This window comes from Alcaligenes sp. GW821-FHT11D07, assembly GCF_058808495.1.
Genome location: NZ_JBXART010000001.1, coordinates 1,494,979 through 1,552,649 on the forward strand (window position 1 = coordinate 1,494,979; position 57,671 = coordinate 1,552,649).

The following is a 57,671-nucleotide window of genomic DNA, read 5'->3' on the forward strand; positions in this document are numbered from 1 at the left end:
CAGCACCGTCTTCGCCTTCGCCCAACTCTTTCTGAATCGCTTTGACCTGCTCGTTCAGGTAGTAGTCACGCTGGCTCTTTTCCATCTGCTTTTTGACGCGGCCGCGAATACGCTTTTCGACCTGCAAGATGTCGATCTCGCCTTCCAGCTGGGACAGCAAGCCTTCCAGGCGTTGCAGCGCATTAGGCGTTTCCAGCATGCCCTGCTTTTGTTCCAACTTCAGCGGCAAATGGGCCGCAATCGTATCCGCCAGACGGCCAGCATCATCGATGCCCGTCAGGGAGGTCAGAATTTCCTGAGGAATCTTTTTATTCAGTTTGACGTACTGTTCGAACTGACCCAGCACTGCGCGACGCAGGGCTTCAGTTTCAGCTGCATCACCGGCATCGCCGGGCACTTCCACTACCGAGGCCATGAAGTGGGTCTCGGCATCTTGAACTTGCTGGATTCGTGCACGCTGCAAGCCTTCCACCAACACCTTGACGGTGCCATCGGGCAACTTGAGCATTTGCAAAATACTGGCCGCACACGCAATTTCGTAGAGATCCTCTGGAGCAGGATCGTCCTTGCCCGCGGACTTTTGGGCCACCAGCATGATGTTGTTGCCGGACTCCATGGCCAGCTCAAGGGCTTTAATAGAGCGAGGCCGACCGACAAAAAGCGGAATCACCATGTGAGGGAACACCACTACATCGCGCAAAGGGAGCAGCGGCAGCTCAATAGGTTCCGTAGAAAGAATCTGGCTCGCAGACATAGTCATTTCCTATAAATGTCCTTAGACGCAAAAGGGAAGCCTGGGCTTCCCTTTCACGGTTTAACCTGTTGTAGCTCAGATTGTGGCGAATTTTGATATTTCAAGTAGGCCGGACCAATATAAGGACAGAACTTTACAGAGTTAAAGAGAGACAAGCTTGTACGCCTATAAGTCGCCACCAATGCTGGACTCCTCTCTTTTTTCCATCGCCTGTCGCCCTGTCTTATCTGTGCTTCGCCCAGCCACAAGCCAGACAAAACACAGACAAAATCAATCTTTCTAAGCTACTGCGTTTTTCAAGGGCGACTCAGTGTCACTAGCCTCACTATCGGACAAAGGGCGACCCAAAATCAATTCGGGTTTACTCTTTCCGATCACAGCGTCCTCGGTCAGAACAACCTTGCTGACATCTTTGCGAGAAGGCAGTTCGTACATGGTATCCAGCAAGGCTTGCTCGACAATGCTACGCAAACCACGGGCGCCGGTACGACGCTTGATGGCACGCTGAGCAACGGCACGCAAGGCTTCAGGCTGAACTTCCAGATCCACGCCTTCCATGCTGAGCAGCTTTTGGAACTGTTTGACCAGCGCGTTGCGCGGTTCGGTCAAGATACGGATCAAAGCATCTTCGTGCAGCTCTTCCAGCGTAGCGACTACAGGCAGACGACCGACAAGTTCAGGGATAAGACCAAATTTGATCAAATCCTCTGGCTCTGCTTCGGAGAACAGCTCGCCCACGCCACGCTCGGACTTAGCTTTGACCGAGGCAGAAAAACCAATACCGGATTTCTCGGTACGATCTCGGATCACCTTCTCCAGACCATCAAAGGCACCCCCTACGATAAACAGAATGCTGGTGGTATCCACCTGCACAAAGTCCTGGTTGGGGTGTTTACGGCCGCCTTGCGGGGGAACCGAAGCCACTGTGCCTTCAATCAGTTTGAGCAGCGCTTGTTGCACGCCCTCGCCCGATACGTCACGGGTGATGGAAGGGTTATCCGATTTACGGGAAATTTTGTCGATTTCATCAATGTAGATGATGGCGCGCTGCGCTTTTTCCACATCGTAATCGCAATTTTGCAGCAGTTTTTGAACGATGTTCTCAACGTCCTCACCCACGTAACCGGCTTCGGTCAGAGTGGTCGCGTCGGCCATCACAAAAGGTACATCCAACATGCGGGCCAAAGTTTGAGCCAGCAGCGTCTTGCCCGAGCCCGTAGGTCCGATCAGCAAGATATTACTTTTGGACAGTTCCACATCGTCACGGCCTGCTTTGCCGCTACGAATTCGTTTGTAGTGGTTGTACACCGCCACCGCCAAGGTGCGCTTAGGCATTTCCTGGCCAATGACATACCCGTCCAGAAACTCTTTGATTTCCTGGGGGGTGGGCAGTTCTTTACGTTCACCATCAGGAGTGGCGCCCGCTGCTTCGTCACGAATGATATCGGTACACAGATCAATACATTCGTCGCAAATGAACACGGACGAAGGTCCAGCGATCAGTTTCTTGACCTCGTGCTGGCTTTTATTGCAAAACGAGCAATGCAGAACTTTCTCGTCGGCCGATTTCTTTTCGGACATAAATTTAAATTTCACTTCAGGATGGTAAAAGGACGGGAACAAGTCCCGCCCCAGAACAGCCATATTACTGCTTTAGATCGATCCCTGTACGGGACAGATGATTACTCATCACGAGTGTTCATCACCTTGTCGATCAGGCCATAAGCCACGGCGTCTTCAGCTGCCATGAAGTTGTCACGCTCGGTATCCAGCTCGATACGTTCAACAGGCTGACCGCAATTTGCAGCCAGGATCTTGTTCAAACGTTCACGCAGGCTCAAGATTTCCTTGGCCTGAATCTGGATATCGGAAGCCTGACCGCGCGCACCGCCCGAAGGCTGATGAATCATGATGCGCGAGTTAGGCAAGGCCAAGCGCTTGCCCTTGACGCCCGAAGACAGCAAGAAAGCGCCCATGCTGGCAGCCATGCCGGTACACAATGTCGAGACTTCCGGCTTGACGAACTGCATCGTGTCGTAAATGGCAAGACCTGCATAGACCGAGCCACCGGGCGAGTTGATGTAGAGAGAAATATCCTTTTCAGGATTTTCCGACTCCAAAAACAGCAGTTGAGCAACAATCAGGTTGGCCGAATTATCATGAACCGGGCCCACCAGAAAGATGATGCGCTCGCGCAGCAGACGCGAGTAGATGTCGTAAGACCTCTCCCCACGGCCGGACTGCTCGATCACGATAGGCACGTAACCCAAACCTGTAGGGGCAACGGATTGCCCCCCATGCATTGAGGCGTAGAAGTCGACAAAGGTTGACGACATTAGTTGGTTCCCATGATTTGGTCGAACGCCACCTCCTCGTCGGTCACCTTGGCCTGGGACAGTACGTGCTCGACAACGTTGTCTTCGAGTACAACTGCCTCGATCTCGGCGCGACGCTGGCGATCAGACAGGTAATAGGCCACCACTTGGGCGGGCTGTTCGTAGTTCTGGGCAAACTCTTCGATGCGGGCACGGACCTGCTCGGGCTTGGCTTGCAGTTCAGCAGCCTTGACCAGCTCGGACACCAGCAGACCCAGACGCACGCGGCGTGTGGATTCTTCCTGGAAAGCCTCGGCAGGAATGGGCATCTTGTCTGCGTCAGGTACACCACGCTCTTTCAGCTCAGCACGCGCCGAAGCGATGCGACCTTGAACGTCGTTGTCTACCAGAGCTTTAGGCACGTCAAATTCGCTGGCGGTCAGCAAAGCATCCATCACTGCCGACTTGTTGCGGGCGTGAACACGAGCCTTGATTTCACGCTCGATGTTGGCACGAATATCAGCCAACAAAGCGTCAACGTCACCTTCAGCTTGACCCAGGGACTTGGCAAATTCAGCATCCATCTCGGGCAGAACAGGCTGAGCCACGTCTGTCACGGTGATCTTGAATTCGGCTGTTTTGCCAGCCACTTCTTTGCCGGTGTAGTCAGCAGGAAATTCCAGGGGGAACGTTTTGGTTTCGCCTGCTTTCATGCCAGCCACTGCTGTTTCGAACTCGGGCAGCATGCGGCCACGGCCTTGCAGGTACTGGAAACCTTCAGCGCTACCGCCTTCGAAGGCGACGCCGTCGATGGTGCCCACAAAGTCCAGGGTGATGCGGTCATCTTCCTGAGCTTCGCGATCGGCGCTGGATTCGTAGTTGGCGCGCTGCTTACGCAGCACGTCTACAGTGCGCTGAATGTCTTCGTCGGTCACAGGCGTGTCAGCACGCTTGATTTCCAGTTTGGACAGGTCAGGCACGGCTACTTCGGGGTAAACCTCGAACGTAGCGGTAAAGGCCATGGTGCCTTCAGGTGCATCGCCTTCTTTGGCTTCCAGATTTGGAGTGCCGGCGACACGCAATTTGGAGTCCTGGATCACTTTGTCCAGGGCTTTGCCGATTTCTTCGTTGATGGCGTCGTAACGGATTCCAGGGCCGTGACTGCGCTCGACAACGGACAAAGGCGCTTTACCGGGACGGAAGCCCTGTACCTTGGCCGTACGAGCCACACGCTTGAGCTGGGCCTGGACTTGTTTTTCTACGTCGGCCACCGAAACGACCACATCGACTCGGCGCTCCAAGCCGGACAGAATTTCAACCTCGGGCTGCATTGAAGACCTATATTAAATTGAGTGATTGATAAGAGTAATCCAGCATTTTACCGGAAACTGGCACGGTAAATCCAAACAAACGTATTTTGAATCATAATTCCCTGTCAAGACAATACAGCCGTGCCGGACTATGATCCCTTACTTTACCTCCCCTATGCAAGACTGATATGCACAAGAACACCCCTTTAGGCGGTATCCGGGTCCTGGAATTAGGCCAATTGATCGCCGGCCCCTTTGCTGCCAAGATCCTGGGCGAATTTGGCGCGGACGTGATCAAGATTGAATCTCCTAAAGGCGGCGACCCCTTACGCAAATGGCGCCTGCTGCATAACGGCAACTCAGTCTGGTGGGAGGTGCAGTCCCGTAACAAACGGTCACTGGCTTTGGATCTGCGCCAGGCTGAATGCCAGGACGTGGTGCGCGAGCTGGTCAAAGAATGCGACATTCTGATCGAGAACTTTCGTCCTGGCGCACTGGAAGAATGGGGCTTGGGCTGGGAAGATCTTAAAGCCATCAACCCCGGCCTGATCATGCTCCGCGTCTCTGGCTACGGTCAGACCGGCCCCTATAAAGACAAACCAGGCTTTGGCGTCATTGGCGAAGCCATGGGTGGCTTGCGCCACCTGAGCGGTGAAGCCGGACGCCCACCTGTACGCGTTGGGGTTTCCATCGGTGATTCCCTGGCCGCCTTACATGGCGTGATCGGCATCATGATGGCCTTGCGCCAACGAGAACAAAACGACGGTCAGGGCCAATACATTGACGTTGCCCTGTACGAGTCTGTCTTCAATATGATGGAAAGCCTGCTGCCGGAATACTCTGCCTTTGGCGCGATTCGCGAGCCCGCGGGCAGCAGCTTACCGGGCATCACCCCCAGCAATGCCTACGTCTGCAAAGATGGCAAATACGCCTTGATTGCTGGCAACGGCGACAGCATCTTCAAGCGCTTGATGAGCGCCATCGGCCGCCCTGACATGGCCGACAACCCCGATTACGCACACAACGATGGCCGCGCCAAAAACGCCGGGGTGATCGATGCAGCGATTGGCCACTGGGCCAGCGCGCTAGAGCTGGATAAAGTGCTGGCTATTTTGGATCAGGCCGGTGTGCCCGCAGGCCGCGTCTACGACATTGCCGACATAGCGGCCGACCCACATTATCAGGCGCGTGACATGCTGCTGGACGCGACGCTATCCGATGGCACGCCGCTTAAAGTACCTGGCATTGTTCCCAAACTGAGCAGTAGCCCTGGCGGCATCTACCGCCCTGCTCCGCAGCTGGGGCAAGACACCCAGGAAATTCTGGATGAGCTGGGGATCAACGCGGAAAAACAAGCGGATTGGCTGGAACGCGGTTTGATCGCCAAAAGCCCAAAACGCAGCTAAAACAAAGCAGTACAAAAACCTGCTTCAAGAAAGACGGAACGGCCCCTAATCTATTTGAATTTTACGCACCGCAAGCACTTGCCTAGGGCGGAAATCCACGCTAGAATCTACTTCTTTCGTTTTGCGAACGTGGCGGAATTGGTAGACGCACCAGATTTAGGTTCTGGCGCCGAGAGGTGTGAGAGTTCGAGTCTCTCCGTTCGCACCAAAGAATTAAAGCCGTTGATTATAAAAAATCAATATTTATTCTAAATAAATCAACGGCTTATATTTCTTTTCATACCAGCTTTTTGATAGCCTGCTCTACAGACTCCAACAATATCGTAGGCCTCAGCAGCGCCTTACGAAATATTGCTTGAGATGGGGCCTACCCAACATCAACCAACAGACTTTCAGCTGTCGCCAAAAGATAGCGAACCTGTCGGGCGCCCCCACAATACGGTGTTAATAGCTTGCCGCTTTCGCAACAGCGATGACTTTAGCCGCCAATCTCCTTGAGCAGAGTGTCTGCCGCAAGCTTGCCAAGGGCATTGGCTGCCAAGGGGCTATCTCCGGTAATTAGCTTGCGGTCTCTCAACACAGCCCCCGAGATATCGCTATTGACGATCTCAAAGCCTAAGGCTTTCAGCTTCTCACCGAACTTCCAGGTCAGGTGGCCGGGCATGTAGCCGATGTCGGGGGTTCTATCGTCGAGAGTATCCGGGAAGGCGCAAATTTTATAGCCTCGGTAAATATCGCTATCGCCGACTGCCAGAAACGCGGCAGGGCCGTGGCACAGCGAGATAAGAAACTTGTCATTCGCCGCGGCCCACTCCAGCACTGTTGCCACATCTTTGCTTTCTGGCAAGCCGATCAAGGCTCCATGACCCCCAGGAATGAAAATAGCAGCGTAATTATCCAGCCCTTGTGCGATGACTTCCGACAAGGTAAGTGGCTGCTTGAACTGCGAGCGATATTGGTCGAAAAAACCCTTCACTTTCTCATCGTCGGAAGGCATAGCCCAATACTCAAACTTGACCGGATTACCTGAAACGGTCGCCACATCAAAGGCAAAACCCGCCTTATCAAGGTGGTACATGGGCAGCAAAGTTTCTACCGGATGGTTACCGGTAGAGAAGAACGTACCATTGCTGGTCAGCAGATAACGCTCATCTGCGCCGATCATCAAAATCTTTTTCCCACCCTTGTAAGGGCTCGGATAATCAGCGCCGCCCAGATCGGACTTGGGAGAGGTGAACTGGCTTAGCGAATAGCTAGAAGGGAAAAACGCATTCTCCTCCGCTGGATCTGCTTGTGGCCTTTTGTCGGAAGCATTTTGATCAGACATATCAAGCTCCTATCGTCAGTCGTCGAAAGTCTGATAGTGCAGTACCGAGCAGATCCACACAAGGAGGAGTTTGTGTCAATCGGAATACATGAATTAGAAGCCACTCAAGGAAAAACAAGTCACTTCAGGCTCTTTCTTGGGGCGCTTGAATACATCACACTGCACCGCCTGATTTTCTTTTTGCAAGGTGTACTGATACTCGACCCCATTGCCATAAGACTCGTAATGCATCGCCACGATCTTCCAGCCTTCACTCAAGTACTGGTTAAGGGGCTTGGAAGTGGCTTCCCAAAAGGCGGCACTTTCCTGGGCTGACGCTGTTTTACCTGCTAGCAATGCCCCGACCACGAGCATCATCACAATTGCTTTGAAACGCATTTTTTCTCCTTGATGTGATTGAAAAACCAACGGAAAAATAGCGAAACAAAACAGCCAAAATCCGTGGTCGCGCCACTATAGCGACTCCAGAAGGCGAAAAAGTAGCAAAGTGTATATAGACGTGCAACAACCACCAAACTCTTGCAAAAGCCCCGCGTGGGCGGCGAAACGCACGGCTCAAAGGCGTCCAGAAAAATAGGCCAGCCACGAAAAAGCCGCCCCTAAAGGCGGCTTCAGTGATACGGCGTGATGTTGAAAACTAATCCTGCCTGTCATGCTTCCCCGGGAAGTCACTAGGCCAACGCATTGGCTTGGGCTGCGGAGCAGGCTTAGGGGCAGGATCGGAAAAGTTATTCATGTCCTAACCTCCTTTACATCATGGGCACAACAGCATTAGGCGGGGTACTGATTGCACCAAAATACTATAACAGTTATAGGTACTATGCTTATTCTCCAGCATGTGCCCTACCCCGCCTCCACACTTGCTACTTAAACCTGCAGCCATAAAAAGACTGCTAGCCGCCAGCCGTTACGCACTAGACAGGCTATTGCATCATCAGACAAACCCTAGCCGCGACAGTTCCTTGCCACCACAATCCCAATTAAAGGCGCAAGCGCAAAGAAACCAAATAGATAATACGCCGCCCGGGCGGTGCCTTGAACTCCACCTGGATCAATCAATCCACCCGCGTTCGCGATCATCCCCGCCATGGCCGCGCCTGTTGCTGTTGCAAAGAGCTGGATAGTCGTGATCGACGCACCGGCCAACTCCTGTTCTTGCGGCACGGCAGCTTTTAGAACACGAGTCAGTAAATGTGGCCACGCCAAGCCCACCCCCAGCCCAATCAGGGCCAGCCCCAAACAAATTGGTGCTAAATCAAGCCAGTGACCCGCGCTGGTTTTAGGCACTAGCAAGGCTAGGCTCACCATGCCCAACAACCCCAACACAGGCCCCGCCATGATGGCGCGCTGAATGCCCTGTCCACTCAGACCCGAACTGGCAATCGCCCCGACCGTCCAGCCTGCTGCCATCAAGGCGGCCAAATAACCGGCAATCAAGGGCGATTGCTGATGCAGAATTTGCAAGAACAACGGCGCGAAAACTTCTCCACTGGTAACAGTCAGTACAAGCAAGGACATCAGGGCATAAAGGGCGGCTATGCCCGAACGGAACTGAAAGGCCCCCGAAGGCAAAAGCTTTTTCTGGGAGCGTGCTTCAACTGCGACCAAAGCCATACCCAATACAAAAGCAGCTCCCAAACCCAAGACATTCTGCGTTACTTCCGCCGAAGCACTCCCTGCAGAAATAGCCAGCACGGAGAGTGTCAGCAGAATCAATTGTGCCAAAGGCACCGATGCTTTGGCCGACGCCCCACCCTGTTTTTCACGCTTGGGCAACACTCCCAATGCCAGGACGGCAAACACCATAGCAATCAAGGCTACCGACCAGAATGCAGCCCGCCAAATTCCCCACTGTGCAAACATGCCCCCTATTGCGGGTCCTAGAAGGGTTGCTACGCCCCACATTCCGGAAACCAGTGCCATCGCCCGGGGCCAGAGCTTTTCCTCGAACACGACGCGAATCATGGCGTAGGCCAGGGCAAACAGGAAGCCGCCACCCACCCCTTGCACAAAGCGCCCCACCAACATAATGGCCATGGTGGGTGCCGCCGCACAAATTACTGCGCCCACCGCGAAGATCAAGGCTGCCAGCCCATAGCTTCCTTTGGGGCCGACCATCTGAAGTAATTTGGGAGACAGGGCCGAGGCCAAAATGGAAGCGATCACAAACAAAGTGGTGTTCCAGGCATACATATCCAGCCCACCGATGTCCAGCACGACAGTAGGCAAAATAGTCGTCGCAATATAGACATTGACCGCGTGCAGGACGACTCCCCCTGCCAGAACAAGCGCGCGCATTGCATTGGCGCCAGACAATAAATCGCCCCATCCTGCCGTAGCGACAAGGTCCGGCTCCCTATTACTTGATGACCCCGTTCGGGCTTCATGGACATCGCCCGCCGGGGCTTCTTGATTTTTCATGGTTTCTCAACGGTTTAAGTGACAAAGCCCTGCCGCTGGAAAGACTTGCGCAGGTACAAGTCATCCTTTATAAAACCTCATGTATACATGAGGTCAAGGAATTTAAAGACCATGAGAATCGACATTAACGTGCCACTATCGGTGGGCGAAGTCGCCCGCCGAAGCGGCGTTACGATTGCAACGGTGCACCACTACGAGGCCAAAGGCTTGATCCAGGGCTGGCGCAGTGACGGCAACCAGCGGCGGTATCACAGGGAGGTATTACGCAAAATCTCGGTGGTCAAAATCGCCCAGCGCGCGGGTATTCCGCTAGCCACCATTAAAGAAGCGCTGGATGCGCTGCCCTCTGGCCGCCCTCTGACCTCCAAAGACTGGACCCTGCTATCCACCAACTGGCGCGACATGCTCAATGAACGGATTCATAGCCTGACCCAGCTGCGCGATGAGCTGGATGGCTGTATTGGCTGCGGGTGTTTATCCATGACTGACTGCCCGTTAAGAAACCCGGGGGATCAGTTGTCATTGGTGGGGGATGGGGCGGTGCTGTTGAACACTCGTCACCAACACCTAGCCAACACATGAAACAAGAACAACGCATGGCATGGCCCGGAGTCTGTGGGGAAACGCTTATTCATTCCTAGTGTTGGGCTTAACACGAGGTAGGTAATCGAAATCCAATAAGCTACCTGAAGAGCAAAAAACGATAAGACATTAACACCAAAACTCTATGTCTAAAACAAAAAAAGCTCCAGATGGAGCTTTAAGTGTTTACTTTTTATTATCCCTGCCTAAAACATGTATTCAACTGTTGAGCTATTTTCTCCATACCCACATATGCTTTTTCGGGATAAAACATTTCCAAATCAGTTAAGGGCCCAAAACCAGAGTTAGGCATAGAGCCAGAGTATGTCTGCGCCGCCTGAATATTATGAAACACAAACTGATCTTGCTCTTCTGCACGTTTGTATTTCACGGTGAACCGGATAATGTACTTAATTGGAACAGCAATCAGGCCTCCTGAAGTACTGAATGTATAGTCCATTTGCCCACGAGCCACAGCACCGGAGCCATCCTCTGCAACGTACTGCAAAACCGACTCACCAGCGACGACCTCAGAACTACCGATATTGTAGTATTTCTGACTGGCGTAGCCGTAAAAGCTGGATGCCCCGTCTGACAACCTGACATCCGAGACATGCAAATTATCCGTTAAACATAAGGCGAGCTGATCTTTACCCGCTTTGCTTTTCGGCAAGTTAAAATTAAATTCTTTAACAGTAAACCAACCTGGGCTATCTTCTGCATACGTTACGCCCGGGAGCTCCGCCAGAGTAGCGGATCGATTCGTGTTTGTAGCGCAGCCTGCCAATATCGTTGCTGAAGCCACTACTAAAACAAGCCTTTTCATTCCTATCTCCAAAACAATAGTAAAAAGATAGTACTCAAGGCATCTAATTAAAACCAGATATGATTTTTTACAATCAATACTTATTCACGTTTGCATAGAATCGCAACTCCCTAGAGAAAGCCAGCTAAAGGTGGAAAAAATCAGCATTAAGATGGTGTCCAGTGTGTTGCGCACCTAAAAAGGCCCAGTACGAATACCAGGCTTGTTCATTTCAAATAGTCACTACCCCAAACTTAAATTACACCCCAAAAATAAAGCAGCGCAGGCAGCAAGGCCGTCAGCACACCCTGCACGGCGGAGACCAGGCCTGTCAGCCGTGCAATGGGTTTGTTCAGCACCAAAAGCAGAAAGAACATGAACCACAGCACGGCCCACGACAACCAGCTCACAACTTGCCAGTAGTCAAAAATCCGCTCGGCAACGCTCAGATTGGTCAAGGCTGCCGGCACTGCAATGCAAGCGACCACCAAGGAATACCAGCCCAGCGCCCGTCCGTCGCTGCCGGTGAACGCGTTGACCCCCACCCAAAAGTAGGTCAATGCAAACAGGCCCAAGTAAATGGCGGACAAGGGGGAATACACCGCGCTGTTAGCGGGGTTCAAAATGTGGGACATGCAGATAAAGCCCAGCACAGCCGTGAACAGATTGACGATGGCCGCATCTTTTGCGTCCACCAGTCTGCCCACGTGATGACCTTCAGAGTAGTAGAGACGAACACCATTAACGAACAGGCACAGGCCTGCAAACGCCAGAAAAGCGGCAACTAGCATTTTGAAGAATTCCTAAGTAATAGAAAGCGGACACAGAACGTGCCCGCAACATGATGTTGCACTCAGGGCTGAGGCGGAGAGGATCATAGAGCTTGGCCGGAAAATAGCCATTTGCTTTTTTTTATAAGCTCTATAAGAAAACCGCATGCAATTTTTGCGCGGTTTTAAGACGAAAAAAGAAGGGTAAAAAAAGGGCTGACAAGCGTACAGAACGGGCTGTACAAGGCCAAGACCTGGCCTGCCCTAGGTCTGCTCTTTTTGCCCCCATCGCGCCACTACCCGTACATAAACCAACTGCGCCAAAAGCTCTACCAAGGTTTGAGTCAAAATGATGGCTGGCAACAAGGGCAAAGCACCGGGGATAGCCAAGGCCAAAGGCAACACCACCAAGGAGTTACGCGTCGCACTGCTGAACGCGACGGAGCGCCGCAGAGCCACCTCCAAACCTGCCTGACGGGCCAGATACCAGCCTATCACTGGTGCCACGATGGCAAACAGCACATAGACGGGCACCACCCTCCACAAGATATCCAAAGCGGGTTCTAACTGCCGAAGAACGGCGGCCACCACAATAAACAGCACCAAAGCAGTGGCCGGAACCGGTGCCAGGCCCAGGCCCACTTGCAACTGAGCCGCGATGCGGCTTTTAGCAGCCAGGTACTGAGTGCCCCCCGCAAGCAATAAGGGGATCACGATCAGGAAAAAGAAGGCTTCTAAAAAAGGGCCGGCTTTAATATAGACACCGAATTGCTGCCCCAAGGCCAACTTCAAGTAGAAGGGCAACAGCAGCATCTGCACAAGCAGCAGTACGGGGGTCGATGCCAGCAAGGCACGCGCGTCAGCTTTCCCCAATTGGGCAAAGGTGACAACGTAATCGATACAGGGAGCCAGCAAGACCAGCAAAACGCCCAGCCTAAGCAGGGTATGGTCTGGCAGCAAAGGGAGCAAAGCGAATACCAGTAGCGGAATCAGGCAGAAGTTGGCCACCAGCAATACGAGCAAAAACCGAATCTGGGTAAGCGCCTTAGCTAGCTGAGCAAGAGGCACCTGCAAAAACGTGACGTACAACATGAACGCCAAAGCGGGATTGATCCAGTCAAGCAGCCCCGCAGGCATCTCCCAGAATCCGGCTATTAAACCGGCCAGCAGCATCGCCAGAAAATACAGGGTGATCTGCCTGCTCTCTAATACATCACGAATCACGGCCAGCACTCTACGCCCCCAAACACGTCAACACGGCCATGAGCACACAAGCTTAACGACTACGACGCAAACGCGCGGCGGACTGACGGTTCAAATCCCGAGCTTCGCGCTCGGCGTAAGCGCTTTCACCAGGTTCGTAACGACCTTCGTGCATGCAAGATTCCCGATCCCAGGTACATTCATTGAATAGTTTTGACACGGGCCCGCTACCAGGTTTGCTTGTAGAACACGCCGCCATCAAAGCAGCCAAACCCAGCACCGCAGCGCTCTGAAACAATCGTCGAACCATCATTGTGTTTTCCCTACAAAAAATCCAGACTTGCACTTCCCGCGAATCGAAACGAGACCTGATCGCGGACAATAGAGACACTGTACCCTGCGCCTCCAAAGCACGTCGATTCCCTGGAGGGAGAATTTGCAATTTATAACTCAAGGACATTTTGGCTACGGGCACTTGTCTGGTCCTGCTGACGAGATTAGCGTGGGGTTTTCATGCTCTGATTGGGTAGCAAGTGCAAGCCGGTACGCCGCACGAACTCCTCGTAGCTGATGGGTGGACCAACACGAGTGGAGGCTTGATTAGCCTGCCAATGCACCCAGGAACGCCCGGTAGTGGCGTCATAGACCAGCTTGAACAAGTGGCTAGGCACCGCCACTTTATTGGAGCCAATAGTAGCTGTATTGCGCTCGTAGACCGGCCCGGTAAAGACATAGACGTTGCCCGCAGCACGCGCAATGTATTTACGCGTGTCGGCCTCGATCTTGTTCCAGGGGCCTGCATTATGAATCTGGTTTTGCGGCACCATATTGGCCAAAGAAAAACTCTGGGCCATACCTTGCTGGGAAGCCATATCCCCCGCTGGCGCCATATGCCCGCGCGAAAAGCCGGAGCCTTTATAGTCATTCAGCTCGGCCCGTTCGCCCTGGGGCAAGCGAGCTTCGGCGTAAAAGCGATCCGTACGCTTCAAGCCTTTGGCCGATTGAATCTGCTGCCGATTCAAGCGTTGCACAACAAAAACCGGGGTTTTGGTCTGACCACTGTGCAAAATTGCAAAAGAGCTGAAGCACAGCTCCCTTTGCGTATACGCCATAGGCACCACGGGCCGAGATCCGGGGAAGAACTGGGGGCATTGTGCAAAGGAGGTCTGCACATAGCCATCCACGCCAGCCGGAACCGGAACACTGCCTTGCTGGGCTTCCGTGGGCCAACCCAGCGACACCAAAAAATGTTCAACGCTCTGCCAATTCAGCCCTTGGGGATGGAGCCAGGCGGTGCTGATCCCAAAGCTGGTGACGGCGGTCAGCAGGACCGACTTTATAAATCGGGTTAGCCGCCCCTGCCCTGCACTTTTTCTGCTGCTAACTGCTTTCTTGACTGTGCGAACTGCTTTTTTTCTGCTCATACCACTCTTGTTTTATGCTTGGTCGGCCTACATCATTGCGCCGACTGCACCTGTGATTATAAGCAGTCCTTTCAGGATCAAACGGACTTGCCCCCATACGGGGGCAAGTATTTCCTTCCTATGCATCCATCTTGTGCTGCATCCTGACTGGCAAAAGTCTTTAGTCAGGGATAAAGCCGCTCAAGCTACTTCGTCCCCAAGGCCTGGAGTTCTTTCAATTCATCTTGCAGTTCTTCCAGCTTGGCGCGATCACGCTCCAGTTTCTTTTCCAGCTTCTGAACCTTGTCCTGGCGGCCTTCAGAGCGTTTCTCCGCGATTTCGTCTACGCGTTCCTGGATGTCCTCTTGCTGCTCGCGAATTTCATCCTGCTTGCTGCTCAGCAGATCCGTATCCTTGCAATGGGCTTGTACGTTCGCCAAGGCCCGCTCCAGCCCGCGCTCTCGGTGCACATTGCCGTGCTTGCGCGCGTACTCTATCTGGTTCTGGATCTCGTCAGCTTTGTACTGACAGGCCGGGTTATCCGCCAAGGCTGGAAAGGCCATCACACTCAATACTGCACTCAAGCACCATATAGAGCTTTTCATTGTTCATACTCCTGCTGTGTTCATCTGGAAAGCCATCATACAAGCCTGGCTTATTGTCTGTCTGAGTGAACGATTAAAAGAAAAGTAGCCGTTTTGTCACAAAACCGTGCTTAAATTCGAATTTTCCACCGTTTTTGTCATATTCAAGTAACTAAGTTGTCGCAAGTTGTGCCGTGAAATTTACACAACTTGTCTTTAGGCATAAAACACTTCAGTTACACTCAAAATCCTTATAGAGCAAATTTTTACTTTAATCGTGTTCAACATCACCATCAGGAAGCTGATCTTTTTCCTGTGCGCTGCTTTGCTTGTTCTCTGGCTATTTCCGTTTGCGCACGTCAGCGAAAGTTTGCTAAACACGTCCCAAGCCTACTCGGCCTGGCACACCAGTGTTCTCAATACCTTATTGCCCTTGTCCATCCTGGCTGTTGCCAGCCTGGTCTGGGCAGAAAAAGCGGTCTCTGCCTGTATGGCCATGGCAGTCAATACTGTCTTGTTCACCTTAGCCATTAAAAACATCTGTGATACCGCAGACCGTTTTTCACACGTGTGCGGTATCGATATCACGGTCTCTTACGGGGCCATGCTTTATGGCTTTTGCCTGATGAGCCTGTGGGTCTTGCTGCTCAGCTACCGACGCAAGATTCAGAAAGGTCTATCGGGTTCACCCGGCGACCTGACGCTGTAGGCTCGCCCTACTCCGTTTTTTCAGCTTGCCCTGGCATCACCACAATAGTTTGCTGCATCAATGCACATAGCGTGTGCTTGCCTTCTTGTACGGCAAACACTTCGGCCTGCGTCACAATCAAGGTGCGCCCTCGACGCACGACTGAACCTCTCGCAATCAGTGACTGCCCCTTGGCCGGTGCCAGAAAATTGAGCTTGTACTCCACGCTCATGACACTGGCCCCCAAGGGCGCACAACTCATGGCGGCATAACCACCGGCTGAGTCTGCAATCATCCCCACCACTCCGCCATGGACAAAACCATGCTGTTGCTGCACACCCTCCCAGTGCGGCATATGGATTTCGACCATGCCTGACTCCAGCACCGGCATGGTGGCCTGAATCAGGCTCATGGCATTTTGACGGGCGAAACTATCCTGTACGGCTTGTGCAATTTGCGGGTCCAAGGCGGTTTCTGCTTGGCTTGCCATCGTATTCATCGACATTGTCTCCTCTGTTTTTATCTTAAGGAAAGCCTGCCTCAGGCTGGCTTAAAAGGGCCAGAAAATAGGAATGAAGATCACGCCCAAGACCCAGAAAATCAAGTTCAAAGGCAAACCTACTTTCAGAAAATCCGTGAAGCGATAGCCGCCGGCCCCATACACCATTGTGTTTGTCTGGTAGCCCACTGGCGTCGCAAAACTGGTGGACGCGGCAAAGGTGACGGCGATCAAAAAGGGCGTGGCATCCACATCCATCATCTTGGCCGTAGACATGCCTATAGGCGTTAACAGAACCGCCGCAGCAGCATTGCTCATGAATTCTGTTAGCAGCAAGGCCATTAAATACACTACGGCCAGCACCACCAAGGGGCCGGAGGATTTGACCAAACCGACGGTGTTTTCCACCAAGAACTGGGCAGCACCCGTCTCGCTCATTGCCATGCCTAAGGGCAGCAAACCAGCCATCAAAATAATGATGCGCCAATCAATCGCGTCATAGACTTCATCAGCCTTCAAGCAACCGGCCAAGGTCATGGCGACTGCCCCCACTAGGGAGGTGATACTGATCGGCACCCAACCCAGAACGGGCAGCAAGATCACCAAGGTCATGGTGAGCAGTGCAAACGGGGCGCGCCACCCCATTTTCTTTTCGGCTTCACGCTCGGACAGCACAATAATATTGTTGTCCGCCCGCAGGTCGCCTGCCTCGGACGCCGGGGTCAGCATCAGCAGAATGTCGCCCACCTGCAAGCGCACGGCTCGCAACTGCTCACGCAAGACCTGACCGCGGCGATGAATCCCCAACACGGTGACATTCTTGTGCCAGCCCACACCCAGGCTGGCCAGCGTGCGTCCGCTCAGGCGTGAACGGGGAGCGATCATGACTTCATTCAGCACTTGGTCAACCTGCTCGAAAGAGCGCTGTTCCAGCTTGAACTGTGGGTCTACTTCCAGGCCAGCCTCTTTGCGCAGCTCGTCCAGCTTGGTCCAGTCGCCACGCGCCAACAGTACATCTCCGGCTTCGATTTTTTGCTCGCGTGGCCCCCAGACTTTGGTGTCACCACGCAGCAACTCCAACACAAAGACGCCGTACTCTTCGCCCAACTTGGCATCGCCCACGGATTGCCCGATCAAGGAAGAATCAGGCATCACGCGCAGCTCGGTGATGTACTTGCCCAACTCGTATTGTTCGACCAGTTCGCCACCGCGCGCATCGGGCAGCAACCAGCGTCCTACCGTGAGCAGATAGATACAGCCCACCACCATGCAGATCACCCCCAGCGAGGTGAACTCGAACATGGAGAAACCAGGGTGGCCCAGATCACGGGCTATGGCATTGACCAGCAGGTTGGTAGATGTCCCAACCAGGGTACAGACACCCGCCATTTGCGAGACATAAGACAGAGGGATCAGGGCCTTGGAGGCGGACATGCCGATGCGGGCCGTAGCCGCCATCACAATCGGGATGAAGACCGCCACCACAGCAGTATTGTTCACAAAGGGAGCAATCACCGCCAGGATCAGAAACAGAACCAGCAGGAACTGGAACGGGGACTTGGCCTTACCCAGCAAATCCCCTATCCCGGAAAGTGCGCCGCTGTTTTGCAGGCCCGCCGCCAAGACAAACATGGCAGCCACCGTAATGGTGGCCGGATTGCTAAACCCTCCGACAGCCTGCTCCGGAGTGACCAGCCCCAGAACGGCCAAAGCGCTCAGGACCAGCAGAGCAATGGCGTCTATTCTGAGTTTTTCTGTGGCAAACAAGACAATCGCTATTAAAGCCAGACCCAAGACCACTGCAATCTCTGTTGTCATGCTGCCGTACTCCGTTTGTTTGGTGCTGCTCAGTATAGGTAAATTCGGCTCCTTAACTGTTGCTTATTGCTGCACTGAGCAAAAAACACACGCTTAGCCTTATGTCGGGCTCTGGATAGAACAGGAAAAAACGGAATCTCCTGCTTTATGAGCGCTTGAATAGGCTTACACCAACAGCATCAGCAGAAACACCAAGCTGAGCAAAGCTATATAGGCTTTGGCATGAATAGTGTCAGGGATCTTGCCAATCCAGCGCGAACCTAAACGTATCCCCAGCCAGGAAGCGAACACCAGTACCAGGCAAGCGCGTACATCGATATACCCGACGTGCCACGCTCCCAGCGAATCGGCGTTCCAGGCCAACATGGCATAGGTCAGACTCCCCACCACAGCCATGGGCAAAGACAGGGGATTAGCGGCGGCCGTTGCGGCCGTCATGCTGGCGCCCCTCCTACGCATCAAAGGGACTGTGATCACACTACCCCCCACTCCCAAGAAGGCGGCAATGGCGCCAATCAATACCCCCGCCACTGCGCTGAGCGTCTGGCCCATAGGCCGAATCGCATTGCCCGCTGCTTTGGTGAAGTCCGAGCGAAAAACAGCATCCAGAATCGTCAAGCCCAAATACGCCACAAAAATCCAGCGCACCCAAGAGCCGCTTAATGCCATCGCCGCGATCGCGCCGGGAATCGCGCCTATTGCGATGAACAGGAGCAAGGGACGCACCTGCTCCCAGGGCACCGTCCCCGCCTTGTGATGACGCCAAGTAGACAAGCCTGCCCCAAAGATCATGACGCAGGTCGATGTAGCGACGGCAATGTGCATGGCGGACTGTCCCATTTGGCTATCCACACCGTACATGCCAATCAGCACTGAATACAGCACGGGGACAACCACAAAGCCGCCCCCAAAGCCAAACAACACCGTCGTGACGCCTGCCAGCAAACCAAAGAACAGCAGTAGAAAATACATAGCAGCTAATTAGAAGAGAGTGCAAAGCCTCAGGATAAGATCCCTAGGTTTGGCTGGCATGCTAAAACCGGTCAATAATACTTTCGTTTCGGCCATAGGCTTGCTTATGCACAATGTACGACTGGACAGCGTTGACGCCACCCCCCGCCCTGTACTGGCAATTGGAACCGACTATGCACCCGGCACCGTGCTGGACTTTCACGTCCATCGACGGGCACAAATGCTCTATGCCATGACAGGCTTGATGGAAGTGGAAACGGACGACGGCGCTTGGCTGATCCCGCCGTATAGCGGAGTCTGGATTCCAGCGGGCAAGCGTCACCGGGTACATATGCAAGGTGCCAGCACACGCAGTCTCTATATAGAGCCAGAGGCAGCGCCCCGACGCGGCGATCACTGTGAAGTGCTGGTCATCACCCCTTTGCTGCATCAGCTTTTGCTCGCCTCTTTGGCGATGCCGGCCTTGTACGATGAATACGGTCGCGACGGTGCCTTGGCTCAGTTGCTGTTGCATGAGGTGCGCCTGGCTCAGACCATGCCGCTTTTCGCCCCTATCCCTCAAGATCCGCAGCTAGCCACGCTATGCAAAGCCTTTTTACGGGCTCCCCATATCCAGGTCACGCCAGAACAGTGGGCCAAACAGCTGAACAAGAGCCTGCGCACCTTCACGCGTTTGTTTCGGCAGCAAACCGGGATGAGCTTTAGTGAATGGCGTCAGCAAGCTTGCTTGCTCGCTGCCTTGACCAAACTATCCGCTGGGCAAGCCGTCACGCAGATCGCGCTGGATTTGGGTTATGACAGTTCCAGCGCCTTTTCCACCATGTTCCGCCGGCGTCTAGGCCAGGCCCCCAGTCACTTCATTCGTGCGCCTGGAACTGACAGGCTGGCATAACAGTGCATAAAGCCTATTTTCACTGGACAGAAAAAAGCCCCCAGCTGTAGAAGCTGGAGGCTTTCATGAACCACCTTGAATCCGGAAAGGATCAAGGCGAAGGCTACAACACTTATCGAGCGATACGAGCGCGTCCGCCCATGGTTGCGGCCAGACTGGCAACGAATGCCCCCACCAGCAAAGAAGCAAACGCCCACAAGGCAAAGGCAGCGGCTGCCTTACGAGCCGTATCCGCCGCTTCACGGGCTTGTTGTTCCAGCTTGTCGGCTGCTTCCTTCGCTTGCTTCTCAACCGAGGCCAAACGCTCCTTGGCTTGTTCAGGCGTCAAACCAGTACGATCAGCCACCAGACGCAGCAAGTAGTCCTGATCTTGGTCGGAGACCTTTCCTTCTTTCAGACTACGAGCCAGAATCCGGCTGACTTCACGCTCGGGGTTCGCACCTTCCACGCGCATATTGGCCGGATCAGCCGGACGCAGCAAGGTATCAGTAAAGTAAGACAGGCCTGGGCCTTCAGCCTGGTCTTTACCTGCCTTCCCTACCACAGCCGATGCCGCACCTACGCCTGCGCCGGTCAAGCTGGCTCCGGCTTGTGCTGTGCCGGAAATAACCGAAGCAGCGCCCGAACCCAGCATGAAGATACCAACTACGGCACTTAGCGCCCACACCAGAAAGCCGTGTGCCGTATCGCGGAAGTGAACTTCGTCGCCATGCACTCCCGACCAGTTGGTACGCAAGCGCCCGGTCACATAGCCAGCAATACCATAAGCGATGATCTGCGTCGCAAACAGCCACGCAATCGTGCCGATGGCCAAGGTGCTACCGGAGGCCCCCTCCTGGCTCCAAGGGGAGATTGCCATAAAGCCCAAACCGGTCCCGCCGACCAGCAGCGTGACTGTCAGGGCTGCCGCAATGACGGCCCCCCCGATAATGGCTCCCCAAGACACGGCGGAATGAGACGATTCCCCCAGAGTCTGCGTACCCACCACTGCGTCCGAACCAAATTGCGTTATAGCCATGATGATTCCTTATTTCGGATTGTGATCGCAAGAACCTTAATGCCAGAACAGAGCCAGCAAAATAATGATAGGGATTGGCACTCCCACCAGCCACAAAAGGATAGACCTCATAACTCCTCCACTTAAATGAAGAAAAAAGAACAAGTTGCATATAAGAGCAAAGTAATCGCATTCATTCTAGGCAGATAAAAATTCGTTTAATTTTATAAAATGTAAAAAGCGAAACTGAATCAGTGCAGAGGTATCCAAGGGGCCACGCTCGAAAACAGGCTAGGCGGATGACCTCGTAAGCAGAAGGGTTAAAAGCCTCTCTGATAGGGCTACTCAGGGAAAAACAGCCCGAACCGGCAGATGACAAAGGAAACAAAAACTGTCGATAGAACGGGGGCTCACTCGCATACACGTATCTAACTTGAATTATTTTTTATTGTTTAGAAATATTAGATTACTTAAATAAAGGCCGATGAATTCAATAAGAATAAATAAATAGAATAAGAGCCATAAGCAAAAAACCAAAAGACAGGAAAGAATTACCGAGCGGCAAGAATTCAGAAAGTATGATTCGTGAAATAAAGGACTGTTATTGCGGTACAAGAGCAAGAAACCGGGTGCTGCGTAGTCCACCGACCTTGTCCGACCGGACCTGACACACCCCGCGCTGCAGGGCGGACACAGGAAGCGAGAGCCCGGCACCAACACACTCAAAAGCGACAAACAAAGCCATAAATCCGTGCATGGATAGGACAGACTCGGTTATCCTGTTGCCTTCATTCAAGCTCGGCCGCAGCGGTGGTAAACCGCGCGTTATGCGCCTTTTGTATCCCAATACTGCCAATGACGGCCTGAATTCACACAGAGCCTAGCCTATGAGCGACCTCCAAAGTCTGATCGAAGCGGCGTGGGAACAGCGAACCTCCCTCTCCCCCCAAAACCACAGCATTGAACTGCGCACGGCCATCCATACCGTGATTGAGAAGCTGGACTACGGTTCCTTGCGCGTGGCGGAAAAAATCGACGGGCACTGGCAGGTCAATGATTGGGTGAAAAAAGCCATTCTCTTGTCCTTCAGAATCAATGAGAACCGCGTCATGGCCAGCGACCCCGCGCCTTTTTATGACAAGGTGCCGCTGAAGTTCGAACAACACGATCAAGCTGCATTTGCTCAGGCCGGCTTTAGGGCGGTTCCTGGCGCCGTGGTGCGTCAAGGCTCTTACGTTGCCCCCGATGTCGTCTTAATGCCCTCCTTTGTGAATATTGGCGCCTATGTTGGCGAAGGCACGATGGTGGACACCTGGGCAACGGTCGGATCTTGCGCCCAGATCGGCAAGCATGTGCATCTGTCCGGTGGTGTGGGCATCGGTGGGGTTTTGGAACCTTTGCAAGCCAGTCCGACTATCATTGAGGACAATTGTTTTATCGGTGCCCGTTCTGAAGTGGTGGAAGGGGTGATCGTAGAAGAAAACTCGGTGCTGGCGATGGGCGTATTTCTGTCGCAAAGCACCAAAATTTACGAGCGCGAGACGGGCAAGATCTATCAAGGTCGCGTGCCCGCCGGCTCGGTGGTGGTTCCGGGCTCCCTGCCCTCGGCCGACGGGCTGTACAGCCTGGCCTGCGCCATCATCGTCAAGCGTGTGGACGCCCGCACACGTGCCAAGACCAGTATTAATGATTTACTTCGCGCCTGAACATGAGCACTGACATTTCTGTACTAGATACCCTCAAAGACTTGATTGCCCGCCCCTCGGTCACGCCAGAGGACGCCCACTGCCAGCAATGGCTGGGCGCACGGCTGGAGCAAGCTGGTTTCACGCTGGAAAACCTGCCTAGCGGACCGGTAGTGAACCTGTGGGCCCGCCGTGGCACCCAGGCTCCCCTGTTTGTTTTTGCAGGCCATACCGATGTTGTTCCCACCGGCCCGGAAGCCGCATGGGATTCTCCGCCCTTTGAGCCTGTTGTGCGCGACGGCCAGCTGTATGGCCGCGGTGCGGCGGATATGAAAGCGTCCATTGCCGCTTTTGTGCATGCCGTGGAAGAATTCACACAGGCCCACCCGGACCACAAGGGTTCGATCGCTCTGCTGCTGACGTCTGACGAAGAAGGCCCCGCTACTGATGGAACGGTGCATGTTTGCCGCGTTCTGCAAGAGCGTGGTGAGCAGCTGGACTACTGCATCGTGGGTGAGCCGACCTGCTCGCGCCAACTGGGTGACACCATCAAAAATGGCCGTCGCGGCTCTTTATCCGGTCACTTGATCGTTAAAGGCCGTCAGGGTCATGTCGCATATCCTCAGTTGGCCATCAATCCACTGCATGTCTTTGCTCCTGCCTTGCACGAGCTGACAGATCGCATGTGGGACGCCGGCAATATCGATTTTCCGCCCACCAGTTTTCAGATCTCCAACATCCACGCCGGAACAGGCGCAGGGAATGTGATTCCCGGCCAGTTGGACGTGCACTTCAATTTCCGTTTTTCCACCGAGCAAACCCCGGCTGGACTGCAGGCTGAAGTGGAATACATCCTGAGCCGCCATGGCGTGGACTTTCAGCTGGAATGGACCTTGGGCGGCGAGCCCTTCCTGACCGAAGCCGGGCCACTCAGTGAGGCCTTGCGCGGCGCCATTGAAGCTGAAACCGGTGTGGAAACCGATTTATCCACCACAGGCGGCACCTCCGACGGGCGCTTTATCGCTAAAATCTGCCCCCAAGTGGTCGAATTTGGCCCGCTCAATGCCAGCATCCATCAAATCAACGAACACGTTGCTGTCGCCGACCTTGAGCCTCTTAAAAACATCTATCGCCGTACACTGGAAGCCCTGCTTTGTTAAGCCCTTGCATCGATAATTCCTCCCTGCTGGAAGCCCAGCAACAACTGCGCACCGTGCGCGACTTACTACGCTGGTCGGTTAGCCAATTTAACCGCTGCGAACTGGCCTTTGGCCATGGTAGTGACAACGCCTGGGACGAGGCCGCCTACCTGCTGTTGCACAGCCTGCACCTGCCGCTGGATACTCTGGAACCGTTTTTGGATACCACCGTTGTGGAGTCCGAGCGAGCCGCCTATCTGGCTTTGGTCGCACGTCGCTGCAATGAGCGCGTACCGGCAGCCTATCTGACAGGCGAAGCCTGGTTGCAAGGCCACCGCTTCCGCGTCACAGCCGACACGATTGTGCCGCGTTCACCCATTGCAGAATTGCTGGCCGAACAGCTGCAACCCTGGATTGCCGACCCCGAAGCCATCTATAACGCGCTGGATCTGTGCACAGGCTCCGGTTGCCTGGCCATTCTGACCGCCCTGGCCTTCCCGCACGCTCAGGTAGATGCGGTGGATCTGTCCGACGCGGCGCTGGAAGTGGCTCAATCCAATATTGATGCCTTTGATCTGAACGATCGCATGAGCCTGTACAAGAGCGATCTGCTGGACCAACTGCCCACAACGGCTTACGACCTGATTATCTGCAATCCACCTTATGTGAATGAGCAGTCCATGCAGAGCTTGCCGCAAGAGTACCAGCACGAACCCCAGTTGGCCTTGGCAGGCGGTGACGATGGCATGGACCTGGTGCGCCGTATTCTGGAAGCCGCTCCTAACTTCCTGGCCCCCGAGGGCGTGCTGATTCTGGAAATTGGTAACGAATACGACAACTTCATCGCGGCCTTCCCGGAACTGGAACCTATCTGGCTGAGCACGGAAACCGCTGAAGACCAGATTCTCTTGCTAAGCCGGGAGCAACTGGCTCTGTGATACGCGCAACTGGAATTACGCTGCGTCGCGGCGTCAAGGTCCTGCTGGACACGACCGATTTCATCGTTAATCCGGGCGAACGCTTGGGCATTGTGGGCAAAAACGGCGCAGGTAAATCCTCGCTGTTTGCTCTGTTGCAAGGCGAGCTGGATCTGGATGCAGGCGATCTGAGCATCCCCGAAGTGTGGCAAGTAGCCAGTGTGCGCCAGAACATTCCTGACCGTGACCGCCCTGCCCGCGAATTCGTGATTGACGGGGATGAGCGCCTGCGCGCACTACAGGAAAAACGTGCCAACACGCCGGACAGCGATGGCCAAGCCATTGCTGAACTGGAAAATGCCCTGATCGAAGCCGATGCCTGGTCCGCCCCCTCGCGGGCTGAGCAGTTGCTGGCCGGTCTGGGCTTTCGTCCCGATCAGTGGATGCTGCCCGTGCGTGAGTTCTCCGGTGGCTGGCAAATGCGCCTGTCGCTGGCTCGCGCTCTGATGGCTCCGTCAGACCTGCTCTTGCTGGACGAGCCCACCAACCACCTGGACTTGGACGCCATGCTCTGGCTGGAGCGCTGGCTGGTCTCCTATCCCGGCACAGTGCTCTTGATTTCGCACGATACCGAGTTTCTGGATGCGGTCGCCCGTTCGATTTTGCACGTGGATCAAGGCAAGCTGGTGCGCTACAAAGGCGGCTACAACGACTTTCTGGTGCAACGCGCCGAACGTATGCAGCAAAGCCAGATCGCCTACGAGCGTCAAACTCGTGAAGCGGCCCGTCTGCAAGGATTTATTGATCGCTTCAAGGCGCAAGCCACCAAAGCCAAGCAAGCACAAAGCCGGGTGAAAGCCTTGGCCCGTATGCAGACCCTGGCCCCCTTGCGCGAAGATGCCAGCGTTTCCATTCGCCTGCCATCACCTGAATACACTCCAGATCCCTTGCTGACCCTGGATCACGCCGATCTGGGCTATGCAGGCCAAGAGAAACCCATTCTGGGCCAAGTACGCCTGATGGTGCGCGGGGGAGCTCGTATAGGGATTTTGGGGATGAACGGTGCGGGTAAATCCACGCTGGTCAAAACCCTGGCTGGCAAGCTGGAACCCATTCGTGGGGAGCGACTGGAGTCCAAAGGCTTGGTGATTGGCTACTTTGCCCAGCATCAGCTTGACTCCATTGACGCCGAATCCACCCCGCTACAGCATCTGGCCCGTCTGGCCCCCGATGTGCGTGAGCAGGAACTGCGCAACTATCTAGGCTCTTTCGGCTTCAGCGGCGATATGGTCACCAGCCTGACCGCCCCCTTCTCCGGAGGAGAAAAGGCGCGTCTGGCTCTGTCTCTGATTGTCTGGCAAAAACCCAATCTGCTCTTGCTGGACGAACCCACCAACCACTTGGACGTGGATACCCGAGAAGCCCTGGCTACGGCCTTGGCCGATTACGGTGGCAGCGTGCTGCTGGTTTCGCACGATCGTCACCTGTTGCGCTCTACGGTGGACTCTTTCTGGATCGTGGCCGACGGCCAAGTTCAAGAGTTTGATGGCGACCTGGAGGACTACCGGGATTGGCTGCTTGCGCGTAGTGCGCAATCACGCTCTGAAGCTCGTCAGGAAGCGCGGGCGGCGGACACTGGCAGCGAAGGCACGGATCGTAAAGCCCAGCGCCGTCAGGAAGCCGAGCTGCGCCAACGCCAGGCCCTGCTGCGCAAACCATTGGAAAGCCGCTTGAAGAAAGTGGAAACAGCAATGGAAAAAGCCCAGCAGCGTTTGCAAGAGCTGGATACCTTGATGCAAGACCCGGACTTTTATTCGGATCGCTACAAGGACCAACGTCCCGCCTTGATGACAGAGCATGGTGAGCTAACCAAGTCTCACCAAACTCTGGAAGAAGAATGGCTGGAAATTCAGGAAGAGATGGAGGAAATTGGGCGACAAGCGTAAACAAGCGCCTATGCTCTCCACTGCCTCTTTCTGAACAAGAAGGCGCCAGCTCTGCAAAGAGTGGCGCCTTTTTCTTGCGCGCTTAAATGTGCATGGGTCCATTTAAGTAGGGCCGGATATAGATCCTCTGCCACCCTTCTGCTCAAACCTTCACAGACCTTGAGCAGCCCAGATATCCGCACAACAAATCCACAATGGCCTGTTCAAGCTGATCTGGCGGATACGGCACCCCGGGCGGAATAACCGCGCCGTGGATCAAGGACTCCAGGCTTTGCATCACCACCCACGTGGCCAAATCCAGATCCTGTGGCACGACCTCGCGGCGATGCTCCTCCAGTAATTGGCGAATCCGATTACGAATACTTTGATCCGCTTGGCTCTCGGTAGGCGGCGCATCAAAGAAGGGGAATTCCTTTTCCAGCACACGGTGTAATTCCGGGTCCACCAAGTGGGCAGCCAGCCAGGCTTGCACCAAAGCGCTGAGCCGCCCCCGCAGATCCAATGGCTGAGTCGCGGCCAAGCTGCTTTCCATGGCGGCATTCATTTGCAATGCATGCCGCTCGTGCAGGGCCGAAATCAAGGAGTCCTTATTGGGGAAGTACTGGTACACCGATCCCACACTGACTCCGGCGACCTCAGCAACCACATTGGTATTGGTGCCTGCATAGCCACGTTCCGACAAAACGCGAGCCGTGGCCTCCAAAATAGCTTCCACCAACGCTCGAGAACGGCTTTGACGCGGGATACGTCTGGCTTGCGGGAGGGTGGGCATCAGGGCTCCAAATGCGAGTTTTCGATGTGAGCAATTATTCATATTATCTCAAATATCGAGCAATTACTCATGTTTGGAGTTATCCATGTCTGTACTACATACGGCTCAAGCCGCTGCCACGGGACAGTCACCTCCTGCTGCCCGTGTTTTTTTAAGACTGCTACCTATTACCCTGGCCGTTTTTATCAGTTTTCTAAGCATAGGTTTGCCCCTGCCGGTATTGCCTTTGCACATACACAATGCGCTGGAGATGAGCACCCTTGTGGTGGGCCTGGTGATCGGCATTCAATTTGCAGCCGCCCTGCTCTCCCGTGCCTGGGCCGGCAATCTAGCCGATACGCAGGGGTCCAAACACGCCATGGTGCTGGGCCTGATGGTGATGTGCTTATCTGGACTGGCCTATATGGCCTCCCTAAGCTTTCACACCATGCCTACCCTGTCCGTCTGGGTGCTGGTCATTGGCCGTATCCTGCTAGGTTGCGGAGAAAGCTTGGTGATCACTGGAGCCTTGAGCTGGGGGATTGCTTTGGTGGGCCCCAAGAATGCGGGCAAAGTTATGGCATGGGTAGGCGTAGCCATGTACGGAGCTTATGCGGTTGGCGCCCCTGCCGGTGTAGCCATCCATGTGGATTACGGTTTTGACGGCATTGCCTTGGCTGTCACGCTTCTGCCTTTGCTCTCTTTGTTACTGCTCCTGAAAGTGCGTGCCATCGGCCCGACCGCTCAACGCCGTACTCCGTTTTACCAAGTGCTCGGTTTGGTCTGGTGCGCAGGCATGGGCTTGCTCTTGTGCAGTGTGGGATTTGGCAGTCTGACCGCCTTTGTCGCCCTGCTATTCGCAGACCGTAACTGGGGCAATGCTTCTTTGGCTTTCACCGCCTTTGGGGCGGCATTTATTGCCGCTCGCATATTCTTTGGCCACCTGCCCGACAAACTGGGAGGTGCTCAAGTTGCCTTGCTCTGCGTCCTGATCGAAGCCGTGGGCCTGTTGCTGATCTGGGGGGCTGACAGTCCAGCTATCGCTTACGTGGGAGCTGCTTTGACTGGCTGGGGCTATTCTCTGGCCTTCCCCGGCTTTGGTGTTGAAGCAGTACGCCGTGCACCGCCTGAGAGCCGGGGTGTTGCTATGGGTGCCTATGTCGCCTTCCTGGACATTTCCCTGGGCATTACCGGCCCGGCCCTGGGTGCCCTGGCAGTAGCGTGGGGAATCAGCGCTGTTTATCTGGTGAGTGCCATTGTGGTGAGCTTGTCGGTTCTGGTGGCGCTAGCCTTGCTGCGCGGAGTCGCCTCCCCTGCCGTGGCCTGATCTCGCTACTCATAATCAAACTCCAAGAGGCTGCCCGTAGGCAGCCTCTTGTTATGGGCCTTAGCGTCAAAGCGACATCAGCTCATACAAAGCGGCAGCCGCCCAACGCCGTACTACAGGGTCGCGACTGGCAGTCACGAGAAGCCATTTTTTCTGATGATTTTTCCCGGCGTTTTATCACTGGCCTGAACCTGCTGATTGATGGTACAAAACTGCGCATTCAATCCGAAAAAACACTTAATAATTACGAGCAGATTAATGCACATTTCGACCCACGAATTCCCCCGCGTCTGGATCACGGACGCATCCCCTTCCAACTGGCGACAGGAGCTGGAAGCCTTGCTGGATCAAGGCAAACGCTTTGTGCTGCTGACGCGCGAATTGCCCGGCGCAGATAAAGAAGGCTCGACTGAAAAAGAAGAATTCTCTCAGTGGCTCAAAGACAATCGCAGTAGCCTGAGCAACTGCTGTGCAGCCAGCCTGGTCGTGGTGGGCAATCCCTTGTTCGCCTTTTCCTTGAATGCTTTTGTTGAACCTTTGGGCAAAAAACTGGGCTTTCCAGTGCGTGTTGTGCTGGAAAGCGATCTGGATGCACAGGTCACCGCTTTTCTGGCAGCCACTCCGGAAACAGAGAACTCCTGATCCGCCTCTTGGCAGTTTGCCTCTGGGCAGTCAATACTATGTGGCTGGGCCCCCTATTGGGGTAGCCCAGCCAGATACCGCAATACAGCGCCTCACCCTAGACAAAGCCAGCAACATCTGCCTGCTATTTCATACCTTAATTAGCAGGCTAGACTGCAACTTTATAGGCGGCTTGCTGTCCATTCATGGTCTTTTCTTATCCTGGCAGCAACCCGTTTGACTCTCCCCGCCCTCTCGTCAACCCTTCCCCCGGTTCTCGCCGGCCCTATCCTGCGTCGTCTGGAACCACAACGTCTAGTCTTGTGGCTGGTAGGCAGTGCCCCCTTATCGCTGGATCTCCTGCTGGAACCGGCTGGTGCCGAATCCCGACGTATCTCCCTAGGCCCTGAGCAGTGCCGTATCGTGCCGGTGGGTCTGCACGCCCACATCCACTTTATTGACGTTGCGCTGGATACGCCCCTGCCTACTGAGACGGTGATTCACTACGACGTGGTCACCCGAACAGCCCAGGGACAAGAGCAAGGCATAGCAGACTGGGCTGCCCACTTGCTGCATGCTGGCCAATCCAAACCTAGTCTGGTTCTGTCCAAGCGCAGCGACAACATCCTGTTTGGCTCTTGCCGCAAACCCCACCATGCTGCCCGCGATGGCCTGGCCCAAGCCGATACCGTCTTAGGACAAGACATCACAGAGGCCAAGGCACGGCCTGCCCTGCTGATGCTCTGTGGTGACCAAGTCTATGCCGATGACGTGGCCGGCCCCATGCTGGGTGCGGTGCATGCTTTGATTGAGCGCTTGGGACTATTTGGGGAGTACCTGGACGGGGCGGTGGTCTCGGACAGTGAGTCGCTTTATCGCCATCCCGCCAGCTACTATCGGCGCGCCGATCTGCTCCCCGCCTTTAAATCCAACGAGGCCTTGCGCGAGCGCTTTTTTGGCGGTGTGGAAAAACCCATCTTCACCACGGCCAATGCACATAACCATCTGGTGACCTTGGCCGAAGTGCTGGCCATGTATCTGCTGGTCTGGTCTCCGACCCCCTGGCAGATCATTGACGAACCCCAAGCCCCCGAGCTCAGCCCCGAGCACCAGCAACGCTGGTTGCGCGAAGCCAAGGCCTTGGACGGCTTCCGGCAAGACTTGCCTCAGGCTGCCCGTACCTTGGCGCACGTGCAGACCTTGATGATTTTCGATGACCACGACATCACTGATGACTGGAACCTGTCAGCCAAGTGGGAAAGCACGGCCTATGGCCACCCCTTTTCACGACGTATTGTGGGTAATGCGTTGGTAGCCTACATGTTGTGTCAGGGCTGGGGCAACCGGCCCGAAGTTTTTCACACGGTATTGGATGACATTACGGCCTGGACGGCGAATGTCGACGAACACCAACGTCTTGAATTGCAGACTCAAGACGCCATCATCAAGCAATTGCTGGCCTTCAATCAGTGGGATTATGTTCTGCGTACCCAACCGACGATTATCGTTTTGGATACGCGCACCCGCCGTTGGCACAATCGCCGTTTAGCCAGCCGCCCCTCCGGTTTGATGGACTGGGAGTCCTTGACCGAGTTGCAACATGAACTGCTGGATGAGCGCGCCGCCGTCATTGTGTCGCCGACGCCGATGTTTGGCGTCAAGCTAATTGAAGTCATCCAAAGAATCTGCACCTACGCCGGTTTTGCTCTGACCGTAGACGCGGAAAACTGGATGGCACACCGTGGTGCGGCCAGTACCATGCTGAATATTTTCCGGCACTCGCGCACACCCGGTAATTACGTCATCTTGTCCGGCGATGTGCACTATTCCTTTGCCTATGATGTTGAGGTACGCCACAGCAAGCACATCCCCCATATCTGGCAAATCACCAGCAGCGGCATCAAGAATGAATTTCCGTCTCAGTTGCTGAACTGGCTGGATCGTTTGAACCGTTGGCTCTACTCACCCCGTTCGCCCTTGAACTGGTTCACCCAGCGTCGAGACTTGAGCATTACGCCTCGTCTGCCCGATCAACGACATCACGGTGAACGGGTCTGGAATGGTTCAGGGATTGGCCAGATCTGGCTGGATGAAGAAGGCCGCCCTGCCCGGATTTTGCACCACAACGCCAACAACACACCCGCTACTGAATTCTTGCCGCCTGAAGCAGAAGATTAAGAACGGGGCGTGGAACTGATCGTGTGTATCCGGCAGGACGTCCTGGCGCAGGGGCTTACTGCCCGGCTACGGTACTGACGTAGGCGGCGATAGCGTCGCGTTCTTCGTCACTTAAGGTTTGAGCAAAGGACGGCATGGCCCCCATCCCTTCGTTCATGACTTTTAAGATTTGCTCTTTGGAGGGTTGCAACTCGTCCAGATCAGGACCAATTGCGCCCGCGGAACCCGCATCCGCCAAGGTATGACAGACCGCACAGGCAATGGGTTTGGCACCCGCCGTAAACAGGGTTTTGCCCTGCTCATCAGCCTGAGCCTGGCCAGCAAGCGCAAACAAACAGGCAGCAACAACAGCAAAATATTTCTTCATTATTCTCTTCCAAACCCGCCCCGATGCGTCGGGGCGGCTACAACATTGCAGGCTTAAATAACGGTGACGGGCAGCATGTGGTCACGCCAGCTATTGTTCAAATAGCCGTGGCTGTTAGCCACGCGCTCTTCAGGCTGGACGGTGCCCGCTTCGCTGGTGGCGCGGCTGGCAATTTCGTACTGGCCGGGCTTCATATCAACGCCCACCACAAATTGACGCCAGGCATATTTACCCAGATCTGGGCCCACAAAGTCTGCCTTGATCCAGTTTTTGCCACCATCAACCGACACCTCAACCTGTTTGGCTGAACTCATGCCACCAAAGGCCAAGCCTTGAACCTGCACCTTGCCGGCTTTGATCTCTTCGCCAGGTTCGCCGTTCGGACTGGTGATCCAGGACTTGACCGGCATTTCCCACACCGACTCCTGGTTCACATTGGTCTTTTCACCCATGGGCGTCATGCGGTAGCTGTTTTGCTGAATGCTGGCAGCGGACTGATCTTTGCTAAAGGCCAGTTGTTTGATGTATTTGACGTTATTTACACCGGTGTAACCGGGCACGATCAAACGCAAAGGACCGCCGTGAGCCAAGGGGATGGGTTGACCGTTTATTTCCCAAGCCAAGATTGCATCATCAATGGCTTCCAGCGGCAGTGAGCGCTCCACCATGATGGTGTTGGGGTCCAGACCTTCTGGAATATCCTCGCCACCCGTACCTGTCATGAACTTGGCCCCAGCGTCCATGCCGCCTGTCGCTTCCAGCACTGCCTTGATAGGCACGCCGGAGAACACAACACAGCCTGCTGCACCTACGGTCCATTTCGTACCACTAGGTTTTTCAGGGAAGTAAGCACGGCCATTACCCGAGCACTGCAACACCATAGGCACCGCGACCAGACCCAAGCGTTTGATCTCGGCTACCGTCATTTCTTTGGGGTTTTTAACGCCCTTGATCGACAGCACCCAAGCGTCAGGATCAGCCACAATCTGTTCAGATGGAGGTGCGACGTTATTTCGCACAAATAAGCGATCCAAGGGGGTAATCAAACCCGAGCCAAAAGCACTGCGTTTGGTTTCAATGGTGTTGGCGCTGTGCACGATCAAGCTGTCGGCATGCTTCCAAGACGCGTAGGCGGGCAAGGCTTTAGCCTGTGTTTTTGCCTTGTCCTGAGCCAGAGCAGCGGACAAAGGAGTCAGGCTTGCGGTACCGGCCAAAGCCATGACTCCGCCCGTAGACAAGAGCATGCGCCGGCGTGAGAAATTACTGGGTTCCATTGTCGCCTCCATATGTGTTTTATATATGTAACTACTTTAGGTTTCGATTTTATGGGGGCAACAACTTTATAACTACAACTTATAACCCTTATATATAACGAACAGAAAGGAACTTAAGGAAAAATAAAAACAGGCTGTAAGCCTTATACCTAAAGGCTTTTAGCTCTTTACAACTATCCTGCTGAGCACTGATAAGAAGCTAGATTCTTCTCAAATCTAGTTTATCTACGCCCTACTTCCAGCCTCAGAACTTTTACCGAGGGCACTGGAACAAGGCGTTTAGGAAAATCTGTTTGAATAAGGTGGCGAACCCTTTCCACGCTGCACAAGCTGAACACCCGAATGAAATGTGCTCAGAGCAGTACCCAGAGCAGCCATGAAAAAAGCCCTCGGATTGCTCCGAGGGCTTTAACTGTGCAATCAGTCCAAAAAGGCGTTTAGCTAACCGGGTCCAGTTTGGCAATTGCCAAGGCCAAGGTCTTGCTGCCAACTTCGCGAAACTGGATCAACGCCTGAGCATCATCACCCTGACCTGTCAGGTTAATGATGGTGCCCTCGCCAAAACGGCTGTGATGCACACCTTGCCCGACACGGAAGGACTGCCCATTCACTTCCAGCACGCTGGTATGACTGCGGCCACCATAAGGCTGCGCCGAACGGCTCTTGTCACTGTCTCCCCAGCTTTGACCACGGCGAAACGCACCCGAGCTAGCCTCGGACTGCATGGGAGCGCTGGCGTAACGAGCTGACAGCCACTTGATGTTCTGCTCAGGCAACTCTTCCAAGAAACGAGAGCGCATGGCGTAGCGAGTCTGGCCGTGCAACATGCGGCTTTGCGCCAGCGTGATGTACAGGCGCTTGCGTGCACGGGTAATGGCCACGTACATCAAGCGGCGCTCTTCCTCGATACCACCTGGATCAAACAAGCTGTTCTCGTGCGGGAACAAACCTTCTTCCAAACCGGTAATGAAGACCGCATCAAACTCCAGACCTTTAGCGGCATGGATTGTCATCAGCTGAATTGCATCTTGACCAGCTTGGGCTTGATTGTCCCCTGCTTCCAGCGACGCATGGGTCAGGAAGGCCCCCAACGGCGACATTGGAGCTAGAACAGAGGCCACGGGCTGATCCGGGTTTTGCATCGCCTGTTGCGACTCACCCGGCACCGCCTCCGGCACTCGGCCGGCTGGCAATTCGGCAAAGCCTTCTTCACCCACAAATACGGTCGCCGCGTTGACCAATTCCTGAAGGTTTTCCAGACGCTCGGCGCCTTCACGATCTGCCTGATAGTGCGACAGCAGCGTACTGCCGTGCACCACATGCTCGATCAGTTCGGGTAGAGACAGGATCTGTGCCTGACTGGCCATATCCTGAATCATCGTGGCAAAGCGCATCAAGCTGGCCGCAGCCCGCCCTTGCAAATAGGGAATGGCACGCAGCAAGCTGGTACCACGTTCTCGGGCCAAATCTGCCAATTGCTCAACCGAACGTGCGCCAATCCCGCGAGTGGGAAAGTTCACCACTCGCAAGAATGCCGTATCGTCATCCGCGTTATCCATCAAACGCAAATAGGCCAGTACGTGCTTGACTTCCTGACGCTCGAAAAAGCGATGACCACCATACACTTTGTAAGGCAAGCCTTGGGAAAACAGACGATGCTCAATCACCCGCGACTGAGCATTACTGCGATACAGAATGGCAATTTCACGACGTGGCTTGCCTTCAGCAATCAGGGCACGGACTTCGTCCACAATCCACTGCGCTTCCAGGGCATCCGAAGCCAGCTCGCTAATGCGCACCAGTTCGCCTTCGCCACTGTCCGTCCACAAATTCTTGCCCAGGCGGCCACTATTGTTTTCGATCAGCGCATTGGCTGCATCCAGAATATGACCTGAGGAACGGTAGTTCTGCTCTAGGCGAATCACATTCCCGCGGGCGTAGTCGCGCTCGAAGTCGGCCATATTGCCCACATTAGCGCCACGGAAGGCGTAAATGGACTGGTCGTCATCGCCCACTGCAAACATGCTGGCTTGGTCTCCGGCCAACAGACGCAACCAACGGTATTGCAACACGTTGGTGTCCTGAAACTCATCAACCAAGATATGTTTGAAGCGGCGCTGGTAATGCTCACGAATAGGGGCATTGCGCGACAAGAGCTCGTAGGCCCGCAGCAGCAATTCGCCAAAGTCGACCACACCCTCGCGTTCGCACTGCTCTTGATAAAGCTGATAGAGCTCGATCAGGCGGCGACGATGGGGATCATGGGCTTCCAGGTCTCCTGGACGCTGGCCTTCCTCTTTACAGGCATTGATGAACTTCTGAATTTCCTTAGGGGGAAATTTCTCGTCATCAATATTATTGGCTTTGACCAAACGCTTGATCGCCGCCAACTGGTCCGCTGTATCCAGAATCTGGAAAGTCTGAACCAGACCTGCATCCCGGTAATGCATACGCAGCAAGCGATTGCACAGGCCGTGGAAGGTCCCCACCCACATTCCGCGGGTATCGATAGGCAATAATGAAGTAAGCCGCGTCAGCATTTCGCGCGCGGCTTTGTTGGTGAAGGTAACAGCAGCTAGTCCGTGTGGACTGACCTGCCCGGTCTGGATTAACCAGGCCATTCGGGAGGTCAGGACACTGGTTTTTCCGCTACCCGCTCCGGCCAGCACCAAGGCATGGCCAGAGGGGAGAGTAACCGCGGCTCGCTGTTCCGGGTTTAAGCGATCCATCATGCCGCGTAGCGGCGCAGACGCAAGGCGAACTGCTCAAGACTTTCAATACCACTTTGCTGAGCGCGCTGGCACCAAGTGCGCAGATCGGACAACAACTGTTCGCTGGAAGCGCTGGAGCTTTCCCAGATTCCGGCCAGTTCACGTTGCATGCGAACCAGGATGGACAAGCGGGAATCACCAGCTGCCACATTTTCCAGCTCGGCACGCTGCTCGGGAGCCAGAACATCATCGCCACGGCCAATCCAGTCGTTGCAGCTTTCCAGCAAGGACCAAGAACAATTTGGATTGTCTTTGTTCACTTGCGGCTTCAGGCGTGCAATTTCTTCCGATGCTGTCGTCTTGATGATGTCAGCGTAGCGGGCCAGGATTTCGTAGCGGTGCGTAATCACGCCTTGCAGGGTGGACAAGCTGATGCCGTCCAGCGATGCATTGGCAGACACGCTAGGCTCCAGACGCAGCTTAGGTGCAACCTTCTTGACCTTGGCCAATCCCAGTGTTTTAAGCACTGTAATGTAGCACCAGCCCAAATCAAATTCATACCATTTGCTGGAGAACTTGGCCGAGGTGCCGTAGGCGTGGTGGTTGTTGTGCAGCTCTTCACCACCGATGATGATGCCCCAAGGGAGCACGTTGGTGCTGGTATCTGGGCTGGCAAAGTTGCGGTAACCAATTGCGTGACCCAAGCCATTGACCACACCTGCTGCCCAGAAAGGAATCCAGGCCATCTGGATCGCCCAGACGGTCAGGCCCAACAGGCCAAACAGGAACAGATCAATACCCAACATGATGGTAATACCCAACATGCTGTATTTGCTGTACAGATTACGCTCGAGCCAGTCATCGGGGGTACCGTGACCGAAACGCTTCAAGGTTTCAGAGTTGGTCGCTTCCTGACGGTACAACTCGGCACCGCGGAAAAAGACTTTGCCCAGACCAAACACGACGGGCGAATGCGGATCGCCTTCACGCTCGCACTTGGCGTGGTGTTTACGGTGAATAGCCACCCACTCTTTGGTGACCATACCGGTGGTCATCCAGAGCCAGAAGCGGAAAAAGTGCATAACGGCGGGATGCAGATCCAGCCCACGGTGCGCCTGACTACGGTGTAGAAAGACGGTGACTGCCACAATAGTGACATGTGTCAGTGCTAAAACGACAAGGATGAACTGCCACCAAGACAGTTGCAGCCATCCATCGGCGAGATAAGAAAGAAACGATTGCATAGACCCTTTTAAACCTGATCTTTGTGTTAAGGGAAACCGGAAAAGTGTATCCCACCTAACCGATTAACAATAACACTATTTAAGGACGAACTTGCGTTAAATCAAGCACTTTCCGCGATTCGTTCAAGTGCCGCACCAAAGAAACAGTCAGTCTGGTGACGGTCCGTGCGCAGATTTAAATAAGGCCCCTCTAGCGCAAGGGCTGGACATTTGTCCTTCAAGATTTCCCGGGCATCCAGCAGTCGGAACTCGGGGTGTTTTTCCAAGAAAGCCTGCACTTGATGCTCGTTTTCTTCCGGTAAGAAGCTGCATGTTGCGTAGACCAGACGACCGCCGGGTGCCACGCATGCGGCTGCTTGTTCCAGAATGTCAGCCTGCATCTGAGTGTACTGCTCTAAGGCTTGCGGGTGTTGACGCCACTTAAGATCGGGATTTCGACGTAAAGTTCCCAAACCACTGCAAGGAGCATCGACCAGAACGCGCTGAGCCTTGCCATGCAAGCGGCGTACGCGCTGATCGCCCGACTCCTGGATGACCACCGGGACTACGTTGGACAAGCCAGCACGGGCAAAGCGCGGTTTGGCTTTGCTCAAGCGGCTTGCCGACACGTCAAACGCGTAGAGACGGCCTGTGGAGCGCATCAAAGCACCCAGCAACAGGGATTTACCGCCCGCACCGGCGCAGTAATCAATAACCATCTCGCCACGACGTGGCTCCAGCAGAGCGGACAGCAACTGACTGCCCTCTTCCTGAATTTCCAGCTCGCCTTTTTCATACTGTGGCCATACTGCGACAGATGGGCGGCCTTCAATACGGATACCCCAAGGAGAAAACGGCATGGCAACCGGTTTGAAGCGGGCCATAGGGCCATTTTGCAACTGGCGCAGCACGGTATCGCGCTCGGCTTTCATGGGGTTGACGCGCAAATCCAGCAAAGCCTGCTCATTCATGGCTTCCATGAGCTTGTAGGACTCGGGAATCTGCGTCAAACGCTCTTCCAGCCACTCAGGCAGGCTCAAACGCACGCCAACTGGCAGGCCGTCCGTCCTCAAGGAACGAATGTGCTTGAGCCACTGGCGCTCGTCCTCGGGCAGACCCAGGGAAAGTTCTTCCTGACCAATCGCAGCCGACAGGCCCAGGATGGCCAGACGACGCGTCGATGGGCCAACACCACTTTCAGCCCAATTGCGGTACTGACGCAAATGGCGCAATACATCGAATACGGATTCGCGAATCTCGGCGCGGTCACGCGAGCCCATTTTGGGGCGCGTACGAGCCCAGCGCGTCAGCGCCAGGTCTGCGGGGTGCTTCCACTGCAAAACTTCGCCCAAGGCGCTGGAGACCTGCTCCAGACGTCGTTGTGCGATCGCTCCCGGAACCGGCGGGCCCGAGGGCTTGTCGCTGCGTGCGCCATAAGGGCGACCACGTGCGCCAGACTCATTACGCTGCGCAGACGAAGACGGACGCTTGCGATCCGAGCGACCACGCTCGGGACGGGATTGTTGGTGATCAGACATGAATATTCAATAATTCCAAATAGCCCGCGCGAATCAGGCGGGAAAATAAAAGCCGCGATGCGCAAGCCCGGCGACCTGGACACGGCCATCGGCTTGCAAACGCACTCGTCCTTCAATCAACCAGCGCACCGCCTCTGTATAGACATGGTGTTCGGTAGCCAGAACGCGCTCTGCCAGCGATTGTGCATCATCGTCGTGCAACACAGGCACGATAGTTTGGGCAATGATGGGACCGTCATCGAGCACAGGGGTCACAAAGTGCACCGAGCAGCCGTGAAACTGGACGCCAGCGTCGAGTGCTTGTTGATGGGTATTCAAACCGGGAAAGCTAGGAAGCAAGGATGGGTGTATATTGATGAGCTTGCCTGCATAGTGCTGAACAAAACCTGTGCTCAGGATGCGCATGAATCCCGCAAGTAGAACATAATCTGGCTGGTAGCGGTCGATCACGCGCGCCAAAGCCTGGTCAAAGGCTTCACGTGTTGCAAATTCGCGATGCGAAACCGTCTCGGTAGGCAGCCCTTGGCGCTGTGCCCACTCCAGTCCGGGCGCGTCGCCCTTGTTAGAGATGACCGCCTCGATACGGCCATTTAAGCCCGCTGTCTTGATCAGTTCGCCAATGGCCTGCAAGTTGGAGCCCCGGCCTGAAATAAGTACAACCAGGCGACAAGGTTGGGTGGAATCGGTCAAAATCCTGTTTCCCGAGAAATAACGAATCCAAAATTGTAAACTCTCGCTTGTGAAATCTGATCTAAAACTCTATCGCTCTCTACCGCGGCGCAACAGCACAGCCCGCAGCGCCGTCACGATTGGCAATTTTGATGGGGTGCATCTGGGCCACCAGGCCATATTGCATCGCGTCAATGAAGTGGCCCGGCAACAAGCGCTCAGCTCCTGTGTGATGACCTTCACCCCGCATCCGCGCGCCTTTTTTGCGCAGCGCGGCCAGCGGCCCGAACTGATCCCTACCCAGATCAGCGGCCTGCGGGACAAGGTCGAGGCCCTGCACCAATGCGGTATTGAACAAATTTACCTGGCTCGCTTTAACCAGGCGATGGCTGATATGTCGGCCGCCACCTTTATTGATGAAATCCTGGTTCAGGGTCTGAACACCGGCTGGCTGCTGGTGGGCGAAGATTTCCGCTACGGCCACAAGCGGGCCGGCGATATAGAAATGCTGCGCGCCGCCGGCCAGCGCCATGGTTTCAGCGTCGAGACGCTGCATGATGTAGCCGATGCCGATAGCCGCCGCATCTCCAGCTCGGAAGTGCGCACCGCTCTGGCCGTCGGTCAGTTGGACCGCGCCCGAGCACTGCTGGGCAAACCCTTTCATCTCAGTGGCCATGTCATTCATGGCCAAAAACTAGGCCGGGACATTGGCTACCCAACCTTGAACGTACGCGTTCCCGAACACTGTGCAGCCCGCTCGGGCGTGTATGTGGTGCGGGTTCACGGACTGACCGGCAACGCTCTGCCCGGTATTGCCTCTTTAGGGGTACGCCCCACGGTCATAGACCAGGGACGACTACTGTTAGAGGTTCATTTACTAGACCAACGCCTGGATGCTTACGGTAAACTCGCCCGTATAGAATTTCTGGAATTTGTCAGGGACGAAGAAAAATTTCCTGACCTCATCACAATGATCGCCGCCATCGACAACGATGCACAACGCGCTCGCGACTACTTTGCTTCAAATGGACTATAAAAACTCTCTCAATTTGCCCGACACTCCCTTTCCCATGCGTGGCGACCTGGCCAAACGTGAGCCGGGCTGGATTAGCCAGTGGGAAGAAAACAAAGTCTATGCAGCAATTAGGCAAGCCAGCGCGGGTCGTCCAAAATTTATTTTGCACGATGGCCCTCCCTATGCGAATGGCGACATCCATATGGGGCATGCAGTCAATAAAACCCTGAAAGACATTATCGTCAAAAGTCGCAATATGGCTGGCTTTGACGCGCAATACGTACCTGGCTGGGACTGTCACGGCATGCCCATTGAAGTCCAGATCGAAAAGAAATATGGCAAGAACCTGCCTGTGGCTGAGGTCCAGGCTAAAGCTCGGGCCTACGCTCTGGAACAGATCGACAGCCAACGCAAAGACTTCAAACGCCTCGGCGTACTGGCCGATTGGGAGAACCCTTATCTGACCATGAACTTCAGCAACGAAGCCGACGAGCTGCGCGTGCTGTCCAAGATCATGCAAAAAGGCTTTGTGTTCCGTGGCCTGAAGCCGGTTAACTGGTGTTTTGACTGTGGTTCCGCCTTGGCCGAGGCCGAGGTTGAATACGCAGATCGCACCGACCCGTCCGTGCACGTGGCTTTCCCCTTCGCCCAAAAAGACAAGCTGGCTACCGCCTTTGGCATGGACAGTGTGGACGATGGCGCAATCGTCATCTGGACTACCACCCCCTGGACCATCCCGGCCAACCAGGCATTGAATGTCCATCCTGAAATCAGCTACGCGCTGGTCAAGCTGGACAGCCCACGTGCGACCGGCTCCATGCTGATCGTGGCTGAAGACCTGGTCAAATCTTGTCTGGAACAATGGGGCTTGAGCGGCCAAGTGGTCGCCACTGCCACGGGTGAAGCGCTGAACCTGATTGAATTTGATCACCCGCTGGCCAAAGTGGACGCAGGCTACCAACGCCGCTCCCCTATTTATCTAGGCGACTACGTCACCCTGGATAGCGGTACCGGTGTTGTGCACTCGGCCCCTGCCTACGGTATTGAGGACTTTATCTCCTGCAAAGCCCACGGCATGAAAGACGACGATATGCTCAAGCCTGTTATGGGCTCGGGTCATTACGCCGACACCTTGCCTTTGTTTGGTGGCCTGATGATCTGGAAGGCCAATCCACTTATCGTGAAAACCCTGCAAAACGCGGGCACCTTACTGAAAACCGAGCAGCACCCACACAGCTACATGCACTGCTGGCGCCACAAGACGCCCATCATTTACCGCGCCACCAGCCAATGGTTTGCCGGGATGGACAAGGAAAACACCAGCGGCCGCAGCCTGCGTGAAATGGCACTGGAAGCCATTGATAACACCGAGTTCTACCCCTCCTGGGGCCGTGCACGCTTGCACGCCATGATTGCCAACCGTCCCGACTGGACCTTGTCGCGTCAGCGTCAATGGGGCGTGCCGATGGCCTTCTTCGTTCACAAAGAAACGGGCGAACTGCACCCACGTACTCCTGAGCTGATGGAGCAAGTGGCCGAGCGCATCGAGAAAAGCGGCATTGAAGCCTGGCAAAATCTGGACCCGCGCGACCTCTTGGGCGACGAGGCCGACCTGTACGAGAAGAACCGCGACACACTAGACGTGTGGTTTGACTCGGGCACGACGCACGCCACTGTGCTGGGTGGTAAAGACCACACCACCCACGGCTCGCACGCTGACAAGCTGCAATGGCCTGCCGACCTGTACCTGGAAGGTTCGGACCAACACCGCGGCTGGTTCCACTCGTCCTTGCTGACAAGCTGCATGCTGTATGGTCATGCTCCATACAAAGCTTTGCTGACACACGGTTTTATCATTGACGGCAACGGCCGCAAGATGAGCAAGTCGCTGGGCAACACCATCTTGCCGCAGAAGATCGCTGACACCTTGGGCGCAGAAATCATTCGTCTCTGGGCAGCTTCAACCGATTACTCGGGTGAGCTCTCCCTGTCCGACGAAATTCTGAAACGTGTGGTGGAAGGCTACCGCCGTATCCGCAACACTTTGAAGTTCCTGCTGGGTAATCTGGCTGACTTCGATCCCGCACAACACGCAGTTCCTCTGGACCAGTTGACCGAGATCGACCGTTACGCCCTGCAAATGACCGCCGATATGCAGGCCGAATTGCTGGAAAACTACAAGCGCTACGAGTTCCACCCCATCGTGGCTCGCTTGCAGACTTTCTGCTCCGAAGACTTGGGCGCGTTCTACCTGGATATCCTGAAAGATCGTCTGTACACCACGGCTAAAGATGGCTTGCCTCGCCGCTCGGCACAGACTGCGCTCTTTCACGTAACGCAAACCCTGCTCAAGCTGATGGCTCCTATCTTGTCCTTTACGGCCGAAGAAGCTTGGCGCGATTTGAACGGTGGCTCAGTGCCCAGTGGCACCATTTTCACCGAACTGTTCCATGTTCTGCCGGAACAAGGTGAACAGGCCGCACTGAACACCAAGTGGCAACGTCTACGCGCCATCCGCGCTGATGTGATGCGCCGTATTGAAGACGTACGCAGCACCGGGGCGATTGGTTCGTCCCTGGCTGCCGAAGTTGACGTCTACGCCAGCGGCCAAGATCTGGAATACCTGCAGTCTCTGGGTCAAGACCTGCGTTTCATGCTGATCGTCTCGCGTGCCGATGTACACGCTGGCGAAGGCGATTTGCGTATCGAGGTCACCCCTAGCGAACAGGCCAAGTGCGAGCGCTGCTGGCACCACCGCCCTGACGTAGGCCAAAGCGCCGAGCACCCCACCCTGTGTGGTCGTTGCGAGGACAATCTGTATGGCGAAGGCGAAGTGCGCCATCATGCCTGATAAGGACATGGCCCCTTCCCCCGGCCAGGCCCAACTGCCCACGCGGCAGTTTTGGGCCTGGATTGGTCTGGCCGCGTTTATCGTCGGCCTGGACCAATGGACCAAACAGTATTTCGACACGAACCTGTTCTATCAAGAACGCTGGAACGTACTGCCCTTTTTTGACTTCACCCTGCTCTATAACCCAGGTGCTGCCTTCAGCTTTTTAGCGGGCGGCGAAGGTTGGCAGCGCTGGTTCTTCGTGGCAATTGCCTTGGTTGCCACCATCATGATTCTGGTCATGCTGCGTCGTTCAGCCAAACAGCCCCTGTTTTGCCTGTCGCTCAGCCTGATTCTGGGTGGTGCCGTGGGCAATGTGCTGGACCGTCTGATGCACGGGCACGTCGTCGATTTCTTGCTGTTTTACTGGAATCAGTCCTACTTTCCGGCCTTCAATATCGCCGACGTGGCGATCAGCTGCGGGGCAGCCTTATTGATACTGGACGAATTCCTGCGCATGCGCCGCAACAAGAAACGACAGCGCTCCTAAGTCTGTAAGGATCATGTCCTATGCTTAGCAATAAAAAACTGGTGTTTGGCATCACCGGCGGCATCGCTGCTTATAAAACTGCCGAGCTTTTGCGGCGCAGCCAGGATCTGGGTGCGCGCATTGATGTGGTCATGACCGAATCGGCCACCCGCTTTATCAGCCCGGTCACCTTTCAGGCTCTGTCAGGCCGCACGGTTTACACCGATCTGTGGGACGCACGCGTGCCCAACAATATGGCGCACATCCAGCTTAGCCGGGATGCCGACGCCATCTTGATCGCCCCCGCCAGCACCAACTTCATGGCCAAGCTGGCCAATGGTCTGGCGGACGATCTGCTCAGCACCTTGTGTATTGCACGCGGGCATTGCCCTTTGCTACTGGCCCCTGCCATGAACCGGGAAATGTGGCTGCACCCGGCTACTCAGCGCAATGTGGAACAACTGCGCCGCGACGGTGTACATATCCTGGGCCCTGGCAGTGGCGATCAAGCCTGCGGTGAAACCGGCGACGGTCGCATGCTTGAACCTGCTCAGCTTCTGGCCGAATTAACAGCGTTCTTCCAGCCCAAGCTCTTGGCTGGCAAGCGCGTATTGATTACTGCCGGCCCTACTAGCGAACCCATTGATCCGGTCCGTGTCATCAGCAACCGTTCTTCCGGCAAGATGGGCTACGCCATTGCACGTGCGGCTCAGGAAGCTGGTGCACAAGTAACCTTGGTGTCCGGCCCGGTCGCCCTGGACACGCCGTATCAAGTTCAGCGCATCAATGTTGAAACCGCCCGGCAAATGCACGCTACCGTGATGTCCCAAGTGGATGACGCTGATATCTTTATCAGCGTTGCCGCTGTAGCGGACTGGTTTGTCAGCAATGCCAGCGACATCAAGATCAAGAAGACCTCAGAACAAGCCACACCGGAGCTGCAATTTAGCCCCAACCCGGACATTCTGGCCGAAGTAGCCGCCTTGAAAGACGGCCCCTTCTGTGTGGGCTTTGCTGCCGAAACAGATAACTTGATCGAACACGCCCAAGCCAAACGTCAGCGCAAAAATGTGCCTTTGCTGGTTGCCAATCTGGCCCAGCGCGCCATGAATGCGGATGACACCGAGCTTGTCCTGTTTGATGAACAGGGCCATCAGCAATGGCCGGCTCAAGATAAACTGCTGGCTGCGCGCCAGTTGGTACAAGCCATCGCTCAACGGCTGTAATTCTTTTCTTATTTATGATGAAGGCAGCGCTGCAGTAAGTGCGCTGCCTCTCTTTTTTTTCAGGAAACCGTCTTATGCACCGTCGTATTGAAGCCCGCATCGTCAATGAGCTCTTGGGCACGACCATTGAAGCACCCAGCTACGCCACCGATGGCTCCGCCGCGATGGATCTGCGTGCCTGCCTGAGCGAAGCCGTGACCCTGCCTGCTGGCGGCCGTACCTTGGTTAAAACTGGCCTGGCGATCAATATGATGGACCCAGGCCTGGTGGCGATTGTCGCCTCGCGCTCGGGCCTGTCCTTGAAGCACGGCGTCCGCGTAGCACAAGGCATTGGCGTCATTGATGCCGACTACCACGGCGAGATCGGTGTGATTTTGGCGAACGACAGCGAACAGGATTACGTGATTGAACCTGGTGAGCGCATTGCTCAGCTGATGTTCCAACCCGTAGTACAAGTGGCCTTGCAATTCGTGGACGAGTTCTCCACCGAGACCGAGCGCGGCACGGGTGGCTTTGGTAGCACAGGCAAGAAATAAACGCTAAACCTAGGAGGGGGGCACGCTGCGGAAAGGTCTTGGAACTAGCAGACAAGTGTCACTCCTCCGGCCTGAGCCGGCTCTACAAACATCGCAGAGCCGGTATTTAGGCAGGGCCGTAAGCCACGTAATGCTGTCGCTAGAGTAATGAACTCTTCAGACCAATAAAAACAATAGATCGACCAGCCCCGTAAAAATTAATTTTGGACGTCAATGTCATCCTCAAAACGCGGTAATTCCACTGCCAAATTACCAACGCCAAGCAAACCGGCGGCCCTGCTCCACCCACGCAACCGTCATCATGGCCGCTACGACTTTGACGCTCTTATCAAAGACACGCCTGAACTGAGCGCTTTCGTTTTCGTGAATCCCTACGGTGATAAAAGCATTGATTTCGCCAACGCTGACGCAGTCAAAACGTTAAACCGAGCCTTGTTAAAGTCCTTTTACGGCATAGCGCACTGGGATATTCCTGCAAATTATCTGTGTCCACCTATCCCGGGCCGTGCCGATTACGTGCACTATCTGGCCGATTTGCTGGCTAGCAAGAATGAGGGTGTCATTCCGCGTGACGCTGCAGTACGCGTCCTTGATATTGGCATAGGAGCCAATGCCATCTACCCCTTAATTGCTCATACTGAATATGGCTGGCAGTTTCTAGGGTCGGATATCGACGCCGATGCGCTGACATCTGCACGAACCACTATTCACGCGAATCCCGGCCTGTCCGCTGCAATCAAATTGCGCCAGCAGAAATCACCCGCGCATATTTTTAAAGGCGTGCTGGGCGCGAACGACTACTTTGACCTGACCTTGTGTAATCCCCCCTTCCATATGTCGCAGGAAGATGCCGTCAGCAGCAATCAACGTAAATGGCGTGGCCTGGGCAAGGCTGAACCTAATCAAAGAACGGCCAAGCTGAATTTTGGTGGGCAGAATACGGAGCTGTGGTGCGAGGGCGGCGAAGCGCTTTTCATACGCCGCATGATTGAAGAAAGCATCACAGTCAGCAAGCAAGTATTTTGGTTCAGTAGCTTGGTGTCCAAAGCGTCCAACTTGCCTGAGGTGTTGACTGCCTTAAAAAAGGCCAAGGCATTTGAGGTAAAGACCGTAGAAATGACGCAGGGGCAAAAACAAAGCCGCTTTGTTGCCTGGACCTTTCTGGATGCAGAGGAGCAAAAGGCTTGGCGCAATGAGCGGTGGGGATAAGATCGCATCAGGATGCCTTGATACGCTGATTGCACTTGCTGCAATCAGCTACCCGCTCTGAGGCTCCTGACTCCCCGCCTTTTCATTAAGCCACTACTCTTAGCAAGCACCCGCCTTAGCGCGCAAATGGATCAATCGCCGGGTCACTGTTCCACACATACTCGGTCCAATGCGCGATGCTTTCGGCTTGCTCTCGGTTATAGAGTTTCTCGACCAGGGCCAAAGCCATATCCGTCCCCGCTGACACACCCGACGACGTGACGTACTTGCCGTCAAACACCCAACGAGCCTGCTTTTGCCAAAGCACATCCCCATCCTGGGCCACCGCAAAATCAAACGCTAACTTGTTGGACGTTGCTCGACGCTGCTTCAAAACACCCGCCTTGGCCAATAAGGCCGACCCTGTGCAAACAGACACCGTCCACTGCGTTGCCTTGTCCTGCTTCTGAATGAAGGCCAGCATGGCACGGTTATGGATCTCGCTGCGCGCTCCCATACCGCCAGGAACCATCAGAATTTCAAATTGCGGAGCCGTCTCGAAACTATACGAAGTCTGGGTTTCTATTCCCTGGGACGAACGCACCAGTCCACCCTGCTGAGACACCATGACCATCTCGTAATCCGGCATCCCACCCCACATTTCCACCGGCCCGAATACATCCAGCGTTTCAAACTGATCAAACAGCACGATGCCGATCTGTTTTTTTGTCGTGTTTTTTGTTGTGCGGGTGGATGTAGCTGGTGCTGCCTTGTCACTCATGGTGTATCCCTTCATGGTTGAAACCCAATACATTAGATCGTGGCTTTTACCAGGCCACCATCAATAGCCAAATTCTGCCCCACGATAAAACCTGCGGCCTCGCTGCACAAAAAAGCACACGCAGCACCAAACTCACCAGGCGTTCCAGCTCGCCCTGCTGGTACAGACGCAATCAACTCCTCAGCCACAGGCCCCAACTCCCGCAAACGATCCGTCAAGATGGTGCCAGGCAACAAGTTGTTGATCGCCACATTATGCTGGGCGACCTCACGAGACACACTGGCTACGAACCCAGTCAAGGCCATACGAGCGGCGGTAGACAACTCCAGATTGGTCACAGGCGAACGGACCGAAACCGAAGTGATATTGACGATGCGGCCAAAGCGACGACTTACCATGCCCGGCAATACAGCCTGCATCAACTCCACCGCCGCCAGGAAGTTTTGCTCCAACGCCGCTTGCCAATGAGTGGTCTCCAACTGAGCAAAAGGCATAGACGGAGGCCCGCCTGCATTGGTCACCAGAATGTCGATATCCGTGCATGCAGCAGCTAAAGCTTGTCTGCCTGCCGCCTGAGAAAGATCGGCGGCAATCCATTTAGCGGCAATACCTGTCGAGGCTTCAATCTGCTTGGCAGCTTCTTGCAGCTTGTGCTCACTGCGCGACACCAGAGTGACGTGTACACCTTCAGCGGCGAGAGCCTGAGCACACGCTAGTCCCAAACCACTGGACGCCCCACAAATCAAGGCACGTCGTCCGGTAATTCCTAAATCCATTTTTTGTTCTCCTTGGAGGGTCTTTATTATGGCTTCGTTCGCGTGGGAATTCATTCTCGTCCGACTGTCTTTTTGAATGGCGCTCGCTAGCACAATCCATATAGCCATCTGTCGGCTACCTACTGCAGCTGCTATGGTAAAGACTTACAGGCACCCAGAGTCCGCTCAAAACCCCTAACTGCTATTTGCACTGCTTATATCTACCAACTAGCGGGCGGGCATGATTTTCTCTATGCAAAAATGAAAAAATTCTCTGTTGCCACTGGCGTTTTAAATCTATCTTTACTCTGTGCTTCAAAAATCTTTTAGATTTTCCTAAACTGAATGACTTAACAATCAAAAAAATCTCAACAACCGACTAATCGGGTTATTTATCAGATATAGAGACATACCGTTTTGTGTCAGCTAATATACTGTCTGATCTCGACCGGAAGTGTCCTTTCATCAGTTTTCATTTAATTTAAAAAACATGAAATTCTCAATACTAGTATTTTAGTTTGGCGTAACATATAAAATGAATATGTAGCCTTGCATAGGTCGTGCTCAATAACGTATGAATAACAATGACGCAGAAGAAGCAGGCACGGGGCATGTACGGTTTTTATATGAACCACTCGTACCAAAGAAATATTTTCTGACTATTACGGCATCCCCAGGCTCAATAGAAACTGAAGGATCAATCGTCCAAAGAATTCATATTTTTGCTCGTAGTTTTTCTAAAAAAATTGCCAGCCTCGTTTGAGTCAATTCATGATCACAATTTCTTTCAGTTAATCGCAGTTGTCTTTATGAAAAAAACTCGAACTTATGATTTTTTTGCAAAAAGCAGTTTGATAGACAGACTGCGGCAACTCCACCATTAGGTCGTTGATAGAATGCAGGATCGGGAAGACATGAAGCTTACAAAAACTACCAAAAAAAAATTGAAGAATTGTTAGCTATCTGCAAGAAAATGCAAGGCCAGTATCTTCCGGCGCATCATGGCCCAGGCAGTTGGGCAACTACGTACTCAACCCAGTTTATTGACGCAGCGTGTAATCTCTACTTGCTTTTTAAGGAGTCTGGCTCACACGCCCCGCTCTACGATTTAGCGAGATTTTTCCGAGAGCCTGGTATTCGATCATGCCGTGGTGCTAATTTCAGTTCAGACCGAATTGAGTATTTATACTCATCGCATCTTCACTACAGATTAGAAAAGCTAAAAAAGACTAACAAATCAGTTCACCAAAGAACAAAGTGCTCTTACTGTGATAAAAAATTTGTCGATTTAGTTCAGCATATGAGTCAAGCACACTCAGATAGTTGGAGTAACTTTTCATTGAAAAACAGTGTTGACTTAAAAGGTAAAACTCGTTGTGATGGCTGTGGTTGCTTCTTAAAAAAAATGGAGGGGCACGAGGAGAAATGTATCAAAACCTTGAAAAAAATAGGTAGCAAGCTCAGTTGTTAAAATCTGACCCACTGGATCTGGATGGCCGATTTGGGTCGAAAGCAAACACCTGTACATTTAGTTTGGAGTATTCAGAAGCTTTAACGAAAAAAGCCAATCAGCTTTAACCTGATTGGCTTTTTCTATAACCCCGAAACTCACTTACGCCGCAAAATCCTCTTCCCCCAGATATGCTGCCCTAACCTTGGGATCGTGCAGCAACTGTGCAGCTGGGCCTTCCAGGATAATCCGCCCCGACTCCATCACATATCCCCGGTCCCCAAGTTCTAAAGCCAGTCGTGCATTCTGCTCGATCAGCAAAATCGTGACGCCTTCTTTGGCAATGCTCTGGATCAGTTCAAAAATACGCTCAACCATGATGGGTGCCAAGCCCATGGACGGCTCATCCAGCAGCAGAAGCGAAGGCCGGGAAATCATCGCCCGTCCCATTGCCACCATTTGCTGTTCGCCCCCGGACAATGTGCCAGCCGATTGCTTTTTACGCTCCGCAAGACGCGGGAACAAGGTATAGATACGCTCGATATCCTGGCGCACTTCGTGGTGGTCTTTGCGGGTGTAGGCCCCCATGGCCAGGTTTTCTTCGATGGTCAGTTGCGGGAAGATACCCCGCCCTTCCGGCACCATGACCACACCACGGCGCACAAGCTGGTGCGATGGCAGGCCGACGATGCTTTCACCCTGATGTTCGATCTGCCCGGCAGCAGCTGGCACCAGGCCAGTAATGGCTCGCAGTGTGGTGCTTTTACCGGCACCGTTAGCCCCGATCAAACACACCAGTTCGCCCTGGCCCACTCGCAAGTCCAGGCCGCGTACCGCCCGGATGCCGCCATAAGCTACATCCAGACCCCGAATATCCAGCATTAACGGTTCTGTGCTCATGCCTGCTCCCCCTCAACGGTAATACCCAGCTCTTTCGCCGCGCCTGCGCCCAGATAGGCTTCAATGACGCGTGGGTTGTGCTGCACCTCGGCGGGTTTGCCTTCGGCCAGAACCTTGCCGTATTCCAGCACCAGCACCCGATCGCATAGGCCCATCACCAGCTTCATATCGTGTTCAATCAGCAGCACGGTAATGCCGTCGCCACGGATTTTTTCAATCAATTGGCGCAGGACTACAGTCTCGGACGGGTTCATGCCAGCAGCGGGTTCATCCAGCGCCAGCAACATGGGATCAGTTGCCAGGGCCCGGGCAATTTCCAGGCGGCGCTGGTCGCCGTAGGACAAGGAGCGTGCGATCTCGTTGGCATGCTGGGCTATACCCACGTAATCCAGTAGTTCGTAGGCACGTGCCTCGATCTGCTCTTCCTCCTGACGAGTTGCCCGGTTACGCAGAATCGCTCCCAACACGCCCGCACGGGTGCGGACGTGGCGGCCGATCATGACGTTTTCCAGGGCAGACAGGCTGCCGAACAAACGGATGTTCTGGAAAGTACGGGCAAAGCCGGATTCGGCGATCTGATGTGGCTTGCACTCAGTCAGGTTGCGGCCAGCAAAAGTGCAGCGCCCCGACTCAGGGATGTACAAGCCTGTCATCACGTTGAACAGCGTGGTCTTACCGGCGCCATTGGGGCCAATCAAGCCGTAGATGTCGCCCTTGCGAATGCCAAAGCTAACTTCAGACAATGCCTGCAAGCCACCGAATCGCTTTGACAGTCCTTCGGCTTGTAGCAGGACTTCGCCCTGTTTCAGTTCTGTGTTCATGCTCAGACTCATGCTTGCACCTGCTTCATTTTGCGCTCGCGACGACGTACGGCCGAGGGCCACAGGCCTTCAGGACGATAAATCATGACCAGCACCAGGGCAAAACCGAACAGCAGCATACGAATGCCGTCCGGGTCCAAAATGACATCGCCAAAGACACTTTGCTGCAAAGGCACGACTACTGCACGCAGCAGCTCGGGGAAGACTGAGAGCAGCAAAGCCCCCACAATCACACCGGGGATGTGCCCCATTCCACCCAGCACCACCATGCACAGCACAGAGATAGATTCAGTCAGGCTGAAACTCTCTGGACTGACAAAGCCCTGCATGGACGCGAACAGGCCACCAGCCACGCCACCAAAGGTCGCACCCATGGCGAAAGCCAGCAGTTTGACGTTGCGCGTGTTGATGCCCATAGCTTTAGCGGCAATTTCGTCTTCACGAATGGCTTCCCAGGCTCGGCCTATGCGGGAATGCTGCAAGCGCACGCAGATAAACACAATGAGCAGCGTGATCAGCAAGAGCAGGTAGTAATACTTTTCCGGCCCGGTTATGCGTATCCCAAACAAGGTTTCCGCCTTACCGAAAATGAAATCCCCGATTTTGAAGGTATCCACCCTGTTAATGCCTTGCGGTCCATTGGTGATATTGATGGGCGCATCCAGGTTATTCATGAAAATGCGGATGATTTCGCCAAAGCCCAAGGTCACAATGGCTAGGTAATCCCCCCGCAACCGCAAGACCGGAAAGCCCAGCAAAACGCCGAATACAGCCGCCAAGGCGATACCCGCCGGCAAGACAATCCAGAACGGCAGGTGCAAGCCAAAATGCGGTGACGCCAGCATGGCCCAGATATAGGCCCCCACGGCGTAAAAAGCGATATAGCCCAGATCCAGCAGACCAGCAAAGCCCACCACAATGTTTAGGCCCAGAGCCAGCATGACGTACAGCAAGGCAAAGTTCAGGGTGCGAATCCAGCTTTGACCCGCCATGCCCAAGACAAAGGGCAGAATGGCCAGAACAACCCCGATCAACAAAGCGCCAACCCAGACTCGGGCAGGTGTTGCGGGACGCTGGTGGCGACCAGCACCACTTAATATGTGATTCGTGCTCATGCTCGATCTCCCACGCGTTCACCCAACAGGCCCGAGGGACGGAAAATCAGTACCAGAATCAGCACGATGAACGAGAACACATCCTGATAGTTACTGCCAAACACGCCATTGGTCAGATCGCCGATATAGCCTGCGCCCAGGGCTTCAATCAAGCCCAGCAGCAAACCACCCAGCATGGCCCCGCCCAAATTGCCAATCCCACCCAGCACAGCTGCGGTAAAAGCCTTCAGCCCCAGCATGAAACCCATGGTGTATTGGGCTACGCCGTAGTAGGTCACAATCATGACGCCGGCCACGGCAGCCAATGCCGAACCAATCACAAAGGCAGCTGAAATAACGGTGTTGATGTTGACACCCATCAGACCGGCCACTTCACGGTTCTGGGCGGTGGCGCGCATGGCCGTTCCCAAACGGGTACGGTGCACCAGCACCGACAGACCAGCCATGATCGCCCCGGCGCCCACAATAATCAGAATTTGCAGCAAGCTGATGCGAGCATCGCCCAGCTGGAAAACGACGGGCTCAATAATGTGCGGGAAGCTCAGGTAATTGCGCCCCCAAATCATCATGGCCAGGTTTTGGACAATAAAAGAGACACCGATGGCGGTAATCAAGGCCGCCAGACGAGGTGCGCGACGCAAGGGACGATAGGCATAGCGCTCGGCAGTCCAGCCTATCCCCATACACACGGGAATAGCGGCCAACAAAGCCAGCCCCACCATCAACCAGGCGGACAAGCCAGCCGGGTCTGCACCGACCAGCGACAAGACCACAGTGGTAGCCAACATCGCCCCAACCATGACGACATCACCATGTGCAAAGTTAATCAGCCCAATAATTCCATAGACCATGGTGTAGCCCAGCGCTACCAGCGCGTAGACACTGCCCACGGTCAGGCCATTTATGAGTTGTTGTAGTAGGATTTCCATAGATTGGGACTCGTGGTCATTGCGCCCTACCCCGGCGCGTGGCGACAGGATAGGGAGCGTGGGCCTGCCCCAAGCAGGCCACGGTAGAAATGAGCCCTAGGGACTCAAACAGCAGGATCAGACTTTAGTTAGCCTGGCTAACCATGGTTTTCACCATCGTCCACTGGCCGCCTTTGACCTCGTAGATGGTGACGGCAATTTCTTTCAAATCACCGTTCTGGTCGTAGGCAATATTGCTGCTGGTGGCGCCATTGCGTTTGATACCGGCAAGCTTGGGTAGGTAATCTTCAGCCTTGGAGGAACCGGCTTCTTTCATGGCGGTGATCATGTTCCAGGCGCCGTCATAGGCATAAGGCGCATAGACACCGGGATCAGCCTTAAAACGAGCCTGGTAGTCTTTGGAGAATTTCTCGCCAGCTGCCATCGAAGCCAAAGGCACACCCGCCAAGGAAGCGTAGGTGCCATTAGCGGCAGCACCGGCCAGACGCAGGAAGGTGTCGCTGCGGGTCATTTCACCCGACACCAGGGGAGCCTTGATGTCCAAGGTCTGCATCTGACGCTTCATCGGGCCGGACTGGGCATCCAGACCACCAAAGAAGATGGCATCAGGCTGTTTGGACTTGATGTTGGTCAGAATGGAGGTGAAGTCGTTGGCTTTGTCCGTGGTGTATTCACGGGCCACAATCTGACCACCTGCTTTTTCAACAGCGCGAGCGACCTGATCGGTCAGACCCTGGCCGTAAGCGGTACGGTCATCAATCAAGGCCACTTTCTTGGCCGCCAAGTCTTTCACAATGAACTGACCAACAGCCGCACCTTGCTGGGTGTCACTGGTCATCATGCGGAAGGTGTTGTCGTAACCTTGCAGCGTGTACTCAGGCGAGGTCGCCATGGCGATCTGGGGGATGCCAGCATCGTTGTAGACACGCGAGGCAGGAATGGTCGTGCCAGAGTTAAAGTGGCCCAGCATGCCGTCCACACCGTCATCCACAATTTGCTGAGCAACCTGAACCGCCGTGCGGGGGTCAGCCTGATCGTCCTTGGCCACCAGTTCAAAGCGAGCCGTTGCGCCATCGATTTCAATTTTCTGGGCATTGGCCTCTTCCAGCGCCAGCACCAGACCATTGCGCATGTCTTCACCGTAGTGAGCCTGCGGCCCCGTCAAGGGAGCCGAAAAGCCCAGCTTGATGACCTTGTCGGCGGCCAAAGCGGGGCCCGCTACCAGAGCACCGAAAACCGCCGTCGAAACCATGGCCAATTTAAAGCGTGTGATGGACTGCATATTGTTCTCCTTCGTTTTTTAATATAGCCGCGCTACAAGTCGGCCCTTGCCGTGAGAATGGACGCAGGGCCGCCGCTCAAAACTGACTGTGCGACCAAACGTGTGCATAGAAACGGGTGCCATCTGAGATCAACCCACCATCATCAAACTGGCATTACCCCCAGCTGCCGCTGTATTGGTACTGACTGAGACTTCACGCAGCAAACGCTCGACCACATACGCTGCGCCCCCCTCCAATTCCTGCGTCAACAGCCCTTGAACCCCAACAATGGGGCCGCGGCGCTCAGCCACTTGACCCAGCACTTGCCGCAGTTCATCGCTGTCGCCTTCAAACAAAACAGCATCATAATCTGCCTCACCCAAATCGGACATGGCAATTTGCGAGGCAGGAGCCTCCTGCCAGCCGCCCAGGCCCAGTCGGTCCAGCAAGACCGGCTGACTGCCACTCAGCGCGCAAGCCTGACGTTGTGCCTGCCAGCCCTGTGCTGACACGGGCATGCACAAGACGCGAGTGCGAGGACGAAGCTGATAAATATTGGATTCGCCCGTAGGCCCGGGCAATACAGCCCCCTGCTCTAGCCAGCGTTGCAAGGGCAGGTTTTGTGGGCAACGGCTTAACAAGCGACGCAGGTACAACGGTCCGCCTGCTTTGGGGCCAGTTCCCGACAGGCCTTCGCCACCAAACGGCTGCACGCCCACCACGGCACCCACCATATTGCGGTTCACGTAAACGTTGCCAGCATGGATGCGCGAGACGACTCGCTCCACGGTTTCATCAAGACGAGTGTGGACGCCGAATGTCAGGCCATAGCCGCGCTCATTGATCTGGTCGATCAGCTTGTCCAGTTCACTGCGCTTGAAGCGCATGACATGCAGCACAGGACCGAAGATTTCACGCTCCAGGTCTTTGACTTGCTCAATCTCAATAATGGTGGGTAAGACAAAAGTGCCTGTCAGGCTACGACTTTGCTCGCTTTGGGTGACGCGGAAACCAGCTTCGCGCATGGTGGCGATATGCTCCTCGATACCGGCACGGGCTTCCTCATCAATAACCGGCCCCACATCGGTGCTCAGCAAATCGGGGTTACCAACGCTAAGCTCCTGCATGGCGCCATTAAGCATAGTCAAGACTCGCTCGGCCACATCTTCCTGAATGCACAGCAGACGCAAGGCCGAACAGCGCTGGCCTGCCGAGTCAAAGGCAGAATTCAGCACATCAAACACCACCTGCTCCGGCAAGGCCGAACTATCGACCACCATGGCATTCAGGCCACCCGTTTCTGCTATCAAAGGGACCGCTTGCCCATCAGCCGTCAGGCGTTTAGCCAACTGACGATTCAGGCCCAGGGCCACCGCTGTAGAACCGGTAAACATGACAGCATTAACCTGTTCACTGGCCGCCAAGGGCGCACCCACCGATGGGCCATCACCCGGCAGCAGCTGCAAAGCACCGGGGGCAATGCCCGCCTTGTGCAAAAGCTCCACCGCCGCGGCGGCGATCAGGCAAGTTTGCTCTGCTGGTTTAGCCAACACCACATTACCGGCGGCCAGCGCAGCGGAGACTTGCCCCAGGAAGATAGCCAGCGGAAAGTTCCAGGGACTGATGCACAGCACCACGCCCACAGGACGGTATTCGTCATTGTCAAAGTCACGCAGTACCTGACCCGCGTAATAGCGCAGAAAGTCTACGGCTTCCCGGACTTCTGCAATCGCATTGGCGTAGGACTTGCCCGCTTCACGCACCAGCAAGCCCATCAAGTCCTGCATATTGTCTTCAAGCAGTTGTGCAGCCTGTTGCAAAGCAGCGGCACGCTCCTCTACCGGCGTTGCCTGCCAGATTGGTGCATAGTGGCTGGCGGCGTCCAAAGCCTGTTCTACGTCCTGGGCCGTGGCAACCATGACCTGCCCCACCACATCTTGATGGTTGGCCGGGTTACGAACCGGTGTGGATTGGGACTCGTCCCAGACAGGGCTGCCCTGCCCCAGCATGGGCTGAGCCTGCCGTGGCAAAGCGGACGTCTGCATCAAGGTAGCTGCCAAGGAGCCCAAGCGGTGCTCATTGCTTAAGTCCAGGCCAGCCGAGTTCAAGCGCTGCTCTGCTTCCCAATACAAAAGGCGCGGCAAAGGAATTTTGTCGTGCGGACGACCCAAAGGCTGCAGGCTCAGGGCCTGGGCCACGGGGTCTGCAATCAACTGTTCCAGATCTACGCTAGCGTCGCCAATCTGGTTCACAAAAGACGTGTTGGCTCCGTTTTCCAGCAAACGGCGCACCAGATAGGCCAGCAAGGTCTCGTGCGATCCCACGGGCGCATAAATGCGGCAGGGACGGTTGAGCTTGCCATCTTTAATGGGGCCGACCACCTCGTCGTACAGATCCTCCCCCATGCCATGCAGGCACTGGAATTCGTATTGACCGGTGTAGTAGTTCTGGCCCGCCATGACATAGATGGCTGCCAAGGTCTGCGCATTATGCGTCGCAAACTGCGGGTACACCGCTTCCGGCGCCTGCAAAAGCTTACGAGCGCAAGCTAGGTAAGAAACATCGGTATGCACTTTGCGGGTGTAGACGGGATAGTCTTCCAGCCCATCGACCTGCGCCCGTTTGATTTCCGAATCCCAGTACGCACCTTTGACCAGACGCAGCATCAGGCGATGGCCGCTGCGACGTGCCAGATCAATCAGATAATCGATGACAAAGGGAGCGCGTTTTTGATACGCCTGCACCACAAAACCAATGCCGTTCCAACCCGCCAGCGAGGGGTCAAAACACAGCTTGTCCAGCAGATCCAGGGACACTTCCAGGCGGTCTGCTTCCTCTGCATCAATATTCAAACCCACATCGTAGTGATGGGCTAACTGTGCCAAAGACAGCAAACGGGGGAACAGTTCACGCATGGCCCGATCGCGCTGAGCACGGCTGTACCGAGGGTGCAGCGCAGAAAGCTTGATGGAGATGCCGGGGCCTTCATAAATTCCGCGTCCCTGGCTGGCGCGACCAATGGCGTGAATAGCCTGCTCGTAAGCCTGATAGTAGCGCTGTGCGTCCTCTGCCGTCGTCGCGGCTTCGCCCAGCATATCGTAAGAATAACGGAAGCCCTGCTCTTCAAATTTGCGGCTATTCGCCAGCGCGGAGGCAATAGTTTGCCCCGTCACGAACTGCTCGCCCATCATGCGCATAGCCACATCCACGCCCTTGCGGATCAGCGGCTCTCCACCCTTGCC

49 protein-coding genes and 1 tRNA gene (2 of these 50 only partly in view) are annotated in these 57,671 nt (G+C 54.8%); 18 read left to right on the forward strand and 32 right to left on the reverse strand.

Annotated features, from left to right (window positions below; genetic code table 11):
* The 4 genes from lon to tig form a co-directional block, all read right to left on the reverse strand.
* A protein-coding gene (gene lon / locus AC1RSM_RS06880; protein WP_492930755.1) for an endopeptidase La crosses the window boundary here: on the reverse strand, positions 1–754 show its start. The gene continues 1,712 nt to the left of window position 1, outside the view; 754 of the gene's 2,466 nt are visible here — the first part of the coding sequence; it begins with the start codon at positions 752–754; its stop codon lies beyond the left edge, outside the window.
* 279 nt (positions 755–1,033) lie between these two features.
* Positions 1,034–2,335, reverse strand: coding sequence for an ATP-dependent Clp protease ATP-binding subunit ClpX (gene clpX, locus AC1RSM_RS06885; RefSeq protein WP_492930757.1), 1,302 nt, complete (start codon positions 2,333–2,335; stop codon positions 1,034–1,036).
* A 101-nt stretch (positions 2,336–2,436) separates the two neighbouring features.
* Complete coding sequence (clpP, locus tag AC1RSM_RS06890; protein WP_492930759.1) at positions 2,437–3,090, reverse strand: ATP-dependent Clp endopeptidase proteolytic subunit ClpP; 654 nt, start codon at positions 3,088–3,090, stop codon at positions 2,437–2,439.
* The gene (gene tig, locus AC1RSM_RS06895) at positions 3,090–4,400 is read right to left on the reverse strand and encodes a trigger factor (RefSeq protein ID WP_492930761.1); all 1,311 of its coding nucleotides are present in this window, start codon (positions 4,398–4,400) and stop codon (positions 3,090–3,092) included. Before tig ends, clpP begins: the two co-directional genes overlap by 1 nt.
* A gap of 167 nt (positions 4,401–4,567) precedes the next feature.
* On the opposite strand from tig, the gene AC1RSM_RS06900 reads away from it, so the two are divergent.
* Both AC1RSM_RS06900 and AC1RSM_RS06905 read left to right on the forward strand, forming a co-directional pair.
* Complete coding sequence (locus tag AC1RSM_RS06900) at positions 4,568–5,785, forward strand: CaiB/BaiF CoA transferase family protein (RefSeq protein WP_492930763.1); 1,218 nt, start codon at positions 4,568–4,570, stop codon at positions 5,783–5,785.
* A gap of 123 nt (positions 5,786–5,908) precedes the next feature.
* Positions 5,909–5,993, forward strand: a tRNA-Leu gene (locus tag AC1RSM_RS06905).
* Positions 5,994–6,263: 270 nt separating this feature from the next.
* On the opposite strand, the gene hchA is transcribed toward AC1RSM_RS06905, so the two are convergent.
* From hchA to AC1RSM_RS06920, 3 genes are all read right to left on the reverse strand, one after another.
* A complete protein-coding gene (hchA, locus tag AC1RSM_RS06910; RefSeq protein WP_492930765.1) occupies positions 6,264–7,112 on the reverse strand; it encodes a glyoxalase III HchA in 849 nt (282 codons plus the stop codon).
* A 93-nt stretch (positions 7,113–7,205) separates the two neighbouring features.
* Positions 7,206–7,490: a hypothetical protein gene (locus AC1RSM_RS06915; protein ID WP_492930767.1), complete on the reverse strand. Its 285-nt coding sequence runs from the start codon at positions 7,488–7,490 to the stop codon at positions 7,206–7,208.
* Between the two features lie 567 nt (positions 7,491–8,057).
* Entirely contained in the window at positions 8,058–9,410 is a 1,353-nt protein-coding gene (locus AC1RSM_RS06920) for an MFS transporter (protein WP_492930769.1), read from the reverse strand.
* 234 nt (positions 9,411–9,644) lie between these two features.
* Between AC1RSM_RS06920 and soxR the strand changes: the two genes are divergently transcribed.
* Entirely contained in the window at positions 9,645–10,115 is a 471-nt protein-coding gene (gene soxR, locus AC1RSM_RS06925) for a redox-sensitive transcriptional activator SoxR (protein WP_492930771.1), read from the forward strand.
* 196 nt (positions 10,116–10,311) lie between these two features.
* On the opposite strand, the gene AC1RSM_RS06930 is transcribed toward soxR, so the two are convergent.
* The 6 genes from AC1RSM_RS06930 to AC1RSM_RS06955 all read right to left on the reverse strand — a co-directional run bounded on the left by AC1RSM_RS06930 (position 10,312) and on the right by AC1RSM_RS06955 (position 14,901).
* Positions 10,312–10,941: a hypothetical protein gene (locus AC1RSM_RS06930; protein WP_492930773.1), complete on the reverse strand. Its 630-nt coding sequence runs from the start codon at positions 10,939–10,941 to the stop codon at positions 10,312–10,314.
* A 233-nt stretch (positions 10,942–11,174) separates the two neighbouring features.
* Positions 11,175–11,711 carry an AmiS/UreI family transporter gene (locus AC1RSM_RS06935; protein ID WP_492930774.1) on the reverse strand — a complete coding sequence of 179 codons (537 nt, stop codon included), beginning with the start codon at positions 11,709–11,711 and terminating at the stop codon, positions 11,175–11,177.
* 243 nt (positions 11,712–11,954) lie between these two features.
* Entirely contained in the window at positions 11,955–12,863 is a 909-nt protein-coding gene (locus tag AC1RSM_RS06940) for an arsenic resistance protein (RefSeq protein ID WP_492931487.1), read from the reverse strand.
* Between the two features lie 103 nt (positions 12,864–12,966).
* Positions 12,967–13,206: a hypothetical protein gene (locus AC1RSM_RS06945; protein ID WP_492930775.1), complete on the reverse strand. Its 240-nt coding sequence runs from the start codon at positions 13,204–13,206 to the stop codon at positions 12,967–12,969.
* A gap of 184 nt (positions 13,207–13,390) precedes the next feature.
* Positions 13,391–14,317, reverse strand: coding sequence for a DNA/RNA non-specific endonuclease (locus AC1RSM_RS06950; protein WP_492930777.1), 927 nt, complete (start codon positions 14,315–14,317; stop codon positions 13,391–13,393).
* Positions 14,318–14,502: 185 nt separating this feature from the next.
* Positions 14,503–14,901 carry a DUF1090 domain-containing protein gene (locus tag AC1RSM_RS06955; protein WP_492930779.1) on the reverse strand — a complete coding sequence of 133 codons (399 nt, stop codon included), beginning with the start codon at positions 14,899–14,901 and terminating at the stop codon, positions 14,503–14,505.
* 349 nt (positions 14,902–15,250) lie between these two features.
* Between AC1RSM_RS06955 and AC1RSM_RS06960 the strand changes: the two genes are divergently transcribed.
* Positions 15,251–15,589 carry a DUF202 domain-containing protein gene (locus AC1RSM_RS06960; RefSeq protein ID WP_492930781.1) on the forward strand — a complete coding sequence of 113 codons (339 nt, stop codon included), beginning with the start codon at positions 15,251–15,253 and terminating at the stop codon, positions 15,587–15,589.
* Between the two features lie 7 nt (positions 15,590–15,596).
* Here AC1RSM_RS06960 and AC1RSM_RS06965 read toward each other — a convergent pair whose 3' ends face one another.
* The 3 genes from AC1RSM_RS06965 to AC1RSM_RS06975 all read right to left on the reverse strand — a co-directional run bounded on the left by AC1RSM_RS06965 (position 15,597) and on the right by AC1RSM_RS06975 (position 18,857).
* The gene (locus AC1RSM_RS06965; RefSeq protein WP_492930783.1) at positions 15,597–16,067 is read right to left on the reverse strand and encodes a PaaI family thioesterase; all 471 of its coding nucleotides are present in this window, start codon (positions 16,065–16,067) and stop codon (positions 15,597–15,599) included.
* A gap of 51 nt (positions 16,068–16,118) precedes the next feature.
* Entirely contained in the window at positions 16,119–17,921 is a 1,803-nt protein-coding gene (locus AC1RSM_RS06970; protein WP_492931489.1) for an SLC13 family permease, read from the reverse strand.
* A 129-nt stretch (positions 17,922–18,050) separates the two neighbouring features.
* Positions 18,051–18,857: a sulfite exporter TauE/SafE family protein gene (locus tag AC1RSM_RS06975; RefSeq protein WP_492930785.1), complete on the reverse strand. Its 807-nt coding sequence runs from the start codon at positions 18,855–18,857 to the stop codon at positions 18,051–18,053.
* Between the two features lie 106 nt (positions 18,858–18,963).
* Here AC1RSM_RS06975 and AC1RSM_RS06980 point away from each other — a divergent pair, with 106 nt between their 5' ends.
* Positions 18,964–19,749 (forward strand): AraC family transcriptional regulator, encoded by a 786-nt coding sequence (locus AC1RSM_RS06980; RefSeq protein ID WP_492930787.1) that lies wholly within the window; start codon positions 18,964–18,966, stop codon positions 19,747–19,749.
* Between the two features lie 112 nt (positions 19,750–19,861).
* Here the strand turns inward: AC1RSM_RS06980 and AC1RSM_RS06985 are convergent, their stop codons facing one another.
* Positions 19,862–20,767 carry a hypothetical protein gene (locus tag AC1RSM_RS06985; RefSeq protein WP_492930789.1) on the reverse strand — a complete coding sequence of 302 codons (906 nt, stop codon included), beginning with the start codon at positions 20,765–20,767 and terminating at the stop codon, positions 19,862–19,864.
* Between the two features lie 866 nt (positions 20,768–21,633).
* Here AC1RSM_RS06985 and dapD point away from each other — a divergent pair.
* The 4 genes from dapD to AC1RSM_RS07005 are packed head-to-tail and all read left to right on the forward strand — an operon-like array spanning position 21,634 to position 26,433.
* Positions 21,634–22,452 (forward strand): 2,3,4,5-tetrahydropyridine-2,6-dicarboxylate N-succinyltransferase, encoded by an 819-nt coding sequence (dapD, locus tag AC1RSM_RS06990; RefSeq protein WP_492930791.1) that lies wholly within the window; start codon positions 21,634–21,636, stop codon positions 22,450–22,452.
* A gap of 2 nt (positions 22,453–22,454) precedes the next feature.
* Positions 22,455–23,591: a succinyl-diaminopimelate desuccinylase gene (gene dapE / locus AC1RSM_RS06995; RefSeq protein WP_492930793.1), complete on the forward strand. Its 1,137-nt coding sequence runs from the start codon at positions 22,455–22,457 to the stop codon at positions 23,589–23,591.
* Positions 23,585–24,508, forward strand: coding sequence for a 50S ribosomal protein L3 N(5)-glutamine methyltransferase (gene prmB / locus AC1RSM_RS07000; RefSeq protein ID WP_492930795.1), 924 nt, complete (start codon positions 23,585–23,587; stop codon positions 24,506–24,508). The genes dapE and prmB overlap by 7 nt, the downstream gene beginning before the upstream one ends.
* The gene (locus AC1RSM_RS07005) at positions 24,505–26,433 is read left to right on the forward strand and encodes an ABC-F family ATP-binding cassette domain-containing protein (protein WP_492930797.1); all 1,929 of its coding nucleotides are present in this window, start codon (positions 24,505–24,507) and stop codon (positions 26,431–26,433) included. The genes prmB and AC1RSM_RS07005 overlap by 4 nt, the downstream gene beginning before the upstream one ends.
* A 142-nt stretch (positions 26,434–26,575) precedes the next feature.
* On the opposite strand, the gene AC1RSM_RS07010 is transcribed toward AC1RSM_RS07005, so the two are convergent.
* Positions 26,576–27,205 (reverse strand): TetR/AcrR family transcriptional regulator, encoded by a 630-nt coding sequence (locus AC1RSM_RS07010; protein ID WP_492930799.1) that lies wholly within the window; start codon positions 27,203–27,205, stop codon positions 26,576–26,578.
* Between the two features lie 85 nt (positions 27,206–27,290).
* Here AC1RSM_RS07010 and AC1RSM_RS07015 point away from each other — a divergent pair, with 85 nt between their 5' ends.
* The 3 genes from AC1RSM_RS07015 to AC1RSM_RS07025 all read left to right on the forward strand — a co-directional run bounded on the left by AC1RSM_RS07015 (position 27,291) and on the right by AC1RSM_RS07025 (position 31,310).
* Positions 27,291–28,511, forward strand: coding sequence for an arabinose transporter (locus AC1RSM_RS07015; protein ID WP_492930801.1), 1,221 nt, complete (start codon positions 27,291–27,293; stop codon positions 28,509–28,511).
* A 258-nt stretch (positions 28,512–28,769) separates the two neighbouring features.
* On the forward strand, positions 28,770–29,153 hold the full coding sequence (locus AC1RSM_RS07020; protein ID WP_492930803.1) for a hypothetical protein: 384 nt from the start codon (positions 28,770–28,772) through the stop codon (positions 29,151–29,153).
* Positions 29,154–29,369: 216 nt separating this feature from the next.
* Positions 29,370–31,310, forward strand: a complete 1,941-nt coding sequence (locus AC1RSM_RS07025; RefSeq protein WP_492930805.1) for a metallophosphoesterase family protein — start codon at positions 29,370–29,372, stop codon at positions 31,308–31,310.
* A 55-nt stretch (positions 31,311–31,365) separates the two neighbouring features.
* On the opposite strand, the gene sorU is transcribed toward AC1RSM_RS07025, so the two are convergent.
* From sorU to purN, 6 genes are all read right to left on the reverse strand, one after another.
* Positions 31,366–31,677 (reverse strand): SorU family sulfite dehydrogenase c-type cytochrome subunit, encoded by a 312-nt coding sequence (gene sorU / locus AC1RSM_RS07030; RefSeq protein WP_492930807.1) that lies wholly within the window; start codon positions 31,675–31,677, stop codon positions 31,366–31,368.
* A gap of 53 nt (positions 31,678–31,730) precedes the next feature.
* Complete coding sequence (gene sorT, locus AC1RSM_RS07035; RefSeq protein ID WP_492930809.1) at positions 31,731–32,951, reverse strand: SorT family sulfite dehydrogenase catalytic subunit; 1,221 nt, start codon at positions 32,949–32,951, stop codon at positions 31,731–31,733.
* 437 nt (positions 32,952–33,388) lie between these two features.
* On the reverse strand, positions 33,389–35,683 hold the full coding sequence (locus tag AC1RSM_RS07040) for a UvrD-helicase domain-containing protein (protein WP_492930811.1): 2,295 nt from the start codon (positions 35,681–35,683) through the stop codon (positions 33,389–33,391).
* Positions 35,680–36,906 (reverse strand): DesA family fatty acid desaturase, encoded by a 1,227-nt coding sequence (locus AC1RSM_RS07045; RefSeq protein WP_492930813.1) that lies wholly within the window; start codon positions 36,904–36,906, stop codon positions 35,680–35,682. Before AC1RSM_RS07045 ends, AC1RSM_RS07040 begins: the two co-directional genes overlap by 4 nt.
* 101 nt (positions 36,907–37,007) lie before the next feature.
* The gene (locus AC1RSM_RS07050) at positions 37,008–38,423 is read right to left on the reverse strand and encodes an RsmB/NOP family class I SAM-dependent RNA methyltransferase (protein WP_492930815.1); all 1,416 of its coding nucleotides are present in this window, start codon (positions 38,421–38,423) and stop codon (positions 37,008–37,010) included.
* Between the two features lie 33 nt (positions 38,424–38,456).
* Positions 38,457–39,113, reverse strand: coding sequence for a phosphoribosylglycinamide formyltransferase (purN, locus tag AC1RSM_RS07055; protein ID WP_492930817.1), 657 nt, complete (start codon positions 39,111–39,113; stop codon positions 38,457–38,459).
* Between the two features lie 49 nt (positions 39,114–39,162).
* On the opposite strand from purN, the gene AC1RSM_RS07060 reads away from it, so the two are divergent.
* From AC1RSM_RS07060 to rlmF, 6 genes are all read left to right on the forward strand, one after another.
* On the forward strand, positions 39,163–40,128 hold the full coding sequence (locus tag AC1RSM_RS07060; protein ID WP_492930819.1) for a bifunctional riboflavin kinase/FAD synthetase: 966 nt from the start codon (positions 39,163–39,165) through the stop codon (positions 40,126–40,128).
* Entirely contained in the window at positions 40,118–42,958 is a 2,841-nt protein-coding gene (ileS, locus tag AC1RSM_RS07065) for an isoleucine--tRNA ligase (RefSeq protein WP_492930821.1), read from the forward strand. The genes AC1RSM_RS07060 and ileS overlap by 11 nt, the downstream gene beginning before the upstream one ends.
* Positions 42,951–43,487 (forward strand): signal peptidase II, encoded by a 537-nt coding sequence (gene lspA, locus AC1RSM_RS07070; RefSeq protein ID WP_376912144.1) that lies wholly within the window; start codon positions 42,951–42,953, stop codon positions 43,485–43,487. Before ileS ends, lspA begins: the two co-directional genes overlap by 8 nt.
* A gap of 20 nt (positions 43,488–43,507) precedes the next feature.
* Positions 43,508–44,692 carry a bifunctional phosphopantothenoylcysteine decarboxylase/phosphopantothenate--cysteine ligase CoaBC gene (coaBC, locus tag AC1RSM_RS07075; RefSeq protein ID WP_492930823.1) on the forward strand — a complete coding sequence of 395 codons (1,185 nt, stop codon included), beginning with the start codon at positions 43,508–43,510 and terminating at the stop codon, positions 44,690–44,692.
* 74 nt (positions 44,693–44,766) lie between these two features.
* Positions 44,767–45,228: a dUTP diphosphatase gene (dut, locus tag AC1RSM_RS07080; RefSeq protein ID WP_492930825.1), complete on the forward strand. Its 462-nt coding sequence runs from the start codon at positions 44,767–44,769 to the stop codon at positions 45,226–45,228.
* A gap of 213 nt (positions 45,229–45,441) precedes the next feature.
* Entirely contained in the window at positions 45,442–46,437 is a 996-nt protein-coding gene (rlmF, locus tag AC1RSM_RS07085) for a 23S rRNA (adenine(1618)-N(6))-methyltransferase RlmF (protein WP_492930827.1), read from the forward strand.
* Between the two features lie 115 nt (positions 46,438–46,552).
* On the opposite strand, the gene AC1RSM_RS07090 is transcribed toward rlmF, so the two are convergent.
* The 8 genes from AC1RSM_RS07090 to putA all read right to left on the reverse strand — a co-directional run.
* Positions 46,553–47,197, reverse strand: a complete 645-nt coding sequence (locus AC1RSM_RS07090; RefSeq protein ID WP_492930828.1) for a DJ-1/PfpI family protein — start codon at positions 47,195–47,197, stop codon at positions 46,553–46,555.
* 32 nt (positions 47,198–47,229) lie between these two features.
* Positions 47,230–47,973 (reverse strand): SDR family NAD(P)-dependent oxidoreductase, encoded by a 744-nt coding sequence (locus AC1RSM_RS07095; RefSeq protein WP_492930830.1) that lies wholly within the window; start codon positions 47,971–47,973, stop codon positions 47,230–47,232.
* Positions 47,974–49,564: 1,591 nt separating this feature from the next.
* Positions 49,565–50,302 carry an ABC transporter ATP-binding protein gene (locus AC1RSM_RS07100; RefSeq protein WP_492930832.1) on the reverse strand — a complete coding sequence of 246 codons (738 nt, stop codon included), beginning with the start codon at positions 50,300–50,302 and terminating at the stop codon, positions 49,565–49,567.
* Positions 50,299–51,123 carry an ABC transporter ATP-binding protein gene (locus AC1RSM_RS07105; protein WP_492930834.1) on the reverse strand — a complete coding sequence of 275 codons (825 nt, stop codon included), beginning with the start codon at positions 51,121–51,123 and terminating at the stop codon, positions 50,299–50,301. Before AC1RSM_RS07105 ends, AC1RSM_RS07100 begins: the two co-directional genes overlap by 4 nt.
* A gap of 8 nt (positions 51,124–51,131) precedes the next feature.
* Positions 51,132–52,238: an ABC transporter permease subunit gene (locus AC1RSM_RS07110; protein WP_492930836.1), complete on the reverse strand. Its 1,107-nt coding sequence runs from the start codon at positions 52,236–52,238 to the stop codon at positions 51,132–51,134.
* The gene (locus AC1RSM_RS07115; RefSeq protein WP_492930838.1) at positions 52,235–53,167 is read right to left on the reverse strand and encodes a branched-chain amino acid ABC transporter permease; all 933 of its coding nucleotides are present in this window, start codon (positions 53,165–53,167) and stop codon (positions 52,235–52,237) included. The genes AC1RSM_RS07110 and AC1RSM_RS07115 overlap by 4 nt, the downstream gene beginning before the upstream one ends.
* Before the next feature lie 124 nt (positions 53,168–53,291).
* On the reverse strand, positions 53,292–54,449 hold the full coding sequence (locus AC1RSM_RS07120; protein WP_492930840.1) for a branched-chain amino acid ABC transporter substrate-binding protein: 1,158 nt from the start codon (positions 54,447–54,449) through the stop codon (positions 53,292–53,294).
* A gap of 129 nt (positions 54,450–54,578) precedes the next feature.
* Positions 54,579–57,671: the 3' portion of a trifunctional transcriptional regulator/proline dehydrogenase/L-glutamate gamma-semialdehyde dehydrogenase gene (gene putA / locus AC1RSM_RS07125; RefSeq protein WP_492930842.1), read on the reverse strand. It continues 681 nt past the right edge of the window; 3,093 of the gene's 3,774 nt are visible here — the last part of the coding sequence; the start codon falls outside the window, past its right edge — the gene reads right to left on this strand; its stop codon occupies positions 54,579–54,581.

Bases quoted from the DNA above. Each gene is read 5' to 3' on its own strand.
- clpX (WP_492930757.1), bottom strand. From the start codon at position 2,335: ATGTCCGAAAAGAAATCGGCCGACGAGAAAGTTCTGCATTGCTCGTTT.
- clpP (WP_492930759.1), bottom strand. From the start codon at position 3,090: ATGTCGTCAACCTTTGTCGACTTCTACGCCTCAATGCATGGGGGGCAA.
- tig (WP_492930761.1), bottom strand. From the start codon at position 4,400: ATGCAGCCCGAGGTTGAAATTCTGTCCGGCTTGGAGCGCCGAGTCGAT.
- AC1RSM_RS06900 (WP_492930763.1), top strand. From the start codon at position 4,568: ATGCACAAGAACACCCCTTTAGGCGGTATCCGGGTCCTGGAATTAGGC.
- hchA (WP_492930765.1), bottom strand. From the start codon at position 7,112: ATGTCTGATCAAAATGCTTCCGACAAAAGGCCACAAGCAGATCCAGCG.
- AC1RSM_RS06915 (WP_492930767.1), bottom strand. From the start codon at position 7,490: ATGCGTTTCAAAGCAATTGTGATGATGCTCGTGGTCGGGGCATTGCTA.
- AC1RSM_RS06920 (WP_492930769.1), bottom strand. From the start codon at position 9,410: ATGCGCGCGCTTGTTCTGGCAGGGGGAGTCGTCCTGCACGCGGTCAAT.
- soxR (WP_492930771.1), top strand. From the start codon at position 9,645: ATGAGAATCGACATTAACGTGCCACTATCGGTGGGCGAAGTCGCCCGC.
- AC1RSM_RS06930 (WP_492930773.1), bottom strand. From the start codon at position 10,941: ATGAAAAGGCTTGTTTTAGTAGTGGCTTCAGCAACGATATTGGCAGGC.
- AC1RSM_RS06935 (WP_492930774.1), bottom strand. From the start codon at position 11,711: ATGCTAGTTGCCGCTTTTCTGGCGTTTGCAGGCCTGTGCCTGTTCGTT.
- AC1RSM_RS06940 (WP_492931487.1), bottom strand. From the start codon at position 12,863: ATGCTGCTGGCCGGTTTAATAGCCGGATTCTGGGAGATGCCTGCGGGG.
- AC1RSM_RS06945 (WP_492930775.1), bottom strand. From the start codon at position 13,206: ATGATGGTTCGACGATTGTTTCAGAGCGCTGCGGTGCTGGGTTTGGCT.
- AC1RSM_RS06950 (WP_492930777.1), bottom strand. From the start codon at position 14,317: ATGAGCAGAAAAAAAGCAGTTCGCACAGTCAAGAAAGCAGTTAGCAGC.
- AC1RSM_RS06955 (WP_492930779.1), bottom strand. From the start codon at position 14,901: ATGAAAAGCTCTATATGGTGCTTGAGTGCAGTATTGAGTGTGATGGCC.
- AC1RSM_RS06965 (WP_492930783.1), bottom strand. From the start codon at position 16,067: ATGAATACGATGGCAAGCCAAGCAGAAACCGCCTTGGACCCGCAAATT.
- AC1RSM_RS06975 (WP_492930785.1), bottom strand. From the start codon at position 18,857: ATGTATTTTCTACTGCTGTTCTTTGGTTTGCTGGCAGGCGTCACGACG.
- AC1RSM_RS06980 (WP_492930787.1), top strand. From the start codon at position 18,964: ATGCACAATGTACGACTGGACAGCGTTGACGCCACCCCCCGCCCTGTA.
- AC1RSM_RS06985 (WP_492930789.1), bottom strand. From the start codon at position 20,767: ATGGCTATAACGCAATTTGGTTCGGACGCAGTGGTGGGTACGCAGACT.
- dapD (WP_492930791.1), top strand. From the start codon at position 21,634: ATGAGCGACCTCCAAAGTCTGATCGAAGCGGCGTGGGAACAGCGAACC.
- dapE (WP_492930793.1), top strand. From the start codon at position 22,455: ATGAGCACTGACATTTCTGTACTAGATACCCTCAAAGACTTGATTGCC.
- AC1RSM_RS07010 (WP_492930799.1), bottom strand. From the start codon at position 27,205: ATGCCCACCCTCCCGCAAGCCAGACGTATCCCGCGTCAAAGCCGTTCT.
- AC1RSM_RS07015 (WP_492930801.1), top strand. From the start codon at position 27,291: ATGTCTGTACTACATACGGCTCAAGCCGCTGCCACGGGACAGTCACCT.
- AC1RSM_RS07020 (WP_492930803.1), top strand. From the start codon at position 28,770: ATGCACATTTCGACCCACGAATTCCCCCGCGTCTGGATCACGGACGCA.
- sorU (WP_492930807.1), bottom strand. From the start codon at position 31,677: ATGAAGAAATATTTTGCTGTTGTTGCTGCCTGTTTGTTTGCGCTTGCT.
- sorT (WP_492930809.1), bottom strand. From the start codon at position 32,951: ATGGAACCCAGTAATTTCTCACGCCGGCGCATGCTCTTGTCTACGGGC.
- AC1RSM_RS07040 (WP_492930811.1), bottom strand. From the start codon at position 35,683: ATGATGGATCGCTTAAACCCGGAACAGCGAGCCGCGGTTACTCTCCCC.
- AC1RSM_RS07045 (WP_492930813.1), bottom strand. From the start codon at position 36,906: ATGCAATCGTTTCTTTCTTATCTCGCCGATGGATGGCTGCAACTGTCT.
- AC1RSM_RS07050 (WP_492930815.1), bottom strand. From the start codon at position 38,423: ATGTCTGATCACCAACAATCCCGTCCCGAGCGTGGTCGCTCGGATCGC.
- ileS (WP_492930821.1), top strand. From the start codon at position 40,118: ATGGACTATAAAAACTCTCTCAATTTGCCCGACACTCCCTTTCCCATG.
- lspA (WP_376912144.1), top strand. From the start codon at position 42,951: ATGCCTGATAAGGACATGGCCCCTTCCCCCGGCCAGGCCCAACTGCCC.
- coaBC (WP_492930823.1), top strand. From the start codon at position 43,508: ATGCTTAGCAATAAAAAACTGGTGTTTGGCATCACCGGCGGCATCGCT.
- dut (WP_492930825.1), top strand. From the start codon at position 44,767: ATGCACCGTCGTATTGAAGCCCGCATCGTCAATGAGCTCTTGGGCACG.
- rlmF (WP_492930827.1), top strand. From the start codon at position 45,442: ATGTCATCCTCAAAACGCGGTAATTCCACTGCCAAATTACCAACGCCA.
- AC1RSM_RS07090 (WP_492930828.1), bottom strand. From the start codon at position 47,197: ATGAGTGACAAGGCAGCACCAGCTACATCCACCCGCACAACAAAAAAC.
- AC1RSM_RS07095 (WP_492930830.1), bottom strand. From the start codon at position 47,973: ATGGATTTAGGAATTACCGGACGACGTGCCTTGATTTGTGGGGCGTCC.
- AC1RSM_RS07100 (WP_492930832.1), bottom strand. From the start codon at position 50,302: ATGAGCACAGAACCGTTAATGCTGGATATTCGGGGTCTGGATGTAGCT.
- AC1RSM_RS07105 (WP_492930834.1), bottom strand. From the start codon at position 51,123: ATGAACACAGAACTGAAACAGGGCGAAGTCCTGCTACAAGCCGAAGGA.
- AC1RSM_RS07110 (WP_492930836.1), bottom strand. From the start codon at position 52,238: ATGAGCACGAATCACATATTAAGTGGTGCTGGTCGCCACCAGCGTCCC.
- AC1RSM_RS07115 (WP_492930838.1), bottom strand. From the start codon at position 53,167: ATGGAAATCCTACTACAACAACTCATAAATGGCCTGACCGTGGGCAGT.
- AC1RSM_RS07120 (WP_492930840.1), bottom strand. From the start codon at position 54,449: ATGCAGTCCATCACACGCTTTAAATTGGCCATGGTTTCGACGGCGGTT.